The organism is Micromonospora sp. NPDC047762 (assembly GCF_043204655.1).
Lineage (GTDB): Bacteria > Actinomycetota > Actinomycetes > Mycobacteriales > Micromonosporaceae > Micromonospora.
Genome location: NZ_JBIDCQ010000012.1, coordinates 621 through 56,690 on the forward strand (window position 1 = coordinate 621; position 56,070 = coordinate 56,690).

The window sequence follows — 56,070 nt, forward strand, 5'->3', positions numbered from 1 at the left end:
CTGTGCGGCCCGCCTGTGCGGCCCGCCTGTGCGGCCCGCCTGTGCGGCCCGCCTGTGCGGCCCGCCTGTGCGGCCCGCCTGTGCGGCCCGCCTGTGCGGCCCGCCTGTGTGGCCCGCCCGGCCGAGCCGGTCGGCTCCGGTAGGCGGTGCGGCGGGAGTGGAACGGCCGCGGCCATCGGTGCGGCACCACGGCACCACGGCGGGGCGGGCGGCACCACGGCGGCGCGGGCGGCACGGCGGCGCGGGCGGCACCAGGGCGGGGCGGCGGGACGGCCGACGGGTGTGACCGCCAGGCCGCGGGCCGGGCGGGCGGCGATCGGATGGGTGGGTACGGCGGGTGCGGGAACAATGGCGGTGGCGGGCTGGTTGTGGAGGGTGTCGGTGTGACTCAGTGTCCCCGGGCCTCACCTAATATCGCCCTCGCGGAATACCGTTCGGCTGGAGCCGCGTCGTGCCACTCGCCGAGAGGCGACCTGCACACCGACACCAGCGCCGCCCCCGGCCCACCAGCCGAGGGCGGCGCTGTCTGTGCTCCTGTCAGATCGTCGCGGCACAATGGCCGGGTGACTGATGCGCAGTCGTGGTCCGAGCAGTCGGGCGTACTCGTACTCCCCCGTGGGGCGACGGTGCGCGGTCGCCGCATCGCTGCTGCGACCTCGCCCGCCGACTTCGCCGTGCTGCTGGCACCTGGCCCGGAGCCCGCCTGGCCGTACCGGCGAATCCGTTGGCCCGATTTCTGGGTGCCGCTCGACCGCGCCGAAGCCCTCGACGTCCTACGGGAGGCGCTGCGACGGGCCCACGACGGTGAACGTGTCGAGGTGGCCTGTCGGGGTGGGTTGGGTCGCACCGGGACGGCCCTGGCCGCGCTGGCGATCCTCGACGGTCTGCCGGTCGAGCGGGCGGTGCCGTGGGTGCGGGCCGGTTACCACCCGAAGGCGGTGGAAACCCCCTGGCAGCGGCGCTGGCTGCGCCGCGTCACCTGACGCCGCCGGAGCGCCGCCGCCGGAGCGCCGCCGCCGGAGCGCCGCCGCCGGAGCGCCGCCGCCGGAGCGCCGCCGTGACGCCGCGCCAGCCGACCGCATCCACCGGCGCCGCCGGACCACTACCGCCGGACCACTACCGCCGGACCACTACCGCCGGACCACTACCGCCGGACCACTACCGCCGGCCCGCAGCCGCTCGTGCCGGCACCCGTCGCCGCTGTGCGCCGGCCGGTGGCGGGTACCGGCGTCAGCCCTGGCCGATCACCGCCGGGTCGTTGACGTACTCGCGGAGGTGCTTGGCGGTGAGGGTGTCGCCGGTGGCGACCAGTTCGGCCGGTGTGCCGGTGAAGACGATGCGGCCGCCGTCATGGCCGGCGCCGGGGCCGAGGTCGATGAGCCAGTCGGCGTGTGCCATGACCGCCTGGTGGTGCTCGATGACTATCACCGTGTTGCCGGCGTCGACCATCCGGTCGAGCAGGGCCAGCAGTTGGTCGACGTCGGCCAGGTGCAAACCCGTGGTCGGCTCGTCGAGGACGTACGTGGTGGTCTTCTCGGCCAGGTGGATGGCGAGCTTGAGTCGTTGCCGCTCCCCGCCGGACAGGGTGGTCAGCGGCTGGCCGAGGCTGAGGTAGCCCAGCCCGACGTCGACCAACCGGCCGAGGACGAGGTGCGCCGCCCCGCTGGGGAAGAACGCGTACGCCTCGGTGACGGACATGGTCAGCACCTCGTGGATGTTCTTGCCGCGCAGCGTGTACGTGAGCACCGTGTCGGTGAAGCGCCGTCCCTCGCACCGTTCGCAGACGCTCGCGACGCCGGCCATCATCGCCAGGTCGGTGTAGATGAGGCCGATTCCCTTGCAGGTCGGGCAGGCACCCTCGGAGTTGGCGCTGAACAGCGCGGCCTTGACCCCGTTGGCCTTGGCGAAGGCGGTGCGGATCGGGTCGAGCAGCCCGCTGTAGGTGGCCGGGTTGCTGCGTCGTGAGCCGCGGATCGGGGACTGGTCGACGATGACGACCCCGGACCGGCCGCGCAGGGAGCCGTGGATCAGTGAACTCTTGCCGGAGCCGGCCACGCCGGTGACCACGGTGAGGACCCCGAGCGGGATGTCCACGTCCACGTCGTGCAGGTTGTGCAGGTCGGCCTGGCGGATGGCGAGCTGCCCGGTGGGTTGGCGTACGTCGGAACGCACTGTCACCCGGTGGTCCAGGTGCCGGCCGGTGAGCGTGTCGGAGCGGCGCAGGCCGGGGATGTCGCCGGTGAAGCAGATCCGGCCGCCGTCGGTGCCGGCGCCCGGGCCGAGGTCGACCACGTGGTCGGCGATGGCGATGGTCTCCGGTTTGTGTTCCACCACCAGCACGGTGTTGCCCTTGTCTCGCAGCCGCAGCAGCAGGTCGTTCATCCGGGCGATGTCGTGCGGGTGCAGGCCGACGGTGGGTTCGTCGAAGACGTAGGTGACGTCGGAGAGGCTGGAGCCGAGGTGCCGGACCATTTTCACCCGTTGCGCCTCGCCGCCGGAGAGGGTCGCCGACTCGCGGTCCAGGCTGAGGTAGCCCAGACCGATCTCGACCAGGGAGTCCAGCAGGTCGCGGAGGTTGGCGACGAGTGGCGCGGCCCCCGGGTCGTCGACGGTGCGGACGAACGCTGCCAGGTCGCTGATCTGCATGGCCGAGCAGTCGGCGATGTTGCGCCCGGCGATCCGTGACGACAGGGCGGCCGCGTTGAGTCGGGTGCCGCCGCAGTCGCCGCAGCTGGTGAAGGTGACCGCCCGGTCGACGAAGGCGCGGATGTGCGGTTGCATCGACTCGCGGTCCTTGGCCAGGAGGAGCCGCTTGACCTTGACCGCCAGCCCTTCGTACGTCCAGTTGTTGCTGCCCACCTTGATCTTGGTGGCCGGCTTGTGCAGGAAGTCCTCCCACTGTTGCGGGGTGAAGTCCTGGAGTTTGACGTCCGGGTCGAACAGGCCGGAGCCGACGATGGTCTGCCAGTACCAGGAGTCGACAGCGAAGTTGGGCACTGTGATCGCGCCGTCGTTGAGGGAGCGCTCGACGTCGACCAGCTCGTTGACGTCGAGGTCGGAGACCCGGCCCAGCCCTTCGCAGGTGGGGCACATGCCCTCGGGCAGGTTGAAGCTGAACGCCCCGGCGCCGCCGATGGACGGTTGGCCGAGCCGGCTGAAGAGGATCCGCAGCATCGCGTACGCGTCGGTGGCGGTGCCGACGGTGGAGCGGGAGTTGACCCCCATCCGCTCCTGGTCGACGACGATGGCCGCGCTGAGGTTGCGGAGCGAGTCGACGTCCGGCCGGTTGAGGTTCGGCATGAACGACTGGAGGAACGCGCTGTAGGTCTCGTTGATCATGCGCTGGGACTCGGCGGCGATGGTGCCGAAGACCAGCGACGACTTGCCCGACCCGGAGACGCCGGTGAAGACGGTCAACCGGCGTTTGGGGATGTCGACCGAGACGTCGGCGAGGTTGTTCTCCCGCGCCCCCCGTACCTCGATCATGTCGTGGCTGTCGGCGGCGGACCATGCTGGCTGCGACATACGAACCCTTCACGGAGTCGTGGCGGGACTTTGCCCCGCCGGGCACTGGCGGGTTCCATTGTCTCATTCATCCCCATGTAGATAGTTCTGACGAAGTTCGAGCGCAGGCAGCGGAGCTACGTCCGGGAAAGTCTCAAATCACGTCGTAAGCGGTACGGTGGCTCGCGTGGACGTCGTCTCGCAGGATCGGCTGCGCGCCGTGGACCTGGCGGCCACCGTCGGGATCTCGGTGCAGCAGGTGCGCAACTACGTCGAGTTGGGGGTGCTGCCGCCGGTGCGCCGCACCGCCAGCGGCTACCGGATCTTCACGACCGAGCACGCCCGGGCGCTGACCGTGGCGCGGCGGTTGGCCGAGGGGCACGGTTGGAGCCGTACCCGGGAGATCATGGCCGCGGTGCACGCTGGTGACCTGCCGGCGGCCCTGGCGGCGCTCGACGGCGGCCATGCCGAGCTGGACCGGGAACGCGCCGAGATTCGCCGGGTGCTCGGCGCCTTCGAGACCGTGCTGGCCAGCCCGCCGGCGACCCGACCCGCACCACGCCACGGCGCCCGCATCGGCGAGGTCGCCGCAGTGGTCGGGGTCCGGACCTCGCAGCTGCGGCTGTGGGAGGAGCGCGAGCTGCTGCGGCCGGGCCGCACTCCGGGGACCAACTACCGGGTGTACGACGAGGCGGAGCTACGCGCGGCGCAGGTCATCGCGTTGCTGCGGCGGGGCGCGTACCCGTTCGAGATCATCGCCGCGGTGCTGGGCGAGCTGCGGACCACCGGCAGCGCCCAGCGGGTCCGCGCCGAGCTGGGACGCCGCGAGCAGGAGCTGCACACCCGCAGCCTGCGTCGGCTGCGGGGCAGCGCCGCCCTGCACGACTACCTGCGCGCTCGCGGCGACGCGACTTGACCGGCATCCCGTCCCGCCGGGCGATCCTCCTGACTAGGGTCGGGCACATGAGAGCTGCGCTGCTGGCGGCCACGACGTCCGCCGTCCTGCTCGCTCCCGTGCCGGTCGGTGCGACGGGAGCGTCCGCCGCGCCGACGGTGCGCTGCCCCCGGGTCCCGGTGCCGGCGGCGTCCCGCCCACCCCGGCCGTCGCCCCCGCCCGCCGTGCCCGAGCAACGGATGATCGGCGGCGCGGCGCTGGACACGGCCGGCCTGGTCGTGCCGTCCGGCGCCGCCGCGCCGCCGCGGGTCACCGCCACGTCGTGGCTGGTCGCCGACCTGGACAGCGGCCAGGTGCTCGGCGGCTGCGGCCCCCACGAGTACGGCACACCGGCGAGCGTGCAGAAGCTCCTGCTGGCGGCCACGATGCTGCCCAGGCTCGACCCGAAGCAGGTTGTCACAGTCACCGACGCGGACATGAACATCGAACCCGGCTCGTCGGCCGTGGGCCTGGTCGCGGGCGGCCGGTACACCATCGAGACCATCTGGCTCGGGTTGCTGCTCAACTCCGGCAACGAGGCCGCCAACGCCCTCGCGCGACTCGGCAGCGGAACGGACAGCGCCGCTGGCGTACGCGCCATGAACGAGCAGGCCCACCACCTCGGCGCGCTCCAGACGCACGCGGTCACCCCGTCCGGGCTGGACGGCAAGGGGCAGTTCACCAGCGCGTACGACCTGGCGCTGATCGCCCGTGCCTGCTTCGCCGAGCCGAACTTCCGTCGGTACGCGCTGACCGAGCAGGCGTCGATTCCGGTCCAGCCGGCGCAACGCACCAAGGGCTTCGAGATCCAGAACGAGAACCAGCTCATCTACCGGTACCCGGGGGCGCTCGGCGGCAAGACCGGCTTCACCGACCTGGCCCGGCACACCTACGTGGGGGCGGCGGAACGCGGCGGGCGGCGGCTGGTGGTGACCCTGCTGGGCGCCGAATCGGCACCGGTGCGCGGCTGGGAGCAGGGCGCGGCCCTCCTGGACTGGGGCTTCACGCTGCCGCGGGACGCCGCCGTGGGTCGACTGGTCGAGCCCGGCGAGCTGACCGCCACCCCGTCGGCGGCGCCGTCCGCGCTGGCGGCACCCGGCGCGCCCCGACCAGCGGCGGCCAGCGGGCCCGCGGCTACCGGCTCGGGGTGGCTCTGGTCGGTGATGGCGGTCAGCGGCGCGACGGTGGTCGCGTTGATGGGCGGCGTGCTGTGGCGGCGTCGCCGTCGGATGCCCTGACGGATCGACATCGGGCGCTGCCATCCATAGACTCCGGTCTTTCTGGCTCCACCAGTCCAGGAGGATCCCTGTGTCGAGTGAACTCGAACCGCGCCCCGCAGTGGCGGCACCCCGCCGACCGGTGCGCGCCCTGACCCGCCTCGCGGGGGTGACAGTGCTCGCCGGGGTGCTGGTCGTCGGCTCGTCCGCCACGGCGCTCGCCGACCCGGGCCCGTCGGCCGACCCGGTGCGCGTCTCCGCCGCGCCGACCGTTGCTGCCGACGCCGCCACCCGACCGCCGCGCACCACCCACGGCCCGTGCGCGTACACCGAGACCCCGGATGAACCCGCGGCCCGGCCGGTGCCGCTGCCGCCCGACCCGCGACGCACCCCGGCCCGGGGCAGCGTCCGGGTGACCCTGGCGACCAACCACGGGCCCATCGGGTTGACACTGGACCGGGCCGCGGCGCCGTGCACGGTGCAGAGCTTCCTGCACCTGGTGAGCAAGCGGTTCTACGACCGCACCCCGTGCCACCGGCTCACCGCGTACCCGACGCTGAGCGTGTTGCAGTGCGGTGACCCGTCCGGTACCGGTGAGGGCGGTCCGGGCTACCGGTACCGCGACGAGTTGCCGACCGACCTGCCGCCCGCGCCCACCGACCCGACCGGCGAGCGTCGGGTGTACGCCCGTGGCGTGCTGGCCATGGCCAACGCCGGGCCGGACACCAACGGCAGCCAGTTCTTCCTGGTCTACGCCAACTCCGCGTTGCGCCCCAACTACACGATCTTCGGCGAGGTCGACGGGGCGGGCCTGGCCACGCTGGACCGGATCGCCGCCGGGGGAGTGGCACCGACCGCCGAGGACCCGGCACCGGTCGACGGCGCGCCCGCACTGCCGGTGACCATCCGCAAGGCCGTCCGCTGGCACCACCACCACTGACCGTGCGGCGCGGTGGGTGACCGTCGGTCGCTCACCGCGCCGACCGTGGGTGGCTCCCGGTCAAGCGCGGCCTCGCCGGAATTTTCGGGAACGGACCGGAACCGGTCCAACCGGTTTCCGACGCAGGTCAGGCCGTCACGCCGAGGCGGGCGACCCGGTCAGCGGTGCGGCGGTGCTGTCCCGAACGACCAACTCGGTGGCGAGTTCCACCCGGGGCGAGTCGATGCCCTCGCCCTGGGCCAGGCGCAGCACGGTCCGGGCAGCCAACCGTCCCATCTCGACCAACGGCTGGCGCACGGTGGTCAGCGGCGGTGAGGCCCAGCGGGCTTCCGGCAGGTCGTCGAACCCCACCACGCTCACGTCGTCCGGCACGCGCAGCCCGCGCCGCCGGATGGCCTCGTAGACGCCGAAGGCCATCTGGTCGCTGGAGGCGAAGATGCCGGTCGGGGGGTCGGCGAGGTCGAGCAGCGCGGTCCCGCCGGCGAAACCGGAGGCGTGGTAGAAGTCGCCTGGATAGATCAGCGCGTCGTCCACCGGCACCCCGGCGGCCTCCAGCCCGGCCCGGTAACCGTCGAGCCGGGCCCGGCTGCACAGCAGGTGCGTCGGCCCGGCCACGAAACCGATGCGCCGGTGCCCGATGGCGAGGAGATGTTCGGTCGCGGCGAGCCCGCCGGCCCAGTTGGTGGCGCCGATCGTGGGCACGTCCATGGCCGGTACGCCGGCCGGGTCCACGACCACCACCGGCACGTTGAGGCGACGCAGTTGCGCGTGCAGTGGCGGGCTCAGATGCGAGGTCACGAAGATGACGCCGTCGGTGGCCCGGGTGCGCAGGTTCTGCAACCACTGCCGGGCCGCTGTGGGTTGCCGGTGGATCGCGGAGACCACGGTGCCGACACCCGCGCCGTGCCCGACGTCCTCCACGCCGCGAATGATCTCCACGGCCCAGGGGCTGTCCAGGTCGTTGAAGACCAGATCGACGAGACCGGCGCGGCGAACGCTGCGGCTGGTGCGACGCCGGTAGCCGTGGTGGCGCAACAACTCCTCGACCCGCTCCCGGGTGTCCGGGGCCACATCGGAGCGTCCGTTGAGCACCCGTGACACGGTCGGCACCGAGACTCCGGCCTCCCGTGCGATCGCGGTGATGGTCACCCTGCGTCCGTCGTCCGCGCCCACCCGCGTCTCCTTCACCGAGCCGGAGGAACGACCACCAGGCGTCGCCCACCGTGTGTCCCGAAACGGCGTGCCCGTTCCACGCGTCATCTTGCCTCACCGACGGGGGTTGACGACATGCCAGGCCGACCGAAGCTTCGCTTGAGTTGCGGAAAAGTTCCGGAGATTTTCCGGTTACTTTCGGTTGGCGGACCAGATGGATCCTGGGATGGTGGCCCTGGTCGGGCTGATAGACAGGACTCGTGCGCTACCGCCTGGCCGTCGTGCTCGCGCTCGCCGCGTTGCTGGGCGGCTGCTCGCGGCCGGAGCCCCGCCCCGCGCCGGCCGCGCCGCAGCCGACGTCGGCGAGCCCCACACCCACGCCGACCCCGTCCACCTCCGTGCCGGCCCCGCTACCGGGGTTCGTGGTGCTGACCGACCTCGACCCGCGCATTCACGCCGACATCCGCTACGCCACACCGCACAACTTCGTCGGCCGACCGATCGCCGGCTACCGCGAGCCGCTGTGCCTGCTCACCCGGCAGGCAGCCGAGGCGCTGCGCCGCGTACAGGACGCCGCGCTGGCCAGCGGGCACAGCCTCAAGGTGTACGACTGCTACCGCCCGCAACCGGCGGTGGACGACTTCGTCGCCTGGTCGAAGCGCCCCGACGAGCAACAGACCAAGGCCGAGTTCTACCCGGACCTGGCCAAGAACCGGCTCTTCGCCGACGGTTACATCGGCGCGCCCACCGCGCACAGCCGCGGCAGCACCCTGGACCTGACCCTTGTCGACGAGCCCGCCGCCAGCCAACCTCCGTACCGGGTCGGGCAACCACTGGTCGCCTGCACCGCGCCGCGCGGGCAGCGCTTCGCCGACAACAGCATCGACATGGGTACGGGCTTCGACTGTTTCGACCCGCGGGCGCACACTGCCGACCCCCGCATCACCGGGACGGCACGGGACAACCGTCGCTTGTTGCAGCGGCTGATGACCGACGCCGGGTTCGTCAACTACGACCGTGAGTGGTGGCACTACAGCCTGAGCGACGAGCCGTACCCGGACACGTTCTTCGCCGCCCCGGTCGCCCGCTCCTCGGTCGGCTGACGTCAGGTCCAGTAGAGGACCCGGCAGGCCGGCACGCGGGCGGTGAGTTCGGTGGTGAACCAGTCGCGCAGCTCGGTCATCTGCTCGCGAGGGTAGACGTACTTCACCGCGCCGAACTTGCCGTGCTTGCGGGTGCGGGACTCCTCGTCCATCTCCAGCCGGGTACGCGGGTACCAGCCGAGCAGCACCTCCTTGCTGCCCGGCGTGAACCGGTGGGTGATCAGCTCGGCGGTCAGGTCCAGGTCGGGCACCCCGTCGACCGCCGCGCGGACCTGGTCGAGCAGTTCGCCGTAGCGTTCCCGCCAGTGCGGCAGCGCGATGATCGGCGCGATGGTCAGCCCGACCGGGTAACCGTCGAGGGCGAGCCGGCGCAGCGCGGCCAACCGGTCCGGCACCCGGGCGGTGCCGCCCTCGAACCGTTCGCTCACCGGTGCGCAGTTGACGCTGAAGCGGACCCGGGTCCGACCGGCGTGCGGCAGCCCCACGAAGGTGTCCACATCGGCGTACTTGGTGGTCCAGCGCAGTTGCACGGGGGCGTCCCAGTCGGCGAAGTGCTGCACCGCGCGCCGCCAACTGCCGGTCAGGTGCTCCAGGGCGAGCGGGTCGGTGTAGCAGGACGCCTCGAAGGTGGTGCCCTCGTCGGCGCGCCGCGCGTTGCGGCTGGTCACCGTGCCGCGCCCGGCGTACGCGGCCAGCCCGGCGAGGATGTCGTCGAGGTCGGCGTACACCCGGGTCACCGGCGGGCCGGACAGGGATCCGGCGAGGTAGCAGTACTGGCAGTGCGCCGGGCAGCCCTCGGCCAGGTCGACCCGCCAGTCGGCGCTGGGCGCGATGGGTTGCAGCACGCGCCGCGAGGGTGGGCTCACCACTATCGCCAGCGTCGACTTGGCCCGGGCGTAGGTTTCCCGGTCGGTCTGCCCGCGTACCCCGGTGAGCCGGTTGGCGCGCAGGTGTTCCACCTCGATTCCGAGTGCCCGCACCCGTTCGACGATCCGCTGGCCGTGCGGGTGGTCGAGCGCGGCGGGGGTGGCCACCACCCGGCTCGGGGTCCAGCGGCGCGCCGACCGGGTCGGTGGCGCGAGGCCGGCGAGGTCGCGGGTCGGCACGCGTTCGCCACTGGCGTCGTGCGGCGCGGCGGGCACGTCCACGGCGAGCGGCTGGTCGACGTCGACGCCGTCCGGGCTGGTCACCGGGCCGGGGTACCCGCTGCCGCAGGAATCCCACCCGTTCGGGCGATCGGCGATTGACGCGATCAGGTCAGAGGAATAACCTTTCGTCTATCTGTAAACCTTGTGAACAGATGTACCTCGACGCGGCGGCGCGCGTCCCCACCGAAGGGACGATCAGGTGATCGCAGAACTCTCCTCCCGTACCAGACGAATCCTGTCGTTGTTCGTCGCCCTGGTCGTCGCGCTGACCGCCGGTGTCGCTGTCAGCGCCTCGCGAAGCGCGCAGGCCGCGCCGACGTTCAAGGTCCTGGCCTTCTACAACGGCACCTGGGACGCCGCGCACATCGACTTCGTCAAGGACGCCCGGGCCTGGTTCCCGCAGGCCGCCGCCCAGCACGGTTTCTCCTGGGAGGCCACCAACAACTGGAGCCTGCTGAACACCTCCAACCTGGCCCAGTACAAGGTCGTCATGTTCCTGGACGACGCGCCGCCCACCGCGCAGCGGGCCGCGTTCCAGCAGTACATGCAGAACGGCGGTGCGTGGCTGGGCTTCCACGTCAGCGCGTGGACCGACAACCCGTCGAGCTGGAGCTGGTACTACAACACCTTCCTCGGCACCGGCTCGTTCCAGACGAACACCTGGGGACCCACCCGGGTCACGATGCGCGCCGACAACCGCACCCACGCCGCCACCCGGAACCTCCCGGCGACGTTCCCGTCATCGATCAGCGAGTGGTACTCCTGGAGCAACGACCTGCGGCAGAACCCCAACATCGACATCCTCGCCTCGGTCGACCCGTCCAGCTTCCCGGTCGGCACGGACCCCAACCAGTCCTGGTACGGCGGCTACTACCCGCTCGTCTGGAGCAACCGGCAGTACAAGATGCTCTATGCCAACTTCGGTCACAACGCGATGAACTACAGCACCAACACCGGGCTGTCGTCCACCTTCGACAGCGCGCAGCAGAACCAGCTGCTGATCGACGGGCTGCACTGGCTGGCCGGCGTCGGCACCGTCCCGCCGACCACGCCCCCGCCCGCCGACGGCATCTCGCCGACCGCCTGGCACACGGTTGTCAACCGGGGCAACGGCAAGTGCGTGGACGCGCGGGCCGCGGCCAGCGCGAACGGCACGGCCATCCAGCAGTACGCGTGCAACAGCAGCACCGCGCAGCAGTACCAGTTCGTGCCGACCAGCGGCGGGTACCTGCGGGTCAACAACCGCAACAACAGCGCCCAGGTGCTCGACGTGACCGACCGGTCGACAGCCGACTCCGCACCCATCCAGCTGTGGTCCTACAGCGGCGGCAACAACCAGCAGTGGCGGGCCGAGCCCGAGGGCGGCGGCTACTACCGCCTGGTCAACCGCTCCAGCGGCAAGTGTCTCGACGTGCCGGGCGCATCCACGGCGGACAGCGTCCAGCTCATCCAGTACGCCTGCAACGGCACCGCGGCGCAGTCCTTCCGACTGGTGCCGCAGTCATAGCCCCACCGCCACGTCCGCGCCGGGGTGAACCGCGACTCGCCCCGGCGCGGACCCGGCGGCGCGTGTGAACCGGGCGGCGAGGTTCTCCAGCGACTCGCCGCCGGTGTGCAGCAGGCAGGTCCGCTCGTCGATCGACTCCAACAGACCCGCAGTGGTGGGGATCCGTTGCGCCATCACCTCGGCCGACGCGTGCAGGCGTACCCGGGCGGGCTGTGGCCAGCGTCCACCCGGTGCCGCAGCCGGGACGGCAACGACTGCTCCAGCTTGGCCAACGCCCGCAAGGTCTCCTCCGACCGCAGACGGGGTGTGAGAGCGCCGGTTATTCGGTTGCCCGACCCGACGAAGGCCTGCTGAACTACCCGAAACCGCTACCAACCTCCAGGGAGCACCAATGCGCGCTGCGTCGATGTCCGACCAGAAGGGATCTGTCTCCCACCTGAAGGACCTGACGCTGCGTGAAAACCCTGAACCTCGGCATCCTGGCTCACGTCGATGCCGGTAAGACCAGCCTGACCGAGCGGCTGTTGCACGACGTCGGTGTGACCGACCAGCTCGGCCGGGTCGACGCGGGCAGCACCCGGACCGACACCCTGGCACTGGAACGGCAACGCGGCATCACCATCCGCTCGGCTGTCGTCTCCTTCGTGCTGGACGACGTGACCGTCAACCTGATCGACACGCCCGGTCACCCGGACTTCATCGCCGAGGTCGAGCGGGTGCTTGGTGTGCTCGACGGCGCGGTGCTGGTGATCTCCGCGGTGGAGGGCGTGCAGCCGCAGACCCGGGTGCTGATGCGAACTCTGCGCCGGCTGCGCATCCCGACGCTGATCTTCATCAACAAGGTCGACCGGGCCGGGGCAGACCCCGACCGGGTCTTCCAGGCGGTCGCCGAGAAGCTCACGCCGAGCGTCCTGGCGATGGGCGCGGTGGCGATGCCGGGGACCCGCAGCGCCCACTGGACGACGTACGGGCCCACCGACCTCGCCTTCAGCGACCGGCTGCTCAACCTGCTCACCAGCCAGGACGACGTGCTGCTCGCCGACTGGGTGGCGGACACGTCCTCGCTGCCGTACTCACGGCTACGCGCTGCGTTGGCGACGCGGACCGGCCGCGCGCTGGTGCAGCCCGTGTACGCCGGCTCGGCGATCACAGGTGCCGGGGTGCACGCGCTGATCGCCGGGATCACCGAGCTGTTGCCCACCGTCCAGGGTGACGCCGACGCCCCGGTCTCCGGCACCGTGTTCGCCATCGAACGGGGTCCAGCCGGAGAGAAGATCGCAGTGGTCCGGCTCTTCGCCGGCACGATCCGGATTCGCGACCGGGTCCGCGTCGGCGCTGTCGACGCTGAACTGGTCACTGCCGTACGAGTCGTCGCCCATGGGGCCGACGTGGTGGCATCGGCGGTCGAAGCCGGTCACATCGCCCGGTTGTGGGGCCTCAGGCGCGCTCGGATCGGCGACCCGGTGGGCGTACCACCCGAACGTGCCGGCACCGACCGCCACTTCGCGCCACCCAGCCTGGAGACCGTGGTGGTGCCGACGCGCCCCGCAGACCGGGTCGCGCTGCACGCCGCGCTGATCCAGCTCGCTGAGCAGGACCCGCTCATCAACCTGCGGCAGGACGACCGGCAGCACGAGATCGCCGTGTCGCTCTACGGCGAGGTGCAGAAGGAGGTCATCCAGGCCACCCTTGCCGACGACTTCGGCCTGGGGGTGACGTTCCGGGAAACCAGCACGGTGCACGTGGAGCGGGTGTGCGGCGTCGCTGGGGCGGTGGAGGTGATCGCGGTGGCGCCCAACCCGTTCCTGGCCACCGTCGGGCTGCGGATCGCGCCGGCGCCGACCGGTGCCGGCGTGACGTTTCGGCTCGGCGTCGAGTTGGGGTCGATGCCACCGGCCTTCTTCACCGCCGTGGAGGAGACCGTGCGCCGAACCCTGCGCCAGGGCCTTCACGGGTGGGAGGTCCCCGACTGCGAGGTGACGATGACTCACGCCGGTTACTGGGCGCGGCAGAGCCATTCCCACGGGACCTTCGACAAGAGCATGTCCAGCACGGCGGGGGACTTCCGCAGTCTCACCCCGTTGGTGCTGATGGCCGCACTCGCTCGTGCCGGCACCCGCGTCCACGAGCCGGTACACCGCTTCCGGCTGGAGGTGCCGGGTGACGTCCTCGGCACGCTGCTGCCCGCGCTCACCCGGCTGGACGCGGTGCCGACCGAGGCCACCGGGCAGGGCGCGTCCTACCTGGTGCAGGGTGAGATCCCGGCCGGTCTGGTGCACGCGTTGGAGCGTCGCCTGCCTGCGCTGACCCGGGGGGAGGGCGTGCTGGAGACCGAGTTCGGCTGCTACCGGCCGGTGCGTGGCCCCGCCCCCGTCCGGGCCCGCTGGGACAACAATCCGCTGGATCGCAAGGAGTATCTGCTGGCGGTCGCGCGCCGGGTCAGCGGCCGGTAGCGACGATATCCATTGCGGACGCGTCGCAGCCCTCCTACTGTCGTCGGTGCACCGTCAACCGAGCAACCCGGAGGGAGTACGCCATGTCGCGACGCGTCCGCACCGACGCCCGCTGGTGTCTGCTCCCCGCCGGCACCCCTTTGCAGCTCACCGCCAATGCCCGTGCCTACCGCCCAGCGCGGCGTCACGAGCCGGGGTGGCGCGACTGACGCCGACACTGACGCGTCCGCCGGCCGCCCATCCCCACTGGGATCGGGCGGCCCTTTCGTATCCGCGCACCGCCGCTGGCCGCCAAATATGATCATTAACGGTCACCGCACGACAGAAGGAGACCACTATGGGATTCACCCCCCTCGCCGGTACCCGGGCACCGGTCCGGGTCTGGACCGACCCGTACGCCATCGAGCCGCAGGCCGCCAGGCAGCTGCGCAACATCGGCGCGCTGCAGTGGGTGCAGGGTGTCGCCGTCATGCCCGACGTGCACTTCGGCAAGGGCGCCACGGTCGGATCGGTGATCGCGATGCGGCAGGCCGTCTCGCCGGCCGCGGTCGGCGTCGACATCGGCTGCGGGATGTCCGCGGTGCGTACCTCGCTGACCGCCGCCGACCTGCCGGACGACCTGGCCGGGCTGCGCTCCGCGATCGAGGCCACCATCCCGGTCGGCTTCGCTCAGCGCACGGACTCGGTCGACACCCGTCGGATCCGGGGCCTGGAGCAGGCCGGCTGGGACGACTTCTGGGGTCGGTTCTCCGGCCTGGACCGGCGGGTGGCGCAGCTGGAGACGCGGGCGCAGCGGCAGATCGGCACCCTCGGCGGGGGCAACCACTTCATCGAGGTCTGCCTGGAGCAGGGCGGCGCCGACGAGGGGCGGGTCTGGCTGATGCTGCACTCCGGGTCCCGCAACATCGGCAAGGAGCTGGCCGAGCGGCACATCGGGGTGGCCCGAAGGCTGCCGCACAACGTCGACCTTCCGGACCGGGACCTGGCCGTGTTCCTCGCCGGGACGCCGGAGATGGACGCGTACCGGCGGGATCTCTGGTGGGCGCAGGAGTACGCGCGGCGGAACCGGGCGGTCATGCTGGCCCTGCTCTGCGGTGTGGTGCGTGAGCACTTCCCGCAGGTCGGCTACGACGAGCCCATCAGCTGCCACCACAACTACGTCTCGGAGGAGAGCTACGACGGGGTGGACGTGCTGGTGACCCGCAAGGGCGCCATCCGGGCCGGCCGGGGTGACCTGGGCATCATCCCCGGGTCGATGGGCACCGGGTCGTACATCGTGCGGGGGCGGGGGAACCCGGACGCATACTGCTCGGCGTCGCACGGGGCGGGGCGTCGGATGTCTCGGGCGCAGGCCAAGCGGACGTTCAGCACGGAGGACCTGGCCGCGCAGACCGCCGGGGTGGAGTGCCGCAAGGACGCCGGGGTGGTCGACGAGATCCCCGGCGCGTACAAGGACATCACCGAGGTGATGGCCCAGCAGGAGGACCTGGTCGAGGTGGTCGCGCACCTCAAGCAGGTGGTCTGCGTGAAGGGCTGACGTGCCGTGCGGGCCGGGGAGACCGGCCCGCACGGCCGCTGGTCAGAAGCCGACGAAGACCCGGCGCAGGTCGTCGAGGGTCACCGGGCCGGTCACCTGCACCCCGTCGGGGGTGTGCTGAGCGCCCAGCCGTCCGGTGGCCAGCCGCAGCCACGCCTCGGCCGGGGCCACCAGTTCCCCGTCGGGGCGCTCCGGCGCGTCGACGATCTCGATCTTCTCGCCCAGCCGCAGCCCGAACGTCCGCTCGGGCGCGTGCAGCCGGACCAGCACCGTGGCCTCCCGGCCGGCCAGCTCCTGCGGCCGGCTGGTCCAGGCCAGCATGCCGCCGATCTGGTCGAGCAGCAGCGCCACCGCCCCCGGCGTCACCGCCGCGAACGCGTTGAACGCCACCTCGGCGTCCCACTGGTGCAGGGCGAACTCGCTGAGCCGGAAGCGGGCCGCGGTGGCCACGTCGACCGGTTCCGGCAGGAAGCCGAGGTCGATCCGCATCGAGGCCCGGGTCTCGGCGTCCAGCGCCTCGTACGCCTCGACCAGCCGTTCGTTGGTGGCGAGGAACCCGGCGGCGTGCTCGGCCGGGGACATCGCGTCCCAGCGCGCCCAGACGCCACGGTTGAAGTCCCCGTCCGGGCCGGGCGCGCCGGAACGGGCGGCGTCCAGCGTCGCCAGGTTGATCTCGGCGCCGCTGCCCAGGTGGCTCAGCACCTGGGAGACCTGCCACTCGCTGGCCCCCGACGGACGCAGCAGGTCGTCCTCCTTGAGGTCCCGTACGAGCGCGGCGAGCTCCTCGTGGCCCGCGCGCAGAGCGGTGATGATCTGGTCAGCAGGGGTCGACATGGATCTCCTCAAACGGATTTTTCGACGATGGTCCGGACGCTACCGGACGTGGCCGCCGGCCGGCCCGCCCCGTGTCGGGCGCGTTCCGGCCGGCGGCCACGTCGGTCAGGCTCAGCCCATGTGCACTGTGTTGCCGGTCGGGATGTCCTCCTTGCGGACCTTCACCAGGACCAGGGTGGCCAGTCCGGCGAGCACGATCAGCGCCGCGCCCCAGGCGAAGGCCACCCGGTAGCCGTGCACCAGCGCCTCGACCTGGTTGACCGGGTTCGGCGCCCGGCCGACCAGATAGGCGGCGACCGCGCTGGTGTAGAAGGTGTTCAGCAGCGCGGTGCCGAGCGAGCCACCGATCTGCTGGGTGGCGTTGAGCGTCGCGCTGGCCGCCCCGGCGTCGTGCTCCGGCACCCCGACCAGGGCGAGGCTGGACAGCGGGACGAAGGTGAAGCCCAGCCCCAGGCCCAGGACGACCTGCGCGGGCAGCAGGTGGGTGAGGAACGAGGTGTCCACGTCGATCTGGGTCAGCACCAGCATGCCCAGGGCGGCGAGCACCGAACCGGCGACCATCAGCGGCTTGGCACCCAACCGGGGCATCAGCTGGCTGGCGCCACCCGCGGCGATCAGCACACCGGCGGTGACCGGCAGGGATGCGAGACCGGCTTCGAGGGGCTTGTACTGCAACACCACCTGGAAGTAGAAGGTCAGGAAGAGGAACGCCCCGAACAGGCCGGCGCCGATCAGCGTCGAGGTGAGGAACGCCCCACCCCGGTTACGGTCCAGCACGATCCGCAGTGGCAGCAGCGGGTGGCTGGAGCGCAGCTCGACCACCACGAAGGCGGCGAGCAGCACCACGCCCGCGGCGATGAAAGCGAGCGTCGCGGTGGCGTCCCAGCCGTCCTCGGCGGCCTTGGTGAAGCCGTAGACCAGGGAGACCAGGCCGGCGGTCACCAGGATCGCACCGGGTACGTCGTAGCGGGTGTTGCCGTGGGCCCGGCTCTCCGGTACCAGTGGCAGCGCGAACGCGATGGCGATGGCGGCGACCGGGATGTTGACCAGCAGGCACCAGCGCCAGTCGGCGTACTCGGTGAGCACACCGCCGAGCAGCAGGCCGACCGCCGACCCGCCGCCGGCGATCGCGCCGTACACCGCGAAGGCCTTGGCCCGCTCGGTGGCCTCGGTGAACAGGACGGTGAGCAGCGCCAGCGCGGCCGGGGCGAGCAGCGCGCCGAAGGCGCCCTGCAACGCGCGGGCGGCGAAGAGCATCTCACCGGTGGTGGCCAGTCCGCCCAGGGCGGAGGCGAGCGCGAAACCGGTCATGCCGACCAGGAAGGTGCGCTTGCGCCCCCAGTAGTCCGCGATGCGACCGCCGAGCAGCAGCAGACCACCGAAGGTCAGCGTGTAGGCGGTGATCACCCACTGCCGGTTCGCGTCGGTGATCCCCAGGTCGGCCTGGGCCTGCGGCAGCGCGATGTTCACGATCGTGGCGTCCAGGACGACCATCAACTGTGAGACCGCGATGACCGCCAGCGCGATCCAGCGCCGCGGGTGCGGTGCGCCAGTCGACGGCCCGGCGCTGGGCGCGCCGGGCGCGGTCGAGGTGGTTCCGGGCATGGTGAAGCCTTCCGTGGTGCGAATATCGGTGAATCAGGCCGGCGAGGGACGGTCGTGCTGATAGCGGAGTACCGGGATCAGCACCTGGTCGACGACCTGGGTGAGGAACGCGTCATCGGCGGGTAGGCCGTGCGCGACGATGCGGGACATGGTGAGCGCGGGCGCCAGATCGTGGAACAGCTCCCGCTCGCCGGCCTCCGGCGGAATCTCCCCGCGGGACGCGGCCCGGACCAGGATGGCGGTGGTCGCCACCCGCCCGGCCGGCAGCACCTGGTGACGCACCAGGCGTTCCAGCTCCGGGTTGGTCCGCATGGCGAAGGTCAACGCTTGCATGAGGTCGCAGTCGGCAGTGCAGATCGCGGCCGTGGCCCGCAGCAACTCGATCAGGTCGCCGCGAAGGGAGCCGGTGTCGGGCGGGTTGTGAACACCCACCTGCCGGTCGCGCAGGGCGGCGACGACCAGCTCGGCCTTGCCGTCCCAGCGTCGGTAGATGGTGGCCTTGCTGACGTGGGCGCGGGCGGCGACGGCGTCGATGGTCATCCGGTCGAAGCCGACCTCGCGCACTGTGTCGATGACGACGGTGAAGAGGTCGCTGTCGGTGCAGCGCGGAGCCCGGGCTGCCGGCACCCCGGCGCCCGCGCCCACCTGCTGACCACCCAGCATCTCGACCCCCCCGCGAAACGATGTCGTACTGACCATAGTTCGCGGTTGGCTGGTCGTGCAGGGTTTCGTGAGTTGCCTCGCACTCGGCCGACGAAACGGTGACGTTTCACCTGGAGTCAGCCCGGGTGTCAGGATCGGCCCGGGTCGTGGTCAGGAACCCAGCGCCACTTCCACCTTCTTGCGGGTGCCCCAGCCGGTGCGCCAGCAGGTGGCGACGCCGTACCAGCGGATCGCCCGCAGCACGACCAGGGCGAACACCACAGCGACGGGCGTGAGGAGCCAGGTGCCCCACTGGTAGGCGGTCGACTGGTCCGATCGTCGCACCGTCATGTAGCGGAGCGCCTGCCCGTACCCCACGATCAACGGCACGGCCACCAGCCACGGAATCGCCCGCGGATCGGGGTCGATGATCGGCGACAGGACTGCCACCGCCACGAACAGCACCGTCGCGACCACCGTGGCCGCCCAGCGCAGCAGATGCAGCCACCACGCGATCGACCGCAACGACAGGTACCGGACCCGCCACCAGGTCCTGATGAAGCTGCCGCGCATCCAGCGCAGGAACATCCGGCAGAAGTGCCCGGCGTTCTCCGGCATGAGGGAGAACGCGAACGCCGACGGCTGCTGCACGGTACGTCCCCGGACCATCGCGAAGAGGGTGAGGAGGGAGTCGTCGGAGAAGGGCACCCGCTGGCCGAAGAACGTCTCCGTCAGATACGCCCCGAGGTTGTCGCGAACCACCTCCGCGCGGTAGGCGGCGATCGGGCCCGAGTTCACCCACACACACCCGAACACCGACAGCGACGACCGGTCGGTGAGCTGCCCGGTCACCAGCCACAGGTCGGTGAACCGGGTGAGGAAGCTGCTGCGCACATTCGCGGCCATCACCACCCCTGCGACGGACTGCACCGCCGGGTCGGCGAAGGGCTTCAACAACTCCCTGAGGGCGTTCGGGTCCGAGATGGTGTCCGAGTCCACCGTCCAGTAGATGTCGGCTGCCGGTGTCGACCGCACCGCGGCGGCCTGGGCGTGCCGCTTCCCGGCATTGGGTTGGATGTGCCAGGCGGCGATGATCCCGTGTACGGGGGCGACGTCGAGAAACCACCGCTTGATCGGCTGGTAGCCCTCGGTCAGCTTCGACCCGTCGTCCACCACGTAGATGGTGTCTGGTTTGCGCGTTTGGAAGATCATGGATTCGAGGCAGGCTCGCAGCGCGCCCGGATCCTCGTTGTACGCCGGCACGATACCCACCACGTGCAGAGCGTCGAGGTGCCCCTGCATCCGGTCGGTGACCACGGCGGGCTTCTCCAGATAGGAGGTGCCGAGCTGCCAGATCAGCAGCAGAAACATGGTGGCGTACGCGAAGGTGAAGCGGTGACCGCCTCCGTCGATGGCGCCGATCACGGCGAGGACGTGATGGGCGGTCCACGCCGCCGCGGCGGCCAGGACGACCGCCGCGGCGAACAGGACACGACCCCTCGTGACGCTCGCGGTCACTGTCCGACCGACTGCTGACGACGGAACGTCATTCGGATCATGATGAAGCCGACGAGGACGGCGGTCGCTCCGGTGAGGGCGATGGTGAGCGGCAGGGGGAGGGCGTAGCCGCCGATACCGGCCGCGCCGCCGATCGTGACAACGCCCATACCGGTACGGGGAAGGCTGCCACCGGACATGATGTATCTCCGCTCTGTGAGGGATGGTGAGGCTGTCGCGGCGATCGACGCGACTCCGATACGGCCGATCGCCACAGCGCTGAACAGCGAATATGACTCTGCGCAACGACGCGCTCACGTTGGCAAACATGTCTGTGCAGGTCAATCTCGAAGTTCACGGGCACGGTCGTCCGGTCCGGTCCGACGAACCGTCCCGCTGCCGGCGTGTCGGAGACTTTCTCACCGGCTCTATGGCGTGTGACCTGCGCTTTCGCCGATTGGCCGCGCCAGCCCGGAGAATGCCGACGTAGAGTCGCTCTGTCGGGTAGACGTCAGGCCCGCACGTCGATGTCGACAAATGGATGACGCACCGGGTTAACACCCTCTCGGGCAGGGCGGTCAGTCGCGAGGTGCGAGGACCACCGGCACTGCCATCGTGTGGATCCGCTCGCCGTTCTCGGCCGACACCTCGTACACCTCCACGGTGCCCTTCTGTTCGCGGACCGTGCGCCAGCCGACCACGACGCGGTAGCCGCCCCGGCAGCCGCTGCCGCAACTGGCGGTGCCGAAACCGGTGGCCACCTGCCGGCCGGCGGCGTCCAGCACCCGGACGCTCACCGTCGCCTCGAACACGGTGGCGGTGCCGGTGACGACGAGGGGAGCGGAGACGCGCTCACCGGGGATCGGGCCGGTGACCACGATCGGTGGCAGCAGGTCCGCGTAGTCCGCCCGGTCGACCGGGGCCGCGTCGTCGAGGCGGACCTGACGCACGCTGGGGAACTGGGTGAGCGTCAACACCACCTGCGCCTCGCGTAGCCGCCGGGTTGCCGGGTCGCCGACGGCCGGCACCCGCAGCGTCGCCATGCCGTCGGCGATGCGGGTGACCTCGACCCCGGCCGGAAGCAGGGTGATCATCCCGGTGGCGGCCTCGGCCGGGCTCGGCCCGGCGGCCAGTTCCGTCAGCGCCAGCCGGGACGTCGCGACAGTGCCCGGCCGGGTGCGCCGGGTCGGCACCAGCAGCCCGGCGCGGACGTACCACAGCTCCACTGTCACCGGGTCCAGCCGGCGCGTGCCGGTGGACGCCGTCGTCCACGGACCCGGCGGCCGGTTCGTGGCTGGTGGTGTCGGTGCCGCGGCCCGGGTCGGGGTGGGTTCCGGCCGGTCGGTGGGTGCGGCGCTCGGCGGCGGCGCGGTGGGCGCCAGGCCGAGGTCACCGGAGCGGGACGTGCCGCAGCCGCCGAGCAGGAGCGCCGCGACCAGCGCCGTTGCGCCCAGCCCGACCGCGCCGCGGCCGGTCACCCCACACCGCCCGGCGTGCCGGCGGTACGCCCAACCGGGCCCGGGTGGACGGCGTCGTCCGGGTCCGGCAGGTCACCGTGCGGGCCGGCGGGCCCGGCGACGGGCAACTCCAGCCGGAACCGGGTGCCCTCGCCCGGTTCGCTGCGCACGCTCAACGCGCCGCCGAGCACGTCGGCGTGCTCCCGGGCGATGGCCAGCCCGAGCCCGCTGCCCGGCGCGGAGCGGGACGGGTCGACCTGGTGGAACCGGTCGAACACGCGGGGCAGGTGCTCGGCCGGGATTCCCGGCCCCTCGTCGGTCACCTCGAAGACGACCAGGGGCCCGGCGCCCACCACACTGGCCGTGATCTCGCCACCGCCGTGCTCGACCGCGTTGGCGACGAGGTTGGCCAGCACGCGCTCCAGCCGTCGCCGGTCGGTGCGCGCCGCGACCGGAACACCGGTGACCCGCACCCGGGGGGACCAGCCGCGCGCCGTCACGATGTCGTGCAGCAGCGCCAACGCGTCGACCGGCCCGACGGCCAGCTGCTCCCGCCCTGCGTCCAGCCGGGAGATCTCCATCAGATCCTCGACCAACCGGCGCAGCCGGACCACGTCGCCGACCAGCAACCGGGCCGCCGGCCGGGCGTCGTCGGGCAGGTGGTCGAGGTGCTCGCGCAGCAGCGACGCCGCGGCCACCAACGCGGTCACCGGGGTACGCAGCTCGTGCGCGACGTCGGCGGTGAACCGCCGCTCGCGGGCCTGCGCGGCCGACAGCGCCGCGATCTTCGACTCCAGTGCCTCGGCCATCTCGTTGAAGGTCGCCGCCCAGACGCTGAACTCGTCGCGCCCGCGTACCGGCAGGCGGGTGGCGAGCAGACCCTCGGTGAGTGCTCGGGCGGCCCGGCTGGCCCGGCCCACCGGCTCCAACGTCCGGCGCGCCAACGCGTGACCCACTGCGGCGGCGAGCAACACCACCAGCACCCAACCGGCCACCAGAGCGGTGCGTAGCTGACCCAGGTCGGTGGCGACGTCGTCCTCCACGGTCAGGACGTACAGCTCGGCGGTCGAGCCGGGGATGCGCCCACCGATCACCAGCAGCCGAGGACGCTCCGCCGGCGCGGAGCGCTGATAGCCGAGCCGCCCGTCCGCGACGACGGCCCGCAGCCGGGTGCCCAGCACCGGGGCGTACGCGGGGTGCGAGGCGCGGGTCGGGCCGTCGACGAGCAGCACGTGCCGACCGCTGGCCTCGAAGCTGGTGAGCAGTTCGGTGCTGCGCTGCTCGGTCAGCGGCAGGAACTGCCCAGCGAGAACGAGCTGGTAGCGGGCGTCGGCGGCGGCCTCGTGCAGCGACGCGTCCAACCAGGACTGCCGCAGCAGCAGCCCGGTCCCGCCGGCGAGCAGCCCGGCCGAGACGCCGGCGACCAGGACGAACGCGATCGTCAGCCGGCGCCGCAGCCGCCCGGGCAACACCGCGCGTCCGGCCATCGCCGCCCCCGTCAACCCGTCGACAGTTTGTAGCCGGCACCACGTACCGTCCGGATCAGCAGTGGCTGCGCCGGGTCGTCCTCGACCTTCGCGCGTAGCCGCTGCACCGCCACGTCGACCAGTCGGGAGTCGCCGAGGAAGTCGTGGTTCCAGACCAGGTCCAGCAGCAGCTCCCGGGTGAAGACCTGACCGGGCCGGCGGGCCAATTCCAGGAGGAGGCGGAACTCGGTGGCGGTGAGCGCCACCTCCCGGCCGTGCCGGCGGACCACGAAGCCGCCCGGGTCGATCTCCAGACTGCCGACCTCGATGACGGTCGAGGGGGTCGGCAGACTGACCCTGCGCAGCACCGAGCGAACCCGGGCCACCAACTCGGGCAGGTCGAAGGGCTTGCGCAGATAGTCGTCCGCGCCGCACTCCAGACCGACCACCACGTCGATGGTGTCGGTGCGCGCGGTCAGCATCAGGATCGGCACCTGGCTGGTGCGCCGGATCTCCCGGCAGACCTCCAGACCGTCGAGGCCCGGCAGCATGATGTCGAGAACGATGAGCTCGACCGGGTGGGCGCGGAACGCGGCCAGAGCCTGCCGCCCGTCCACAGCGGTGTCGACCCGGAAACCGGCGCGGCGCAGACCGAGGGCGGTGACCTCCCGGATCGAGAAGTCGTCCTCGACCACCAACACGCGGCCCTCCATCACCCGAGGGTAGACCCGGCGCCACAGTGCGTAGTCCTGGCGGAACGGCCGACATCGGCGGCCGGCTGGCCCCCTCCGGGCGCCGCCGAACCGCTACCGTCAGGGGCCTTTGGCACCCCTGGACCAGCTGACACGAAAGGGCACGACGTGAAACGTCATGGCTGCGTGATCCGACTCCGCCCCGAGCAGCGGGAGACCTACCTGAGGTTGCACGCGGCCGTCTGGCCGAGCGTGGAGAAGACGCTGCGCGAGGCGAACTTCCGCAACTACACCATCTTTCTCCACGACGATCTGCTCTTCGGCTACTACGAGTACGTGGGCGAGGACTACGAGGCCGACCTGCGGCTGATCGAGGCGGACCCGCAGACGCAGGAGTGGTGGAAGCTGACCGACCCCTGTCAGGAGTCGATCGCCGAGCCCGGCTCGGGGGACTGGTGGGCCCCGATGCGCGAGGTCTGGCACCTGGCCGACGAGGCTTAGGTCGACGATGTCGATCATGGAGTTGTGGTGCCCGTTTCGGAGACAGACGGTCGGTTTGTCACCCACCACAACTCCATGATCGGCGAGGCTGCGGGGTCGTCTCGAAAATCGCCGACAAGAATTCTGGGCGTGCTGTCGATTGGGACCGGTTCAGTTCGTAGCCCTGGTGAGAGCCCGGCATCGCAACGGGCCGCACACCCACTGGAGGGCACGATGACCAGCACTGCGAACACGACCCGCGCCACCACGAACGTCGGTGCGCTGATCCGGACCGGTGTCGCCGCCACTGTCGCGGCGAGCGTCGCCACCATGGCCGTCGCCGCCGTCGGACACCTGGCCGGGATCAGCCTCGAGGTGGGCGGCGCCCCGATCCCCGTGACGGGGTTCGGTGTGCTGACCGCTGTCTTCTCGCTGATCGGTGTGCTGATCGCCGGTGTGCTGGCGCGTTTCGCCCGGCGCCCCCGGGTCACGTTCGTTCGCACCACCGTGGTGCTGACGGCCCTGTCCCTGGTGCCGGACGTGATCGCCGACGCCGGGATGGCCACCAAGGCGCTGCTGATGCTCACCCACCTGGTCGCGGCCGCGATCGTGATCCCCGCCCTCGCGCGCCGCCTGGCCGCCTGACCCGCACCCGTCCCACCATCGAGGTACCGGAGGATCGTCATGAAGCAGTACCTGCTGTCCGTGCACGTCGTCGAGGGCGCGCCGACGCCGACCGACGAGGAAACGCAGACCATGTTCAGGGAGACCGGCCGGATCAACGACGACATGCAGGCCGCTGGCGCCTGGGTGTTCGGCGGGGGACTCACCTCGCCGGAGAGCGCCACCGTCGTCCGGGTCGAGAACGGCACCACCGCCATGAGCGACGGACCGTTCGCCGAGACGAAGGAGCACATCGCCGGGTTCTGGATCATCAAGTGTGCGGACCTGGACGCGGCGCTGGCCTGGGCCGAAAGGTGCGCGGCGGCCTGCGGCCCGGTCGAGGTACGCCCCTTCGACGACCTGTCCCAGGCCTGACCGGCAGCCGGGTCGTCCGACATGGACCTGGCGAGCATCTACCGCGCGGAGTACGGCCGCTGCGTCGCCACCCTGACCCGCCTCCTCGGCGACATCAACCTCGCCGAGGAGGCCGTCCAGGACGCCTTCACCACGGCGCTGCAGAAGTGGCAGACACTGCCGCCGAACCCGGGCGCCTGGATCGTGACCACCGCACGCAACCGTGCCGTCGACCGTCTTCGCCGGGAGTCGACCCGAGAGGCCCGCCACGCTCAGGCCCTACTGCTGTATCACCAGGATGATCCCTCGGAGGTGGGACCGGTGCGGGACGACCAGCTGCGACTCATCTTCACCTGCTGTCACCCGGCGCTGGCCCCGGAGGCGCGGGCGGCGCTCACCCTGCGCCTGCTGGGCGGCCTCGACGTACCGGAGATCGCCCGGGCCTACCTGGTTCAGGAGGCGACCGTCGCCCAGCGGATCGTGCGCGCCAAGAAGAAGATCCGCGACTCCGCCATCCCGTACCGGGTACCGGCCGAACATGAGCTGCCGGACCGGCTGCCGCCCGTCCTCACCGTGCTCTACCTGATGTTCAACGAGGGCTACGCCTCCACCGCCGGCCCGTTGATCAGAACGGACCTGTGCGCCGAGGCGATCCGGCTGGCCCGCGAACTCGCGGCCTTGATGCCCGACGAGCCCGAGGTCCTGGGCCTTCTCGCCCTGCTGCTGCTGACCGAGGCGCGCCGCCCGGCCCGGCTCGGCCCGACCGGCGACCTGGTGTTGCTGCCCGACCAGGACCGGTCACTGTGGAACCGGCAGCTCATCACCGAGGGCCATGACCTGGTCCGCCGATGCCTGCGCCGCAACCGGCCCGGCCCGTACCAGATCCAGGCCGCGATCAGCGCCGTGCACACCGACGGCGCCGCAACCGACTGGCCGCAGGTCCTGGCACTGTACGACCAACTCCTCGCGCTCGCGCCGAACCCTGTCGTGGCGCTCAACCGGGCGGTCGCCGTTGCCGAGGTGCGCGGGCCGGCGGTGGCCCTCGCCGCGTTGGAGGGCATCGACCTCCCGGGCTACCACCGGCTGCCCGCCACCCGAGCCGAACTGCTCGCCCGGCTCGGACAGGACGACGAGGCCCGAGTCGCCTTCGACCAGGCCGCCGCTCTGGCCACCAACGCGACCGAGCGGGCCTACCTGGAGACCCGTCGCAACAAACTCACCAGTGAACGGAGAGCACGATGACCGCCACCTACACCGTCGACGTCTTTTCCAGCCTCGACGGCTTCGGCACCACCAGTGGGACCTGGGGCGGCTACTGGGGAAAGCAGGGCCCTGAGCTGCTCGCACACCGCCTGTCCCTCTACAGCGTGGATCAGCGCATGGTCTTCGGGGCCAACACGTACCGGGTGTTCGCGCAGATGCTGGCCGCGAGCACCGAGGAGTCCGAGGTCCGCGACGCCTGGGTGACCCGGATGAGGAACCTCCCGGCGACAGTGGTGTCGAACTCGCTGGAAGGCCCCCTCGACTGGCCGGACGGGGCCGTCGTGCGCGGTGACGCGGTCGACGTCGTCGCCCGGCTCAAGGAGGAGTCCGCCGTGCCCCTGCGATCGCACGGCAGCCTGTCGTTGAACCGGGCGCTGATGGCCGCCGGGCTGGTCGATCTCGTCCAGGTGACGCTCTTCCCGGTGATCACCGGGCAGACCGGTACCGAGCCGATCTTTCAGGGAGCGGCCGACTTCGACCTGGAGTTGATCGAGAGTCGGACCCTCGACGGTCGCACCCAGGAACTCGTCTACCGGCCCACCCTGCACGTCTGAGTCGGCGTGTCGGCTGGCCATCCGCCTTGTCCGGCGAATGGCCAGGCGGATCGGCCGGTTCCGGTCACCACTGGTGGGCGACGTCGAGCACCACCCGGCTGTGGGTGCCGGGACCGGCGAGCACGAGCACCCGGAACGGCAACCGCGCCCGTACGCCGACGGCGAAGGTGCTGTAGCCCTCGAAGCTGCCGCCGAAGACCACGTCGCGCAGCGTCTGGTAGCGCAGCAGATTCGCCACGTGCTCGCCGACCGCGTAGGGCACGGTGCCCAGGTGGTCGTCGTCGTACGCCGGGGCCCGCAGCGAGACCCGCAGCAGCGCCCCGCCGGCGGTGTACGGCGACAGTGCCAGCCCTTCGCCCTCGGTCCACGTCTCGCCGTAGCCGACCGCGTAACCGTCGACCGGGCCGTTGAACTCGAAGACGACCCGGTCGTAGCAGTCGTGCCGACCCGTGCGCACTTCGATCAGCGGGGCGTCGCTCAGCGCGCCGGCCGCCTTCTCCGCGCTGCCCCAGGTGATCCCGCAGTACGCCGCTGTGGTCGTGGTGCCCTCGGCGGCGCTGCTGCCCGCGCTGGCGACCAGCCCGGCGAGGACGACCGTCAACGCGGTCAGTGTGCTCCTGATCCTCATCGTGGTTTCTCCGTTCGGTACCGGGGTCACGTCGCGGCGACGCTGCCGGTGACCCTCTGCGGCCACCGTCGTCCTGCCCCGGCACAGGCGCTTCGCTGTGACGTAACCGCCGAGTAACGGCAGGTGGTCTGACCGTCAGCCAGGTCGGCGGACGCCTGGTGCTCGGCACCTGGTAGGCACTGATCCGTCGCCGGTATGACGCTTCCGCTATGCCGAACATCGACCGCCGTCACATTAATATCGGCGTACATCGATGACCGACGGCCGACGGCCGCCGGACGACCGCAGGGAGTACCCGATGTTCCGAGGACAACTGAGGCGCGCGGCGATGGCCATGCTGGTGGCGATCCTGGCGGCGGCCGGGATGCAGCTCGCCACCGGCACGCCGGCCGCCGCCGTCCGGACCGTCTACTACGACGCGAGCCGGACCGGCGAGTTCCGCACCAACTTCGACCAGGCGGCGCAGATCTGGAACAGCCGGGTCAGCAACGTCCGACTCCTGGCCGGCACCCCGGCCAGCATCACCATCTACGTCGACGACGGCTGGCCCCGCGCGCAGCCGACCGGCCTCGGCTCGGGCCGGATCTGGATGGGCCGCACGGCCGTCAACCAGGGCTACGACCGCACCCGCATCGCCACCCACGAAGTCGGCCACATCCTCGGCCTGCCGGATCGGCGCACCGGCCTCTGCTCCGACCTGATGTCCGGCAGCAGCGCACCGGTCTCCTGCCGCAACGCCAACCCCAGCACCGCCGAGGCGAGCCGGGTGAACTCGCTGTTCGCCGGCACCCTGGCCGCACCGGCCAGCACCACCTACACCTGGAACGACGCCTCGGACATCGGCCCGCTGGTCGTCGGCGGCCGGCCGGCCACGGAGAACTACCCCTTCATGGTGTACGTCTCCGGCTGCACCGGCACGCTGATCAAGGGCAACTGGGCGGTCACCGCCAAGCACTGTTCGACACCGTCCTCGGTGCGGGTGGGCAGCGTCAACCGTTCCAGCGGCGGGACCGTGGTGCGGGTGACGCGGGCGGTCAACCACCCGAGCGTCGACGTGAAGCTGCTGCAACTGGCCAGCTCGGTCACGTACGCGCCGGCTCCGATCCCGAGCACCTCCGGCGCGGTCGGCACCGCCACCCGGATCATCGGCTGGGGTCAGACCTGCGCCCCGCGGGGCTGCGGTTCGGCCCCGACCGTTGCCAACGAGCTCGACACGTCCATCGTGGCCGACAGTCGGTGCTCCGGCATCAACGGCCCGTACGAGATCTGCACCAACAACACCAACGGCAACTCCGGTGCCTGCTACGGCGACTCCGGTGGCCCGCAGGTGCGCCGGGTCAACGGAGTGTGGAACCTGATCGGCGCCACGAGCCGGGCCGGCAACAACAACTCCACCTGCGCCACCGGCCCGTCCATCTACGTCGACCTGCCGTCCATCCGGTCGTGGATCAACACCCAGGTCGGCAGCCTACCCGTCTGACCAGCTCGGACGCTGTGGGCGGAGGACGCGCGACAGGCGACCTCCGCCCTCGGCGCGTGTTCTAGGGGACCGGGCCACCCGCGGCGGCGAGTGCCTTCAGGAATTCCCGGAGGCGGCGCGCGCGGCGGAACCGCCCCTCGAAGAGACCGATCTGCCACGCGGCCGGGCTGTCGACGCTGCTGCGCCAGTGCTCGGCGAGCTTCTGCGTGTCGGCGTTCGCTGTCAGCGCCTCCGCTGCCGCGGGTGGCAGGTCGAGGACGAGGAGCGGGCCTCCGGGGCTGTCGTGCTCCACGCGAACGCCGCTGAGCGCACGGACCGGCAATCGCAGGTCCCACCAGGCTGGGTCATCCGGGTCGGCGTCGGCCAGTTCATCGGCCCACACTCCGCGCAGTCGGCCGCGGACCTCCCCGTCGGTGACCGACAGCATCGGGAGCCCGGCGCCGCAGGCGTACCAGGCGCCAGCGCCGATGTTCGCCATCAGCCACAGCAGAGGGGCGGCCACCACCACGGCGGGCACAGCGACGAACGGCAGCCACGGCACCTGGGCGGCCAGCGGCACGGTCACGAGGAGGGCCAGGACCCCGGCGACCATCAGGCCGAGAACCCCGCCGACAGTCATCGGGCGCATCTGGTAACCGGCCTTGATCGGCCGCAGCGTGCCAAGCATCCGCAGCAGCCGTCGACGCATGCGCAGCTCTGGCGCCCCGGTGCTCACGGCTGGCCGAGGCCGGCGCGCAGCTGCTCGAGTTTGTCCCGCTGCGCGTCGACGAGCCGCCGATACTGGGCGACCTGTTCCTGGGCCTGCCGTACCGCGTCGGCGCCGTACATGTCGGTGCTCTGAGTGACCTGCGAGACCGCGTCCGCCAGGCTGGCGCTGGCCGCGTCGGCGGCCCGGCCAGCGGCGGCAAGGATCGCCTCTCGCAGCTCGTAGGTCTGCATCCGTCGGGTGCCCGCCGCCAGGTCGATGTCGACGAGGCGACCGCTCGCGTCGCACGTCGCGCGCACCAGCTCCGCGTCGTCGGTGCCCTCGCCGGTGAGGTTCTGCATGGCGGCGGCGAACCGGGTCGCCTGCTCGGCCATTCCCTCGATCCGGCGTTGCACGTCTGGGTCGATCACGAACGCTCCTTACAGCGGAGGTCAGGCGAAGTTCTCGCCGACGCGGAACTCGGTCAGATCCGGTGTGCCCGCCGCACCGTCGTCCGGCAGCGCCAGCAGCTTCAGAAAATCCTTGGCAAGCCCGTTGATGAGTGCCAGGACCAGCCCGCCCAGCGCGGTCACACCGGCGATCATTGTGGTGGTGGAGCCGGCGACAGCGGCCCCGGCCGCCTGGATGATCGGCTCCAGCGCGGGGGCGAAACCGGGTATGAGTTGGGCACCGCGCATGGTGATCAACCAGGTCAGGAACGGCACCGTCATCGCGCCCAGGGCGAGCCACAGACCGGTGAGGGCGATGTCCAGAGAGTGCAGGGTCTCGCCGAGGGTGCGGATGTATGCGCCAAGCTCGTCGAGATGGGCCTTGAGCTTGGTCGACATGATGACGAAGCTGTCCTTGCCCTGGCCCTTCCAGGTCGCGGTCGCCGCCGAGCAGATCTTGTCGAAGTTCGCGTTGAGCGCCTTCTGCAGATTGTCGCCGTGACGAATCAGATCGGCACCGGCCTGGGCGATACCGATGGGGTTGGCCACGAACAGGGCCGCGCCGGTCACACCGACGATGAACGTCGGGCACAGCGCGGCGCAGGCCGACAGGCCAGCCATGATCGCGCCGATCTCCGCCAGCGTGATCGAGGCACCAGCGGCGACGAGCAGCGCCGGATCCTGGGTGAGCTGGGCAGCACTGGTCCTGCCGTAGGCATCGCCGAAACTGCTCGTCGGCACCGGCGTGCCACCGAACCCACCCACGTGCAGGCTCTCCGCGCGCTCGTACTGATCCGCGACGACGCCGAGTTTCTCGCCGATCTGCCGGCACACGTCCGCAGCACCCCGAACGTCCTTCACGAGGAATTCGACACGCTGGATGTAGGCCGCCTCCGCCGCCGACAGGGCGATGCCGAAGCCGGGCGCATCAATGGCGGAGTTGCGGGCGAACTCGTCCGCCTCGGTCGCGTAGTCCTCAGCGATCGTGGTGCCGAGGGTTCGCGCACGCTCGCGAACGTCAACCGGGTCCACCGCGAAATCGACCATGCCGCCCCCTCGCTCCCCGCCGCGTTCCTGGCATCGTAGGCGAGGAGGGCGCAGCCGGCTGTCCTCGAACCTGACACGCGTTCGTCGCCCCGGTGTGCGGTGTCACCCATGCGATCCCACTACGCGGTACGGTGCGTGGCATATCGGCACATCGGAGGTGGTCGTCATGCCTACCGTCGTCGTCCTCGCGCTGACCCTCGCCCTCGCGCCCGCGCCGTCCCCGTCGACCACCTCGAACCCGCTCGGTGACATCGTCGGCGGCGTCCGCCAGATCGTCGACGACCTGCTCGGCGGCGACACGCCGAGTGCCGCTCCGACGCCGAGCGCCACCCCCACCGCGGCGGCCACGCCGAGTCGGCCGCCGGTCGCCGGTCGGCCCAGCCCGGTGACACCCGTCGCGATCCCCGGGCCAGCCGGGTCGACGAGCGGCGTCCCCGCACCCGCCGCCCCGGGTCGCCCCACCGCCGGCGAGGGCACCGGCACCCGTGCGGCCGCCGTGCCCGGGCGCGACAGCGACACCCCCGCACCGACGCCGCCGCCGGCCCTGGCCAACCCCACCCGGAATGCCTGGCCACCCGCGTCGTACCTGCTGGTCGTGGCGGTCCTCGCGGTGCTGGCACTGCTGCTCGTGCGCCGCCGGGCACCGGCCCCCGCCGCCGCACCCGACCCCGGTCCGGTACCGGACTCCGGACCGGCGCCGGATCCCGGCCCGGTGCCGGACAACGTCAGTCGACTGCCGACCAGCCTCAACGCCATCTACGAGATGGGTCGACAGGACGAGCGCCTCGAGCAGGAGCGCCGCCGCCGCACCTGACGGCACGCCGTCCTCATGATGCCGAGTAGGCGCCCTCACGCCGCGGGACCGCGTCGTCGTAGGCCCCGACCGGCCCGCTGTAGCGGCCCTTTCCCTTCGGGTACGGCCAGGCGTTCGCGGTGCAGCCGTGCAGGCCCAGCGTCTGCTGCTGCATCACCGGCGCCGGCCGCCCCCGCCCGGGGCACCGTTCGTGGCCGTGCCCGAGTTTGTGGCCCACCTCGTGGTTGACCATGTACTGCCGGTAGGTCTCCAGTGTCGCGCCGTAACCCGGCACCCCCTTGACCCAGCGCGCCACGTTGAGTACCACCCGGCCACCGTTGCGGCAGGAGGTGTAGGCGTCCGGCACGTCCTGGCAGAGGGTGTCGCGGGTGCCGGGAGTCGCCAGGTAGATGGTGAAGTCGGTCGGTTCGCCGGCACCGACCCGGCGCAACCGCCACGCCCCACCCGCCGTCCACCCGCGTGGGTCGTTCAGCGTCGCGGTGATCGCCGTGGCGACGTCCGTGGCCGGCAGGCCCCGGATGTCGCGCTCCACGGCGACCCGGTAGCGCAGCAGACGGCCGGCCGTCGCGCGTCCGGGGGCCGTCTCGCCGGGCGCCACCGACCAGCGGTTACCGCCGGTGGCGGGGTAGCTGACTCCGATGACGGGCGCGGAACTGGGTCGGACCTCGGCGGCCACGGTCGGCAGACCGACGGATGTCGCCGGTCCACCGGGCGGCGGCCCGGCGATGACCGGGTCGGTGGCGGGTTGCCCGGCGGCGGGCAGGCCGCACCCGGTGAGCAGCGCCACCACCAGCAGTGACGCCATCGAAGCGGGACCCCACCGGCGGGTAACCTTCGTCGACATGTCTCTCCCCTCGCGCGTCGCTCGGCGGCGGCGCGGAGGAGAAGACGGGTGACAGTGGCGAAAAGTTGATGTGACCCAGCGCTCAACCTTTTGCCGACCTCGCCCGTCTCTAGCTCTGTGGCACGGGGAGGGTTCGCGGTGGCGCGGGGTGACGCCGATTTCGTCGAGTTCGCGCGGGCGGCTTCCGCGCGACTGGTGCACGCCGCGTTCCTGATGACCGGTGACCACCACCAGGCCGAGGACGCCGCGCAGACCGCGCTGGTGCGCACCTACGCGTCATGGTCGCGCATCCACGACGACGACGCCTACGGGTACGCCCGCCGCACGTTGGTCAACCATCTGGTCGACGGGTGGCGACGGCCGATGCGGGAGTACCCGACCGACGAGGTGCCGGAGCAACGGCGTGGCGACGTGGCAGACGACGTGGCCACCCGGCGCTGGTTGATCACCATCCTCGGCGCGCTCAGCCCGCGGGAGCGCGCCATCGTCGTCCTGCGCTACTACTTCGACCTGCCCGAGGCGCAGGTGGCCCGGGAACTCTCCGTATCCGTCGGCACGGTCAAGAGCACCAGCTCGCGAGCCTTGGAGAAGTTGCGCACCGCCGCGCCCCGCACGGCCGACGAGAGGGCGCGCCGATGAGCGAGCTGGAAAGGCTCCGCGACGCCATGCGGGCGACCGAGCGCCCCGACGCCGTGCTCGATCTGGCCACCGTGATGCGCGAGGGACGTCGGCTGCGTACCCGTCGACGCGTCGCCGGAGCCGGGGCGGCGACGCTCGCTACCGGCCTGGCCGCCGTGGTCGTCGTGGTGGCTGTCGGCGCGTCCGGGCCGGGCGATCCGGCGCCGACCGAGCTCCCGCAGCCGGTCGCCGTCGCTCCACCGTCGGTCGGTGTCTCGCCGTGGGCGGAGAAGTCGCCGGGCTCCACGCCACCGCCGACGGTGGGCCGCGACGTGCCGCAGCCGAAGCCGATGGGCCAGATCGTGGACTCCCAGGTGCGGCACGGCGCCGACCGGCGGGTCTACTACTTCGTGTCGGTGTCCGTGCCCGGCGAACCCAAGGTGTCGATCGGTCTGGCCGCCGGTCGCCAGGCTCTGGACGGATCGCTGACCACGGACATCCTGGTCAACGACGTCCGCGGCAGTGACCGCAGCGCCGGGTTCCACCAGATCGGCTACGACGAGGGCGCTGCCGCGCCGGTGCCCACCTTCGGCTACTTCGTCGGCCCCGCCAACCGGATCATCGGCACGGTCGACGATCGGCAGGTCGACGCCCGAGTGGTGCCATGGAGTGCCGACAAGCAGGTGATGATCTTCTGGTTCGACCCGGCGCAGCTCAGTCCGGGGGAGCGGCTGGACGGCATCGTCGCCCACGACGCCAGCGGCCGCCGACTCTGACGCGCTGCTGCCGCTCAGGCCAGCCGACGCTCGATGGTCACCGTCGTCCCCTCGGCGGTGGAGACCAGCCGCACGTCACCGTAGGCGTTCATCAGCAGCGCGCCGCGTCCCCGGTCCATCGCCGGCCGGCGGTCCCGCCAGGTACCGAAGTCCCGAACCGAGATCCGGATCAGCCCGCCACCCACCTGGACGCGCACCCGTACCTCTGGACGGCTGGGTCGCTGTGCGTGCTCGACGGCGTTGTTCATGGCCTCGGAGGCGGCGAGCAGGAGATCTTCCAGCACGTCCGGGTCGACGTCCAGCTCGACCAGCGCGCCCCGGACGTCCCGACGCATCGCGGCGGCCGAGGTCGGGGCGGACGGGAACGTCCACCCGACGTCCAGGAGGTCGCCCAGCCCGTCCGGCTCGGCCGCCGCCGGCTCGATGACGACCGCGTCGCGGACGGGGTCGACCGTCGGGCTCGGCGTGGCGGGACCGACCGGGGCGGTTCCGGCCGGGGGAGCTGCGGCAGCGACCGTCGGCGGGTCGCCGCCGACGGCCACGGCAGGGGTACGGTCGCGGGCCCGGCGGATGCTGGCCCGGATCCGGGCGATCAACTCGGCCGCGGCGAACGGTTTGACCACGTAGTCGTCGGCACCCAGGCTCAGGCCCTCCACGCTGGCCTCCCCACCCGCACGGGCGGAGAGCACGAGCACCGGCAGCGCCCGGGTCGTCGGGTCGGCGCGTAGTCGGCGCACCAGGTCGAAGCCGTCCAGCACCGGCATCATCACGTCGGTCAGGACCAGGTCGGGCAGATGACGGTGAATCTCGTCGAGGGCCTGCCGGCCGTCGGTGACGGCCCGCACCCGCCAGCCCTGCCCGGTGAGCAGCCGGGTGAGGTACGCCCGCATGTCGGCGTTGTCGTCGGCGAGCAGGATCCGGGCCCCGGCCAGCTCGTCGGTGGCCGCCCCGGACGTGGGATCGGGCTCGGTCGGCGCGTCGTCCGGTTCGGTGAGCCAGCCGATCGCCTCCTCGACTGCGGCGCGGGCCGCGTCACCCCGCCCGTCCACCGCCGGCCCGGTGATCGCGGTGCGGTACGCCGCCGACCAGGGCAGCGTCACGGTGAACCTGCTGCCGACGCCCACCTGGCTGGTCACGCGCACGTCGCCGCCCTCCAGCCGGGCCAACTCGTGCACCAGGGCCAGGCCGATGCCGGTGCCCTCGTGGCTGCGCGAGCGGGCGCCCCGCACCCGGTGGAAGCGTTCGAAGAGTTTCGGCAGGTCCCGTTCCGCGATGCCGATGCCGGTGTCCGCGACGGTGAGGCGTACCTCCTCGTCGTCGGTGTCCAGGGTGACCCGGATACGGCCGATGAACGTGTACTTCAGCGCGTTGGAGAGCAGGTTCGTGACGATGCGTTCCCAGTTGACCGGGTCGACCGCGACCGGCCGGGGCAGCGGCGGGCAGCTCACCTCGAGGGTCAGCCCGGCCCGCTCGACGGCGGCCCGGAACACCCCGGCGAGTTCGGCGGTCAGCGCGGCCAGATCCACCATCCGGGCGTCGCTGCGCGCCCGGCCGGCCTCCAGGCTGGAGAAGGTGAGCAGGCTGTTGACCAGCGTCAACAGTCGGGTGGCGTTACGCCAGCCGGTCTCCACCCGCTCCCGCTGCACCGCCGCCAACGGCGCGGTGGCGTCGGTGAGGGCGTCGGTCAGCGGGCCGAGGATGAGGGTCAACGGGGTACGGAACTCGTGGCTGACGTTGGCGAAGAAGTCGGTCTTGACCCGGTCCAGTTCCGCCATCGCCTCGACCCGGCGCCGCTCCTCCTCGTACTCGCGGGCGTTTCGCAACGCCACGGAGATCTGCTGGGCGAGCAGTTGGTGGAAGGAGTGGTACGCCTCGTCGAGCCCCCGGCTGGGGCTGACCCCGGCGAGCAGGACGCCGAGCGGCTGATCCTCGTCGGCGGAGGGCAGCGGCAGCGCCAGCGCGGTGCGGACCGGGTCGTTCCACGGGCCGGCGGGCAGCGGCAGCCGGTCGGCGACGTCGGTCACCGGGGTCGCCCTGCCCTCGGCGGCGTCCGGCAGCCCCCAGGTGTACGAGGGCGGACCCGGGTCGGTCAGCTCGGCGGCGTCCGGCAGCCCCCAGGTGTACGAGGGCGGACCCGGGTCGGTCAGCTCGACGGCGTCCGGCAGGGCCCGAACGTGCCGGTGATCGCCGCCGGTGCAGGCGACCCGGCGCAGCGCCGTGCCGTCGCGCAGGTAGATGGCGGCGAACGGCACGTCCAGGGGATGACCGTCGATCACGTCGATCAGCCGGGCGGCGGTGGCGTCCACGTCGACGGTGCGCCCGTCGCCGAGCACTGACAGGTCACGCAGGAGACGGAGCCGGCGTTCGCCGATCACCTGCTGGGTGACCTCGCTGCACACGGTCAGGACGCCGACGGTGCGGCCGTCGTCGTCGCGGGCCGGGGCGTGCGAGACGCTGAAGTACGCCTCCTCGCGGTAGCCGGCCCGCTCCAGCAGTAGTTGCAGCGCGGGGACCCAGCTGGCCACCCCGGTCGCCATGGCCTCCTCGATCAGCGGGGCGAGCACGGGCCAGCCCTCGGCCAGCGTCACCCGTACGTCGTCGCCGAGCGCGGCGGGGTGCTTGTCGCCGATCAGCGCCGAGTACGCGTCGTTGTAGAGCTGGGAGTAGCTCTCGCCCCAGAGCAGCAGCATGGGGTACCGGGAGGAGAGCACCATCCGGACGGCGGCGCGCAGGCTCTGCGGCCAGCCGCCGACCGGGCCCAGCGGGGTGTCGGCCCAGTCCAGTCGGGCCATCAGCCGCCCGGTGTCGCCGCCGCCGAGGAACAGGTCAGTGCTGGGTCGCGTCACGCTCGATCCGACCCCATCGCAAGCCCCCGTTCCGGGCCCAACGACCCCTGCCGCGTTACCTACCCATCCTGACACCTCTACTCACCTGTGCCGACGCCGGTACCCACCGTCGAACCGGCGGCGGTTCGGGACGAACGACCGATGCTCAAGAAATAGAGATATGTCAGTGTCTCGGGTATCTCTCCAACCCCGAGGAGCCCCCATGAGAGGCAGAACGCTGAGCGCGGGAATCGCGCTTGCCGTGTTCGCCGGAATGACGGTGACGCTGGCTGCCCAGCCGGTAGCCGCGTCGCCCATGACCACGATGACGGAGGCCCGGCCGATCGCCGCGACCGCCGCCGCGTTGGCCGCGCCGGACATCTCCGTCACCAACGTCCAGGCGCACCTGACCCAGTTCAACACCATCGCCACCAGCAACGGTGGCAACCGACGGGCTGGCTCGGCCGGCTACACCGCCTCGCTCAACTACGTCAAGACCAGGCTCCAGTCGGCCGGCTACACCGTCAGCGAGCAGTACTGCTCCAGCTGCACGTACCCCTCGAACAACCTGATCGCCGAGTGGCCCGGCGGCCCGACCGACCAGGTGGTCATGTTCGGAGCGCACCTGGACGGCGTATCGGCCGGTCCGGGCATCAACGACAACGCCACCGGCTCGTCGACCCTGCTGGAGAACGCACTGGTCCTGGCCGCGCAGAACCCGACCATGACGAAGAAGGTGCGGTTCGCCTGGTGGACCGACGAGGAGCAGGGGCTCAACGGCTCCCGGTTCTACGTCAACTCGCTCAGCACCACCCAGCGCGGTTACATCAAGGGTTACTACAACTTCGACATGGTCGGCTCGACAAACGGCGGCTACTTCATCAACCGGGTCACCTCGACCACTGCGGCTCCGCTGAAGGCGTACTGGGACTCGTTGGGCCTGCAACCGGAGGAGAACGTCGAGGGTCAGGGCCGCTCCGACGACTACTACTTCCAGCAGGCCGGCATCCCCACCTCGGGCTACGCCGCCGGGGCCAGCGCCCGCAAGACCAGTTCCCAGGCGGCCAAGTGGGGTGGCACCGCCAACTCCGCGTACGACCCCTGCTACCACCGGTCCTGCGACACCACCGCCAACGTCAGCGCCACGGTGCTGAACCGCGCGGCCGACGGGGTCGCGTACGCGCTGTGGCAGCTCGCCGTGAGCGGCGGCACCCCGTCCTGCACCGGCGGCCAGGTGGTCGGAAACGGTGGCTTCGAGAGCGGCAGCACGCCGTGGACCGCGTCCTCCGGCGTGATCACCAACGCCAGCGCCCAGCCGGCCCGGACCGGGTCGTACAAGGCGTGGCTCAACGGCAACGGCCGCAGCGGCACCGAGAGCCTGACGCAGTCGGTGACACTGCCGGCAGGGTGCGCCAGCTACACGCTGTCCTTCTGGCTGCACATCGACACGGCCGAGACCACCAGCTCAACGGTGTACGACCGGCTCACCGTGCAGGTGGGGTCGACCACGCTGGCGACGTACTCGAATCTGAACAGGGCGTCCGGCTACGTCCAGCGCAGCTTCTCGGTGGCCGGGTTCGCCGGGCAGACGGTGACGCTGCGCTTCACCGGCACCGAGGACTCGTCGTTGCAGACCAGCTTCGTGATCGACGACGTGACGCTGGTGGCGAGCTGACCGCGTACCCCGAAAAGGGCCGCCGCCGGCAGTGTCCGGCGGCGGCCCGTCACGTCGTGGGTCAGGGGAGCTGTGGGTAGAGCGCGGCGACGCCGCCGGGGAACCCGGCCTGCACCCGCCGGCTGACGTCGTCGGCCACGATCTCGTAGGCGTCGGCCTCGATGCCGTCGACCGCGAGCCGGGCGATCGAGGCGGGGTCAGACTTGGGGCCGGTGATGGTCGCGGCCATGTCGGTGTCCAGGTAGCCGACGTGCAGGCCGGCGACGCGGACGTCCCGCTCGGCGAGCTGGAGGCGCAGCGCGTTCGTCATCGCCCACTCGGCGGACTTGGCGGCACCATACGACCCGTGCAGGGGGAAGTTCACCCAGGACAGGACGGACAGCACGTTGAGGATGGTTCCGCCGCCGTTGCCGGCGATGACCGGCGCGAACGCCCGGATCGTCGACAGGGTGCCGATGTAGTGGGTCTCCAACTCCAGCCGGACGAGGTCCAGGTCGCCGTCGAGCAGGTCGGTCCGGGTGTCGATGCCCGCGTTGTTGATCAGCAGGTTCACGCCGCCGGCCAGCTCGGCGGCGGCGGCCACCGAGGCGGGGTCGGTGATGTCGAGGCGGACCGGCGTCACGCCGGGCAGGTCGACGCTGTCGGGGTTGCGGGCGCCGGCGTAGACGGTGGCGCCCCGGGCGAGGAGGTCGGCGGCCAGGTGTCGGCCGAGGCCACGGTTGGCGCCGGTGACGAGGGCGGTGCTTCCAGCGATCTTCATGGCCGCCACGCTATCCGACCTGACTTCTGTCGAGCAAAGTCAGCTATGTCACGGCGGTGGTCGACGGGATCGGGAATACGACCCGGACGCGCCCACACCCCGACCGGTGACGACTCGTATCCTTTCCGCGAACCTCCGTACGAGCCGAGATGGGAGACGGTGTGAGCAACCAGGCCGAAACGTTGGAGTTCCAGGCCGAGGCGCGTCAGCTCCTCCAGTTGGTGGTCCACTCGATCTATTCGAACAAGGACGTCTTCCTGCGGGAACTCATCTCGAACGCGTCCGACGCCCTGGACAAGCTCCGGCTGGCCACCCTCGTCGACAAGGACCTCGTCGCCGACACCGACGACCTGCACGTCGCCCTGGAAGTCGACCGCGACGCCCGCACCCTCACCGTGCGCGACAACGGCATCGGGATGACCCGCGACGAGGTCGTCACGCTGATCGGCACGATCGCCAAGTCGGGCACCGCCGAGCTGCTGCGCCACCTGCGCGAGTCCGCCGACGCCCACGCCAAGCAGGACCTCATCGGGCAGTTCGGCGTCGGTTTCTACGCCGCGTTCATGGTCGCCGACCGGGTCACCCTGCTGACCCGCAAGGCCGGCGAGACCGGCGGCACCCGCTGGGAGTCCACCGGCGAGGGCACCTACTCGATCGAGGCGGTCGACGAGGCGCCGCAGGGCACCACGGTGACGCTGCACCTCAAGCCGGCCGACACCGAGGACAACCTGCACGACTACACCGCCGAGTGGACCGTCCGCGAGATCGTCAAGCGCTACTCCGACTTCATCGCCTGGCCGATCCGGATGACAGTCGAGCGCCCCGGCGCCGAGGGTGAGCCCGCCACCAGCGAGGTGCAGACCCTCAACTCGATGAAGGCCCTCTGGGCGCGGCCCCGCGACGAGGTCGACGCCGCCGAGTACAACGAGTTCTACAAGCACGTCAGCCACGACTGGGCCGACCCGCTCGAGGTCGTGCACATGAAGGGCGAGGGCACCTTCGAGTACGAGGCGCTGCTCTTCCTGCCCAGCCACGCCCCACTGGACCTGTTCTCCCCGCAGGGCCGCCGGGGCGTCCAGCTCTACGTCAAGCGCGTCTTCATCATGGACGACTGCGAGGCGCTGGTCCCGACCTACCTTCGCTTCGTCAAGGGCGTGGTCGACGCGCACGACCTGTCGTTGAACATCTCCCGGGAGATCCTCCAGCAGGACCGGCAGATCCAGATCGTCCGCCGCCGGCTGGTCAAGAAGGTCCTCGCCACGGTCAAGGACCTCAAGGCCAACCACACCGAGCGCTACCGCACCTTCTGGACCGAGTTCGGCGCCGTGGTCAAGGAAGGGCTGATCGACGACACCGACAACCGGGACACCCTGCTGGACATCCTGTCGGTGAACTCCACCAACGACCCGGACGAGCCAACCGACCTGGCCGGCTACGTGTCGCGGATGAAGGACGGCCAGACCGACATCTGGTACGCCACCGGCGAGTCCCGGGCCGCCATCGAGAACTCTCCGCACCTGGAGGCGTTCCGGGCCAAGGGGCACGAGGTGCTGCTCCTCACCGACCAGGTCGACGAGGTGTGGGTCGAACGGGTCGGCACGTACGACGGGCGCCCACTGCGCTCGATCGCCAAGGGCGAGATCGACCTGGACACCGACGAGGAGAAGCAGCAGGCCGAGGCCGAGCGCGAGCAGCAGCGACAGGAGTTCGCCGGGCTGCTCGACTGGCTGGGGACCACCCTCACCGACAGCGTCCGGGAGGTCCGCCTGTCGTCGCGGCTGACCACCTCACCGGCCTGCGTCGTCGGCGACGCCCACGACCTCACCCCGACCCTGGAGAAGATGTACCGGGCGATGGGGCACGAGATCCCCAGCACCAAGCGGATCCTGGAGATCAACCCCGGTCACCCGCTGGTGTCCGGGCTGCGTAAGGCCCACGAGCAGGGCAGCGACACCGCCGCCCTGACCGAGACCGCCGAGCTGCTCTACGGCCTGGCGGTGCTCGCCGAGGGCGGTGAGCTGACCGACCCGGCCCGCTTCACCCGGACGCTCGCCGACCGGCTGGCCCGCACCCTGTAACTGGAATACCCCCGGCCGGCGGCCCGCCCGAGCAGCGGGCCCGCCGGCCGGCCCCGTCACTGACCGGGAATCACCAGGCCCGACTCGTAGGCGATCATCACCGCCTGAGCGCGATCGCGCAGGTGCAGTTTGGTGAGCAGGTTGCCGACATGCGTCTTCACCGTGTGCTCGCTGAGGTGGTGGTGGGCGGCGATCTCGGCGTTGGACAGACCAGCCGCGATCAGGCGCAGCACGTCCGTCTCCCGGGCGGTCAGAGCGGTCACCGCGGCGGCCCGGGCCGGGTCCGGATGGCCGCGCCGGTGCAGTTCGCCGATCACCCGGGCGGTCACGGCGGGAGCGAGCAGCGCGTCCCCGGCCGCGACCACACGGACCGCGTTCACCAGGTCGGCTCGGGGAGCGTCCTTGAGCAGGAAGCCGCTGGCCCCGGCCCGCAGGGCCGCGTACAGGTAGTCATCGCTGTCGAACATGGTCAGGGCGAGGACCCGGCTCGGGGTGAGCGCGCAGACCTGGCGGGTCGCGGCGACACCGTCGAGGACGGGCATTCGCATGTCCATCAGGACGACGTCGGGACGGTGTTCGCGGGCGGCCCGCACGGCCGCCGCGCCGTCGGCGGCCTCGGCGACCACCTCGATGTCCGGCTCGACGCCGAGGATGGTGGCGAACCCCGCCCGGAACAGATCCTGGTCATCGGCGAGCACGACCCGCACCATCAGACCACCGCCGGTGCCGGCAGCGGCAGTGTGGCGGTCACCGTGAAGCCGTGACCGTCGGAGGCCGGGCCGGCGCGCAGAGTGCCGCCGCAGGCGTGGGCGCGCTCGCGCATGCCGACGATCCCGTACCCGGGCCGGCTGCTCTCGGACGCCTGGTGGCCGCAGCCGTCATCGGTGACCGACACCATCAGCGAGTTCGCCGCGTGGTCCAGTCGCACGCGCACCGATCGGGCCCCGGCATGCCGCACCACGTTGGTGAGGGACTCCTGCACGATCCGGTAGGCGGCCACCCCAACGTCCGGGGGCGGTGGCGCGACGGCACCTCCGGACGGCGAGACGGTGAGCACCGCGTCGAGGCCGGCGGCACGGACCCGCTCGACGAGGACGGGAAGATGGTCCAGACCCGGCTGGTCGAGTGGTTCGTCAGCGGGTTCGTACAGGCTGCCGACCGCGCGGCGGAGCTGAACGACCGCGTCCCTGCCGGTGGCGGCGATCGTGGCGAACGTGGCATCGGCGCGATCCGGTTGGTGGCGGACCAGCAGCGGACCCGCCTCCGCCTGGACGATCATGACACCGACCGCGTGGGTCAGGATGTCGTGCAGGTCGCGGGCGATGCGGGTGCGCTCGCGCAGCACCGCCGCCGTACGTTCACCGGCGACGCGACGATCACGTTCGGCGAGGGCCGCGGCCTGGGCCCGGCGGGCCCGGGTGCTGGTGCCCAACGCGTACGCGAAGAGGTAGGCGACCGACAGGTAACGCAGCACCTCCACGTCCGGGCGGGGGTAGAGCAGCGAGACCAGCAGGCCGGCGGCGGTGAGCGCGACGCCGAGCAGGCGGATCGGCAGGGAGGCACGCGCCGCGAACGTGTAGAGGCAGACCAGCGGTCCGACCGGCAGCAGTGGGGGAGCGCCGAGCGAGGCGGAGACGGTCGTGGCGACGCCCACGACGAGGGCGACCCAAAGCAACGCCCGGTCCCGCCACAGCACCGGCACCGACGACGCGACCGCGAGCGGAAGCACCCACCAGGCACGTGGCCCGCCGAGCAGGGCGGGCAGCACCGTCGCGGCGACGGCGGCCACGGTGACGGCGAGATTGACGTACCGCTTCACGTCCGCAGTATCGTCCGACCCGGCGCGCCGACGCCTCCCTCCACGGGACCAGATCGATCCCGGCTCACCGGGCGATCCGTCCCGGCCGCCCGCGCCACACGCTCGACACATGATGACGATCCTCGCCACGCTCCTCAGTGGCCTGCTCTGGTTCGGTGGCACCGGGTTGCACCCTGTCCCCGCGCTGACCTGGCTCGCCCCGCTCCCGCTGATCCTCGCCTCGACGCGGGTACGCCCGCGGACCGCGCTGTGCGCGACCGCCCTCGCCTGGTCGATCGGTCAGTGCGGCGTGCTCGGCTACTACCTCGGCACCCTGCGACTACCGGTCCCCGTGGTCGCCGGTGTGGTCCTGCTCGGCATCGGTCTGGCGACCGGAACGGTCCTGCTCGCCCGCGCACTGCTGCTGCGCGGACGAACCGTCCTCGCCGTCCTCGCGGTGCCCTCGCTCTGGGTGCTGGGGGAGTACGCCGCGTCCCGCTTGCTGCCGCACGGCGCCTGGTGGAGCCTTGCCTACACCCAGGCCGACGTCCGCCCGGTCATCCAGCTGACCGCGCTCACCGGAGTCTGGGGCGTCACCTACCTGCTGCTCGCCGTCCCTGTCGCCCTCGCCGCCCTGCGCGCGAGCACACGCCCCGCCCTGACCTGCCTGCTCGTCCTCCTGCTCGGCGCCGGCGGATGGTCGGCCTGGTCGCTGAGCCGTTCCCCCGACCCGGCCGAGCGGGTGACCGTCGGCCTGGTGGCCCTGCGGCAACCCGAGGACGGGCTCCCGATCGACGAGCCGCCCGGCCGTGACCTGCTCACCCGTTACGCCGCACGGGTCGAAGGTCTGGTTGCCCGTGGGGCACGGATCGTCGTGCTGCCGGAGAAGGTGTTCGCCGTGTCGGACCCGACCATGCCCGTGCTCGTGGCCGCGCTCCGCCAGGCCGACGCTCAGGTCGTCGTCGGCGCGGTGCGGCAACGGGCCGGCAGGGCGAGCAACGTCGCGCTGGTGCTCGAACCGGGTGGGACCGTCGCGACGTACGAGAAGCAGCATCTCATCCCGGGCCTGGAAGACTGGCTGACGCCGGGTGACGGCGAGGTGGTCGTCGAGGGGCGGTTCGGCGTCGCGATCTGCAAGGACCTCGACTATCCCGGCCTGGTCCGGCGGTATCGGGCGCAGGGCGCCTCGGTGCTGCTCGTTCCCGCCCTGGACTTCACCTCCGATGGCTGGCTGCACGGTCGGATGGCACTGGTCCGGGGCGTGGAGAACGGCCTCGTCGTGGTGCGGGCCGCGGCGTTCGGCCGTCCGATGGTCACCGACCCCGGCGGCAGGATGCTGGGTGAGACCACCGCCGGTGACGCTGAGCTGTTGGTCAGCGCCGCGCCGACGGCAGGGTGGCGCACTGTCTATTCGCGTACGGGAGACTGGTTTCCGTTCCTGTCAGTGATCCTGCTGGTCGTCGCTGTCGTCGGGAGCCGCCGGCCGGTCACAGCCGGTCGGCGTCCGTGAGCCGACGACGGATGCGCTCCGCGTCCGGGTGCCCGAGATCGTCGAGCAGGCGCAACGCCGCCCGCCAGCTCCGGGCCGCCCCGGCCGGATCGCCGGCCTCGGCCTGCGCCTCGGCCAGGTGCCCGAGCGTGTCCGCCTCGTAGTACCGGTCCCGGAACTCCCGGTACAGCTCCACCGCGTGCCGGTACGAGCCGACCGCCTCCGCCGGTCGCCCCGCGCGGTGCTGCGCGTACCCGAGAGTGTCCCAGGTCGGGGCCTCACCCTGGCGGTCGTCGAACTCCCGCAACAGCGCCAGGCCCTGCCGACACGCCTCGATCGCGGCATCGTGCTCACCCAGTTGGGCGCGGTACCAACCGATCGCGTTCAACGCCATCGCCTGCCCGTACCGGTGTCCGGCGGTGCGGTACAACATCAGCGCCGCCTCCGCGTGCTGGACCACCTCTGCGCGCCGGCCCTGCCGGTCGGCCATCTCGGCAAGGTCCAGGCAGGTGTGCCCCTGGTTGGCCGGGTCGTCGAGGGCCCGGAAGAGCTCCAGTGCCCGCTGAAGCTGACCAGGTGCCTCGTCGAGCTGGCCCAGCCGGGCCTGGGCCCGGGCCAGACTGCGGTGCGCGTGCGCCTGCCCGGCCGAGTCGCCACCGCGCCGCGCGGCGACCAGCGCCGTACGCTGCACCGCCAGTTGGTCGTGCCAGCCGCCCTGCCGGTCCAGAAAGATGGTCAAACTCCAGGCCAGTTGCCAGGCGTGCCGTTCGAACCCGCTGGTCGCGCACCGCTCGACCAGTGCGATCAGCACCTCCCGCTCCCGGGTGAACCACGCCGCCGCCTCGTCGTGATCGCTGATCTTCTCCGGTCGAACCCCGGTGACAGCTGGCGGCAGCGCGATCGGGTCCCAGTGTGGGTGCAGCAGCACGGCAGCAGCGTGCGCGCTGTGCAGGTAGTGGTCGAAGAGCCGACCCCGCGCCTCAGCCCGGTCGCCGGTCCGGTCCTGCTCGCCGGAAAGCTCGGCCGCGAAGGCCCGCAGCAGGTCGTGCATCCCGTACCGGTCCGGACCACGCTCCAGCACCAGGTGCGCGTCGGCGAGTTCGGCGAACGCCGCCCGGACCTGCCGGCGCTCGACGCCGGCGAGGCTGGCCCCGGCCGCCGTACTGATTGTCAGGTCCGTGCTGCCGCCGACCAGCCGGAAGAGCCGGGCCGTCGACTCGGTCAGCAGGCGGTACGACCAGGACAGGGCCGTGCGCACGCTGCTGGCGGGGTCGCCGGCGTCCAACCCGTCCAGGCCCCCGTCGGTGCGCAACTGCGCGCCCAGCTCGGCCAGGGAGAGCTGTGGCCGGACCACCGCCCGGGCCGCCACCACGACCAGCGCCAACGGCAGCCGGTCACAGAGCCCGACCAACTCGCCGATGGCAGCTCGTTCCCTCTCGGCCCGCACCCCGATCCGCGCCCGCAGCAGAGCGGCCGCGTCCCCGGCGGTGAGCAGATCCAGCACCAACGGCTCGGCGCCCTCGGTGGCCACCAGGCCGGTCAGCCGGTCCCGGCTCGTCACCAGCACCAGGCAGTGGGCGGACCCGGGTAGCAGCGGCCGGACCTGCGCGGCGTCCCGGGCGTTGTCCAGCAGCACCAGCATCCGTCGACCGGCCAGCAGACTCCGATAGAGCGCTGTCTGCTCCTGCGGGTCGAACGGCAGTTCCCGGGGCGACACACCGAGTGCCGCGAGAAAGCCGCGCACCACCTGCTCCGCAGTGCGCACCACGCCACTGTGGCTGTAGCCCTCAAGGTTGGCGTAGAGCTGCCCGTCGGGGAAACTCTCGACCACCCGGTGGGCCCAGTGCACGGCCAGCGCCGTCTTGCCCACCCCGGCCAATCCGGAGAGCACCGCCACCGGCACGGCGCCGGGATGCGCCTCGGCATTCGCCCGCAGGGCGCTCAGTCGAACCAGCTCCGCCTCCCGTCCCGCGAAGCCCCGGACGTCCGACGGCAACTGCGCCGGGACCGGGTGGGCTGGGGTCGGCCGCGCGGCGGGACCGGCCGCGCCCGGTGTCGGAGCGGGTTCGGCGCGGGGCACCGGCACGGCGACCTCACCGCGCAGGATGGCCTGGTGCAACTGGCGAAGTTCCGCGCTCGGGTCCGCACCGAGGGCCTCGGCCAACCGTTCCCGTAGGCGGGCGTAGTACGCCAGGGCTTGGGCGCCTCGTCCGGCGGCGGCCAGCGCGCGCAACAACGCGGCGGCGACCGGTTCGTCGAGCGGGTGGTCGTCGGCGAGCCGGATCAACGGGTCGATCACGGCGTCCGGCTCACCCCGGCGAAGCGGGCCGCGGGCCCACTGCACGACGGTGTCGATGTGCCGGCGGTGCCAGTCCTGCCGGACCCGGGCCGCCCACTCGCCGGGCAGGCCGGCCAGTGGCTCCCCGCGCCACAGAGCCATCGCCCGGCGCAGCAGCTCCGCCCGCTCCGGGTCGTCGTCGGCCAGTTCGTCGGCCCGCCGCCGCAGCGCGTCGAAGTGCTGGCCGTCGACAGTCTCCGGCGGCAGGTCCAGCAGGTACCCACCGGAGCGGCGGACCAGCGCGTCCGGCGCCCCGGCGGCGGTCAGCACCCGGCGGATCCGAGCGAGGTAGACGTGCAGGTTGTGCCGAACCCGCGGCGGCGGGGAGTCACCCCACACCCGATCCACCAGGGATTCCGCGCGAACCGGCCGACCCACGTCGACCGCCAGCGCGGCGAGGACGGCGCGTTGCCGGGCCGCTCCCGCGTCGATCAGCTGGCCGTCCGTCCACACCTCGACTGGCCCGAGGATCCGAATCTCCATGAACCGCCGCTCGCCCCCGTGTCGCCGGTCGGCCAAGCCGACTGACACGGCCGGATTGAGGTTCCGGCAGGAATCCGTCGACCTACCGCGCAGATCATCGTCGGCACAGCGACATCTCTCAATCCGATGTCGGCAACTCGACTCACGGCCGCCTCGGTCGTGACGAGACCCGGAGGTCACTCACGTGCGAAATATTCGGCGAAGGCTCACGTCCGCCCTGGTTGCCACGGTTGCCCTGACCGCCGCGCTCGGCGTCGCCCCGAGCCCGGCCCAGGCCGCCAACTACCCGTGCCCCACGAACCTGCTCTGCCTCTACGCCGGTACGAACTTCTCCGGTGACGTGTTCTACCTCGACGGGCCGTACAACGGCTGTAACGACGTCACGCTGCCCTCGTACTTCCGCAACAAGGCCCAGTCGATCAAGAACAACCGGGCTTCCGGCACCGTCTCCACCTTCTGGGACAACGCCAACGCCACCGGGCTCCTCGGCTACCAGCACGCCTACGGCTATCGGGCGAACCTGGCGTACGACTCGGCCGCGATCGGTGGCACCTGGAACCTGCGCATCGAGGCCGTACGGGTCTGCTGAGGGCGGAAGTCTCCGGTGGGGGAGAGAAGTCGGAGACGCCACGACGGCGCCGGTCGGAATCCAACGGGGGATTCCGACCGGCGCCGTCGTGCGGTCAGCCCGGGTAGTAGCAGACGTTCGGGATGACCGGACCACCGTTGACCACGAAGGTCGCGAAGCCCATCCACGCCCGGGTCTGCGGGCCGTACTCGCCGTCCTCGGCGATGTCCGCCCACGACCAGGTGTCGTTGATCACGCGCTGTGCGTACAAGACGGCGTTGCGGGTGTTGGTGCCGTACTGACCGTCGAGCCGCAGCGACTGCGAGTAGCAGTTGTTCAGCGCCTCCTGCAACACCTTGACCGCGCTGTTGGAGTTGCCGTACTTCAGGTAGCAGGTCTTGTTGCCGTCCTGCCAGCCGACGGTCGGCACGTGCATCTCACCCGGGTAACCACCGACCTTGTAGTAGGTCAGGCTGGTGCAGGTGGTGGCGGCCTGCGCGGCGGTCGGCGCGGCCAGGGCCAGGCCGGCGCTGGCGAGCACTGTCGCGAGAATGGCGGCGGCGCTGCGGCGGCCGAGGTTGCTTCGATGGATCGGCATGCTCTCCTCCTGAGGATGGGCTACCGGGGTCGACCCCGTGTGCCTCGAAGCATCGCGACCATCGATCTACGAATTCCTGCTCGAACGTCAATTGCGAACGCTCGGCCGGATCACCGGCCGAGCGTTCCCGCGTGTGCGGTTCGGTACGCAGGTCGGGGTCATGCCGCCGAAGCGGACGCCTTCGACCCCCGGTGCGACGCCACCGGGCCGGCGTTCCAGCCCCAGCGGGGGGCCGGTACCGCCGCCTCGCGACGCCCATCCGTGTCGACGTCGTCGCTGTCGGTTCCGTCAATGGTCCCCTCGACCGAGGCGGAGGCGCCGCGCGCCAGTCGCAGCGAGTGCTCGGCGCCGGTGCGGGCCGCGCACGGCCAGGACTGCCCGGCGCACTGGAGGTTGCGGCACTGGCCCTCGTCGTCCGGCTCGTGTGCGCTCAACACATCGATCGCCAGCTGCCACAGCAGCGGGTCGGTCACGTCGTGCGGACGCTCGGCGGTGCGACTCGGTCGGTTGCTGGTGTCGTCGGACATGGTGGCCCCCCTCGTCAGGCTGTACCCCACAAGGGTCACCCGTCAGCCGCCGGCTAAACCGCCGACCTGCTGTGATGTGTCTCTGATCGCAGCTCGGCCGTGGACGCCGCACGCTTATCGGTCAGTCCGGCAGAAGCGGCATCTCCACGCTCGGCTCCCGACCGAGCAACACCGCACGCGTGAGCGCCGCTGATCCGAATCGGTCGCGGACCGCGTCGACCGCAACGTCCAGATCGGACCCGGAGTCCGGCTGGAACGGCAGCTCGGGCTGGACCGGGTTGTCGTCGAGGTTGCCCACGGAGACACCGATCAACGTGATGCCACGGCGATCGATCTCGGGCAGCGCCGCGCGCAGTAGCGCACGCGCGGCGGCGAGTAGCGGCGTCGTGTCCGCCGTCGCCTTACGCACCGTGTGCGAGCGGGTCGCCCGGGTGTAGTCGCCGAAGCGCAGCCGCAACACCACGGTGCGGCCGGAACGCCCGGCCGCCCGCATCCGCCGGCTGACCCGGTCGACCAGGCCGGCGAGGATGGCGTCCAGCTCCGTGGAGGCGTGCGGGGCACGACTGAGCGCGTGCTGCGCGCCCATCGAACCGCGCCGCCGCCCCACCTGCACCGCCCGGGGGTCGCGATTGTGCGCCAACGCATGCAGGTGCCGGCCGGCGCCCGCACCGAGCAGCGAGACCAGCGCCGCCTCCCCGAGGCGGGCCACCTCCCCGACCGTACGGATCCGGCGTTCGCGCAGCTTGGCGGCCGTGACCGGGCCGACGCCCCAGAGCCGTTCCACCGGCAGCGGGTGCAGGAACGCCAGCTCGGCGTCCGGTGCGACCACCAGCAGGCCGTCCGGTTTCGCCACGCCGCTGGCCACCTTGGCCAGGAACTTCGTGCGGGCCACCCCCACGGTGATCGGCAGGTGGACCCGGTCGCGGACCTCCCGGCGTAGTCGTTCGGCGATCTCGGCCGGTGGCCCGACCAGCCGCCGCAGACCCCCCACGTCGAGAAACGCCTCGTCGATGGAGAGCCCTTCGACCAGCGGGGTGGTCTCCCGGAAGATCTCGAAGACCGCGCGGCTCGCCGCCGTGTACGCCGACATCCGCGGTGGCACGACGATCGCGTCCGGACAGAGCCGACGCGCCTGCTGGCCGCCCATCGCGCTGCGGACGCCCCGCGCCTTCGCCTCGTAGCTGGCCGCGAGCACCACGCCACCACCGACGATCACCGGTCGCCCGCGCAGGCGCGGATGGTCGCGCTGCTCGACCGACGCGTAGAACGCGTCCAGGTCGGCGTGCAGGATGCTGGCGCCGGGCGACACGTACACATGTTCGCATGACGCCGGCCTGGTGCGGCAGTGAGCTGGGCAGACGCCCCGTCAGTCGAGGCAGAACTCGTTGCCCTCCGGGTCGGCCATGATGAGATGGCCGGCGCCCAACGGGGGAGTGGGCTCGTGCCGATCGAGTCGCTTGGCGCCATGCGAGACGAGCCGTTCGGCCTCGGCCTCCAGCGCCGCCATCCGCTCCTCACCCTCCAGCCCGGGGGCCGCGCGGACGTCGAGGTGGACGCGGTTCTTCACCTGCTTGTGCTCCGGCACCCGCTGAAAGAACAGCCGTGGTCGCGAGCCCTCGGGGTCGACCACCGCTGACGCGTCGTTGCGGTTCTCCGGCGGCACACCCATCGCCTCCAGCGCCTGATCCCAGGACTCGAAGTCTCCGGGTGGGGCTTGTACCTGGTAGCCGAGCGTCTCGGCCCAGAAGGTGGCCAACCTCGCCGGGTCGGCGCAGTCGAAGGTGATCTGGACGTCGCGGATCACGGCGGATCCCTGCTTCGTGTTCTGGTCGGTCATGATCCCAGCCTCCCGCGGATAGCGGACAGTGTTGTTCCGCTATCAGTGCAACGATCGACGCGTGACCGTCGAGGCGACGACCGAGCGGGTGCTGCGCCTGCTGGCGCTGCTGCAACGACGACTGTCCTGGACGGCTGCCGAACTGGCCGCGGAGCTGGGGGTCACCGGCCGTTGCGTACGCCGCGACGTGCAGCGTCTGCGGGCGCTCGGCTACCCGGTGCACGCGGTGTCGGGCGTCGGCGGCGGCTACCGACTCGGCGCCGGCACCCGGCTGCCGCCGCTGCTCCTCGACGACGAGGAGGCAATCGCCACGGCGGTGTCCCTGCGGCTCGCCGCCGGGGGCACTGTCGCCGGGGCGAGCGAGGCCGCCCTGCGGGCACTCGCGAAGCTCGATCAGGTGATGCCATCGCGGCTCCGCGCCGAGGTCCGGGCGGTGCACGGTGCCACCGACACCCTCATCGGCCCGGTCGCCGAGATCGACGCGGAACTGCTGGTGACACTCGCCCGCGCCTGTCGGGACGGGGTACGCGTCCGATTCCACTATCCCGGCCGGGGCGCTGGTGAGCAGGAGCGGACGGTCGAGCCGATCCGGATGGTCACGACCGGCCGCCGCTGGTATCTGATGGCCTGGGACGTCGACCGCGCCGACTGGCGGACGTTCCGGCTGGATCGGATCCGGGCTGCGGTCGCGACGACCTGGCGTTTCCCGGCGCGCGAACACCCGGATCCGGTCGCCTTCGTGCAGCGCGCCGTGACCGGGGCACCGTACCGATACCTCGCCCGGGTGCGGGTGCACGCCGAACCGGAGCGGTTGCGGGAGTTGGTCCCACCACAGGTGGGGCGGGTCGAGGATGACAGCGACGGATGGTCGGTGCTGGTCGTCGGCGGCGACAGCCTGGACTGGCTCGCCGCGCACCTCGCCCGCCTGGATCACGAGATGGAGGTGCTGGAGCCTCCCGAGCTGCGCGAGGCCGCAGGCCGGCTCGCCCGTCGCCTCGCCGTGCTGGCGGGTGCGACGTCGGAGCCCGGCGCGCGGTGCCGCAGCGTGTAATGGCGCAGCGACACCGGGCCGCCGTCGGGGGCGGTCCATGGAGCCGTGCTGGTGCCGACACACCGCCATCCCGCGCGCTCGTACAGAGCGGCGGCCGCAGCGCCGTCGGCGGCCAACTCCAGCACCAGGTCCGTCCCGCGTTTGCCCGCCCACTGGCGGGCCCGGTCCAGCAGCGCGCTGCCCAGCGCCAACCCCCGGGCTCTCGGCATCACGAAGAGACGAGCCACCTCAGCCGTCGGCCGGCCGGGCGGCCCGTGCACCTTATCGGGGATGCGATGCACAGCGACGTGTCCGACAACGGCCGCGTCGGCGTCGACGGCGACCCACGCCCGCGCCGGGTGCGGCTCGCGCAGCCAGCGGTGCGGGTCGACGGGCCAGTTCAGCGGGTACGCGTCGACCCGGTGAACCTCGGCGAGCGCCGCGACGCAGCCGTCCAGGTCGGTGGCGCGTCGCCGACGGATGGCGGGCCGGTTCACAGGTCGTCGAACGGGCCGGCGTAGCGGAACTCGCCCCGGATGGACTCGCGCCACGCGTGCATCGGCCGAGCCATGAAGTACTGCGGCCCCCACGGCTGCGGTGGAGTGACGCCCAGCTCGACGGCCGGCCGGAACCCGAAGCGCGGGTAGTAGTCGGGATGCCCGAGCAGGACCACCAGCGGTTCGTCCCGCGCGTCCGCCGCGCCAAGGACCGCGTGCATCAGCGCGCTGCCAACACTGCGCCGCTGCCAGTCGGGCAACACGCCCAGAGGCCCCAGGCCCAACGCCACCGGCGCGCCGCCCACCCGGCCGCGGGTCGCCACCACGTGCCCGACCACCTGGCCGCCCGAATCGGTCGCCACCAGGGAGTACGCAGGCAGCCAGCCCTCATCGGCGCGCAGCGCGTCAACGAGGGTCGCCTCGACCGGTACGCCGTCACCGCCATCGGCCTTGGCGAAGGCCGCGGAGTGCACCGCGCGAATCGCGTCGACGTCGGCGGGTGTCTCGCGTCTGATCAGCACCGCGCCACCATAGACGCGGTGAGTTGGCGGCTCCACGCGTTTATCGCCGGCACGGGACACGGCCCGGCGCTGGCCGACTGCGCCGCCGCCGCCGACTTCTCGATCTGCCGGCGGTCGTCGTGTCTGGCGGTCGTGGTGGGTGGCGGTCGTGGTGGGTGGCGGTCGTGGTGGGTGGCGGGTTGCACTTCGCGGACATGGCGGGGAAACGGTTGATGTCTGTGAGTCATCGTGATGTCGCCCAGTCATCAAGCTCATCGCGATCCGCGATCCGCGATCCGCGATCCGCGATCCGCGATCCGCGATCCGCGATCCCGGGCCCGGTACTTCCCTGCTCCGCGCCTGCGGCTCTCGCCGGCCGTCGGGCGTGCTCTCAACCGACGGCAGTGGCGGAGGGCGGGGCGCTGCCGCCCTGGCGTGCCTCCGGGACCATCAGCCGGATGATCTCCGCTTGGTCGGCGGGCGAGGGCAGTCCCCATTCCGGTCGGTAGCCGTACACCTCGTGCAGTGGGGTTGAGGCGGTGCGGCCGTCCAGGATCTCCACGGCGTCGGTGCCGATCAGGCCGGGGTGTTCGACGCCGCAGGCCTCGGCGACCCTGGTCAGGTCCCGGCGTAGCGTCCGCAGGTAGTTGGCCGCCCGGACCGACTTCAATGCCGGGTCCAGCCCACGGGCGAGCCACGCGTTCTGGGTGGCGACGCCGGTGGGGCAGGTGTCGGTGTGGCACTTCTGCGCCTGGATGCAGCCGACCGCCAGCATCGCCTCCCTGCCGACGTTGACCATGTCGCAGCCGAGCGCGAACGCGACGATGGCGTTGTCCGGCAGGCCGAGCTTGCCGCCGCCGACGAAGACCACCTGCTCGTGCAGACCGTACTCGGCGAAGATCTTGTAGACCCGGGAGAAGCCCTGCTGGAACGGGAGCGACACCGAGTCGGTGAAGATCAGTGGTGCGGCCCCGGTGCCTCCCTCGCCGCCGTCGATCGTCACGAAGTCCACACCCCGGCCGGTGTCCCGCATGAGGGTGGCCAGCTCCTCCCAGAAGCTCAGGTCGCCGACCGCCGACTTGATGCCGACCGGCAGGCCCGTCTCGGCGGCCAGCAACTCCACCCAGTCGAGCAGGCTGTCGCAGTCGGAGAACTCGGCGTGCCGGGACGGGCTGACGCAGTCCTGACCGGCCGGGATGCCCCGGGTGGCGGCGATCTCGGCGGACACCTTCGCCCCGGGCAGCAGCCCACCGAGGCTCGGCTTGGCGCCCTGGCTCAGCTTGATCTCCAGCGCCCGCACCGGTGCGCCGGCGACCAGGTTCTTCAGCCGGTCGAGGCTGAACCGGCCGTGCTCGTCCCGGCAACCGAAGTACGCGGTGCCGAGTTGGAAGACCAGTTCACCACCGTTGCGGTGGTACGGCGACAGGCCGCCCTCGCCGGTGTTCTGCAGGCAACCGGCGAGGGCCGCTCCCTTGTTGAGCGCGGTGATGGCGTTGCCGGAGAGCGAGCCGAAGCTCATTCCGGAGATGTTGACGACCGACTCCGGTCGGAACGCCCGGGCCCGTCCCCGTGCCGCGCCCAGCACCTTCGCGCAGGGCACCCGTACGTCGTGCCCGGCGGTCGGTGCCGACGGCGGCACGGCACGACCAAACGTGCGGTGCTTGATGATCGGGTACCCGGCGGTGTACTCGATGTCGTTGTCGGTGCCGAAACCGAAGTAGTTGTTCTCCTGCTTGGCCGACGCGTACACCCAGCGGCGCTGGTCGCGGGTGAAGGGCCGTTCCTCGTTGTTGCCGGCCACGATGTACTGCCGAAGCTCCGGCCCGATCGTCTCCAACAGGTAGCGGGCCCGGCCGAGGACCGGGAAGTTGCGCAGCAGCGCGTGGTCGCGCTGGATCAGATCCCGCGCGGCGAGTGCCGCGACGGCGGCGGCGACGGCGGGTACGGCTCGACGGGCCCAGGTCATGCCGCAACTCTTTCCGCCGGGGCGGCGGATCAAACCGGTGAGCTGCTGGTGGCGGTGCGGGTGAGCCCCGCACCGCCACCCTGGGCTCAGTGGTGCCGGAACGACTCGCGGACCGACCCGCCGACGACAGTGCACCACGTGCTCGTACTGAGCTTGCCGTTGCGGGGCAGCCCGTGCAGCGCCTGCAGGTCCTGCACCGCCGTGCGGGTGGCGTGGTCGTACGCCCCGGTGACGGTGACCGCGTACCCCTTGGTGGCGAGGATTTCCTGCACGGCGGTGACCGGCGCTCCCGCGGCGTGCTGGTCCAACTCCGGCGCGAGCGTCTCCCAGGTCGGCGTGGTGAGGGTGGCGTCCACGTCGACCGCGATGCCGTTGCGGGCCTGCCAGTCCTGCACCGCCGCCACGGTCGCGGCGTCGAACGTGCCGCTGACGATCACCGGGTAGCCGCGGTAGGCGAGCAGGTGCTGCACCACCCGCACCGAAGGGGAGTTGACGAAGCGCCACAGGTCCGGCCAGCGGCGCGCCGGCACGTCACCGAGCTTGGTGCCCAGCGCGGCGTGCACCCGCCGCCGCAACTCGGGGAACTGTCGGTAGAAGGCGGCGCCCGGGCACTCGGTGGTGCGGAAGTCCCAGTGGCCGAAGATGTCGTACGCGTGCAGCCCGTACTGCCGGCAGATCGCGACGCAGAGCTTGACCAGCGAGTCGGTCAACGCGTCCGGTGGCGTCTCGGTGACGTAGGTGCCCTCGTTCTCGATGCC

52 protein-coding genes and 1 pseudogene (1 of these 53 cut by a window edge) are annotated in these 56,070 nt (G+C 71.7%); 23 read left to right on the forward strand and 30 right to left on the reverse strand.

What is annotated here, in order from left to right; all coding sequences use genetic code 11:
- Positions 1-563 precede the first annotated feature (563 nt).
- Positions 564-983: a protein-tyrosine phosphatase family protein gene (locus ACGF3C_RS29390; protein ID WP_393226928.1), complete on the forward strand. Its 420-nt coding sequence runs from the start codon at positions 564-566 to the stop codon at positions 981-983.
- A 247-nt stretch (positions 984-1,230) separates the two neighbouring features.
- Here ACGF3C_RS29390 and ACGF3C_RS29395 read toward each other — a convergent pair whose 3' ends face one another.
- Positions 1,231-3,525 (reverse strand): ATP-binding cassette domain-containing protein, encoded by a 2,295-nt coding sequence (locus tag ACGF3C_RS29395; RefSeq protein ID WP_393226930.1) that lies wholly within the window; start codon positions 3,523-3,525, stop codon positions 1,231-1,233.
- A 166-nt stretch (positions 3,526-3,691) separates the two neighbouring features.
- Here ACGF3C_RS29395 and ACGF3C_RS29400 point away from each other — a divergent pair, with 166 nt between their 5' ends.
- From ACGF3C_RS29400 to ACGF3C_RS29410, 3 genes are all read left to right on the forward strand, one after another.
- Entirely contained in the window at positions 3,692-4,420 is a 729-nt protein-coding gene (locus ACGF3C_RS29400) for a MerR family transcriptional regulator (protein ID WP_393226932.1), read from the forward strand.
- 47 nt (positions 4,421-4,467) lie between these two features.
- Positions 4,468-5,676, forward strand: a complete 1,209-nt coding sequence (locus ACGF3C_RS29405) for a D-alanyl-D-alanine carboxypeptidase family protein (RefSeq protein WP_393226934.1) — start codon at positions 4,468-4,470, stop codon at positions 5,674-5,676.
- Between the two features lie 70 nt (positions 5,677-5,746).
- Positions 5,747-6,595: a peptidylprolyl isomerase gene (locus tag ACGF3C_RS29410; protein WP_393226936.1), complete on the forward strand. Its 849-nt coding sequence runs from the start codon at positions 5,747-5,749 to the stop codon at positions 6,593-6,595.
- 135 nt (positions 6,596-6,730) lie between these two features.
- Here the strand turns inward: ACGF3C_RS29410 and ACGF3C_RS29415 are convergent, their stop codons facing one another.
- Positions 6,731-7,768: a LacI family DNA-binding transcriptional regulator gene (locus tag ACGF3C_RS29415; protein WP_350864793.1), complete on the reverse strand. Its 1,038-nt coding sequence runs from the start codon at positions 7,766-7,768 to the stop codon at positions 6,731-6,733.
- A 239-nt stretch (positions 7,769-8,007) separates the two neighbouring features.
- Between ACGF3C_RS29415 and ACGF3C_RS29420 the strand changes: the two genes are divergently transcribed.
- On the forward strand, positions 8,008-8,850 hold the full coding sequence (locus ACGF3C_RS29420) for a M15 family metallopeptidase (protein WP_393226938.1): 843 nt from the start codon (positions 8,008-8,010) through the stop codon (positions 8,848-8,850).
- Between the two features lie 2 nt (positions 8,851-8,852).
- Here ACGF3C_RS29420 and ACGF3C_RS29425 read toward each other — a convergent pair whose 3' ends face one another.
- Positions 8,853-10,040, reverse strand: a complete 1,188-nt coding sequence (locus ACGF3C_RS29425; protein ID WP_357234293.1) for a spore photoproduct lyase family protein — start codon at positions 10,038-10,040, stop codon at positions 8,853-8,855.
- Between the two features lie 157 nt (positions 10,041-10,197).
- Between ACGF3C_RS29425 and ACGF3C_RS29430 the strand changes: the two genes are divergently transcribed.
- On the forward strand, positions 10,198-11,505 hold the full coding sequence (locus ACGF3C_RS29430; RefSeq protein WP_393226940.1) for an RICIN domain-containing protein: 1,308 nt from the start codon (positions 10,198-10,200) through the stop codon (positions 11,503-11,505).
- On the opposite strand, the gene ACGF3C_RS29435 is transcribed toward ACGF3C_RS29430, so the two are convergent.
- Positions 11,500-11,679, reverse strand: coding sequence for a hypothetical protein (locus ACGF3C_RS29435; RefSeq protein WP_357234001.1), 180 nt, complete (start codon positions 11,677-11,679; stop codon positions 11,500-11,502). The genes ACGF3C_RS29430 and ACGF3C_RS29435 overlap by 6 nt on opposite strands.
- A gap of 281 nt (positions 11,680-11,960) precedes the next feature.
- Here ACGF3C_RS29435 and ACGF3C_RS29440 point away from each other — a divergent pair, with 281 nt between their 5' ends.
- From ACGF3C_RS29440 to ACGF3C_RS29450, 3 genes are all read left to right on the forward strand, one after another.
- A complete protein-coding gene (locus tag ACGF3C_RS29440) occupies positions 11,961-13,958 on the forward strand; it encodes a GTP-binding protein (RefSeq protein WP_393226942.1) in 1,998 nt (665 codons plus the stop codon).
- Positions 13,959-14,041: 83 nt separating this feature from the next.
- Positions 14,042-14,167, forward strand: a complete 126-nt coding sequence (locus ACGF3C_RS29445) for a hypothetical protein (RefSeq protein WP_357233995.1) — start codon at positions 14,042-14,044, stop codon at positions 14,165-14,167.
- Positions 14,168-14,295: 128 nt separating this feature from the next.
- Positions 14,296-15,495, forward strand: coding sequence for an RtcB family protein (locus ACGF3C_RS29450; protein WP_393226944.1), 1,200 nt, complete (start codon positions 14,296-14,298; stop codon positions 15,493-15,495).
- Between the two features lie 42 nt (positions 15,496-15,537).
- Here the strand turns inward: ACGF3C_RS29450 and ACGF3C_RS29455 are convergent, their stop codons facing one another.
- The 8 genes from ACGF3C_RS29455 to ACGF3C_RS29490 form a co-directional block, all read right to left on the reverse strand.
- Entirely contained in the window at positions 15,538-16,329 is a 792-nt protein-coding gene (locus ACGF3C_RS29455) for a maleylpyruvate isomerase family mycothiol-dependent enzyme (RefSeq protein WP_393226946.1), read from the reverse strand.
- Positions 16,330-16,440: 111 nt separating this feature from the next.
- Positions 16,441-17,934, reverse strand: coding sequence for an MFS transporter (locus ACGF3C_RS29460; protein ID WP_393226948.1), 1,494 nt, complete (start codon positions 17,932-17,934; stop codon positions 16,441-16,443).
- A gap of 33 nt (positions 17,935-17,967) precedes the next feature.
- Positions 17,968-18,597 (reverse strand): TetR/AcrR family transcriptional regulator, encoded by a 630-nt coding sequence (locus ACGF3C_RS29465; protein ID WP_357225453.1) that lies wholly within the window; start codon positions 18,595-18,597, stop codon positions 17,968-17,970.
- A gap of 150 nt (positions 18,598-18,747) precedes the next feature.
- Entirely contained in the window at positions 18,748-20,094 is a 1,347-nt protein-coding gene (locus ACGF3C_RS29470; RefSeq protein WP_357204020.1) for a glycosyltransferase, read from the reverse strand.
- Positions 20,091-20,273: a hypothetical protein gene (locus tag ACGF3C_RS29475; RefSeq protein ID WP_355009118.1), complete on the reverse strand. Its 183-nt coding sequence runs from the start codon at positions 20,271-20,273 to the stop codon at positions 20,091-20,093. Before ACGF3C_RS29475 ends, ACGF3C_RS29470 begins: the two co-directional genes overlap by 4 nt.
- A gap of 378 nt (positions 20,274-20,651) precedes the next feature.
- Positions 20,652-21,551, reverse strand: coding sequence for a Gmad2 immunoglobulin-like domain-containing protein (locus ACGF3C_RS29480; protein WP_393226951.1), 900 nt, complete (start codon positions 21,549-21,551; stop codon positions 20,652-20,654).
- A complete protein-coding gene (locus tag ACGF3C_RS29485) occupies positions 21,548-23,017 on the reverse strand; it encodes a HAMP domain-containing sensor histidine kinase (protein WP_357225442.1) in 1,470 nt (489 codons plus the stop codon). The genes ACGF3C_RS29480 and ACGF3C_RS29485 overlap by 4 nt, the downstream gene beginning before the upstream one ends.
- Positions 23,018-23,028: 11 nt before the next feature.
- On the reverse strand, positions 23,029-23,709 hold the full coding sequence (locus ACGF3C_RS29490) for a response regulator (protein WP_393226953.1): 681 nt from the start codon (positions 23,707-23,709) through the stop codon (positions 23,029-23,031).
- A gap of 147 nt (positions 23,710-23,856) precedes the next feature.
- Here ACGF3C_RS29490 and ACGF3C_RS29495 point away from each other — a divergent pair, with 147 nt between their 5' ends.
- The 5 genes from ACGF3C_RS29495 (at position 23,857) to ACGF3C_RS29515 (ending at position 27,002) form a co-directional block, all read left to right on the forward strand.
- Entirely contained in the window at positions 23,857-24,189 is a 333-nt protein-coding gene (locus ACGF3C_RS29495) for an L-rhamnose mutarotase (protein WP_366613039.1), read from the forward strand.
- A 213-nt stretch (positions 24,190-24,402) separates the two neighbouring features.
- Positions 24,403-24,813, forward strand: a complete 411-nt coding sequence (locus tag ACGF3C_RS29500; protein ID WP_357225433.1) for a DUF6069 family protein — start codon at positions 24,403-24,405, stop codon at positions 24,811-24,813.
- A gap of 39 nt (positions 24,814-24,852) precedes the next feature.
- Positions 24,853-25,206 carry a YciI family protein gene (locus ACGF3C_RS29505; RefSeq protein ID WP_393226956.1) on the forward strand — a complete coding sequence of 118 codons (354 nt, stop codon included), beginning with the start codon at positions 24,853-24,855 and terminating at the stop codon, positions 25,204-25,206.
- A 21-nt stretch (positions 25,207-25,227) separates the two neighbouring features.
- Positions 25,228-26,427, forward strand: coding sequence for an RNA polymerase sigma factor (locus ACGF3C_RS29510; protein WP_393226958.1), 1,200 nt, complete (start codon positions 25,228-25,230; stop codon positions 26,425-26,427).
- A complete protein-coding gene (locus ACGF3C_RS29515; protein ID WP_393226960.1) occupies positions 26,424-27,002 on the forward strand; it encodes a dihydrofolate reductase family protein in 579 nt (192 codons plus the stop codon). Before ACGF3C_RS29510 ends, ACGF3C_RS29515 begins: the two co-directional genes overlap by 4 nt.
- 64 nt (positions 27,003-27,066) lie before the next feature.
- Here the strand turns inward: ACGF3C_RS29515 and ACGF3C_RS29520 are convergent, their stop codons facing one another.
- Complete coding sequence (locus ACGF3C_RS29520) at positions 27,067-27,630, reverse strand: hypothetical protein (protein ID WP_393226961.1); 564 nt, start codon at positions 27,628-27,630, stop codon at positions 27,067-27,069.
- Between the two features lie 364 nt (positions 27,631-27,994).
- Here ACGF3C_RS29520 and ACGF3C_RS29525 point away from each other — a divergent pair, with 364 nt between their 5' ends.
- Positions 27,995-29,110 carry a snapalysin family zinc-dependent metalloprotease gene (locus ACGF3C_RS29525; RefSeq protein WP_393227168.1) on the forward strand — a complete coding sequence of 372 codons (1,116 nt, stop codon included), beginning with the start codon at positions 27,995-27,997 and terminating at the stop codon, positions 29,108-29,110.
- A gap of 61 nt (positions 29,111-29,171) precedes the next feature.
- Here ACGF3C_RS29525 and ACGF3C_RS29530 read toward each other — a convergent pair whose 3' ends face one another.
- Genes ACGF3C_RS29530 through ACGF3C_RS29540 form a run of 3 tightly spaced genes read right to left on the reverse strand, consistent with a single transcriptional unit; the run spans position 29,172 to position 31,291 of the window.
- Positions 29,172-29,798 carry a hypothetical protein gene (locus ACGF3C_RS29530; protein WP_393226963.1) on the reverse strand — a complete coding sequence of 209 codons (627 nt, stop codon included), beginning with the start codon at positions 29,796-29,798 and terminating at the stop codon, positions 29,172-29,174.
- Between the two features lie 23 nt (positions 29,799-29,821).
- A complete protein-coding gene (locus ACGF3C_RS29535; RefSeq protein ID WP_357233106.1) occupies positions 29,822-30,226 on the reverse strand; it encodes a YbaB/EbfC family nucleoid-associated protein in 405 nt (134 codons plus the stop codon).
- A gap of 21 nt (positions 30,227-30,247) precedes the next feature.
- Positions 30,248-31,291, reverse strand: coding sequence for a hypothetical protein (locus ACGF3C_RS29540; protein ID WP_393226965.1), 1,044 nt, complete (start codon positions 31,289-31,291; stop codon positions 30,248-30,250).
- 166 nt (positions 31,292-31,457) lie between these two features.
- Here ACGF3C_RS29540 and ACGF3C_RS29545 point away from each other — a divergent pair, with 166 nt between their 5' ends.
- Positions 31,458-32,105, forward strand: coding sequence for a hypothetical protein (locus ACGF3C_RS29545; RefSeq protein ID WP_393226967.1), 648 nt, complete (start codon positions 31,458-31,460; stop codon positions 32,103-32,105).
- 13 nt (positions 32,106-32,118) lie between these two features.
- On the opposite strand, the gene ACGF3C_RS29550 is transcribed toward ACGF3C_RS29545, so the two are convergent.
- A complete protein-coding gene (locus ACGF3C_RS29550) occupies positions 32,119-32,949 on the reverse strand; it encodes a DUF3152 domain-containing protein (RefSeq protein WP_393226968.1) in 831 nt (276 codons plus the stop codon).
- Between the two features lie 138 nt (positions 32,950-33,087).
- On the opposite strand from ACGF3C_RS29550, the gene ACGF3C_RS29555 reads away from it, so the two are divergent.
- A complete protein-coding gene (locus ACGF3C_RS29555) occupies positions 33,088-33,588 on the forward strand; it encodes a SigE family RNA polymerase sigma factor (protein ID WP_357228380.1) in 501 nt (166 codons plus the stop codon).
- Positions 33,585-34,343, forward strand: a complete 759-nt coding sequence (locus tag ACGF3C_RS29560; protein ID WP_393226970.1) for a hypothetical protein — start codon at positions 33,585-33,587, stop codon at positions 34,341-34,343. Before ACGF3C_RS29555 ends, ACGF3C_RS29560 begins: the two co-directional genes overlap by 4 nt.
- Before the next feature lie 14 nt (positions 34,344-34,357).
- Here the strand turns inward: ACGF3C_RS29560 and ACGF3C_RS29565 are convergent, their stop codons facing one another.
- Complete coding sequence (locus ACGF3C_RS29565) at positions 34,358-37,189, reverse strand: ATP-binding protein (protein WP_393226972.1); 2,832 nt, start codon at positions 37,187-37,189, stop codon at positions 34,358-34,360.
- A 202-nt stretch (positions 37,190-37,391) separates the two neighbouring features.
- Between ACGF3C_RS29565 and ACGF3C_RS29570 the strand changes: the two genes are divergently transcribed.
- Positions 37,392-38,843 carry a M28 family peptidase gene (locus tag ACGF3C_RS29570; RefSeq protein ID WP_357228389.1) on the forward strand — a complete coding sequence of 484 codons (1,452 nt, stop codon included), beginning with the start codon at positions 37,392-37,394 and terminating at the stop codon, positions 38,841-38,843.
- 61 nt (positions 38,844-38,904) lie between these two features.
- Here the strand turns inward: ACGF3C_RS29570 and ACGF3C_RS29575 are convergent, their stop codons facing one another.
- The gene (locus ACGF3C_RS29575) at positions 38,905-39,603 is read right to left on the reverse strand and encodes an SDR family oxidoreductase (protein WP_357228392.1); all 699 of its coding nucleotides are present in this window, start codon (positions 39,601-39,603) and stop codon (positions 38,905-38,907) included.
- Positions 39,604-39,752: 149 nt separating this feature from the next.
- On the opposite strand from ACGF3C_RS29575, the gene htpG reads away from it, so the two are divergent.
- Positions 39,753-41,681 carry a molecular chaperone HtpG gene (gene htpG / locus ACGF3C_RS29580; RefSeq protein WP_393226974.1) on the forward strand — a complete coding sequence of 643 codons (1,929 nt, stop codon included), beginning with the start codon at positions 39,753-39,755 and terminating at the stop codon, positions 41,679-41,681.
- A 56-nt stretch (positions 41,682-41,737) separates the two neighbouring features.
- On the opposite strand, the gene ACGF3C_RS29585 is transcribed toward htpG, so the two are convergent.
- Positions 41,738-42,391, reverse strand: a complete 654-nt coding sequence (locus tag ACGF3C_RS29585) for a response regulator (protein WP_393226975.1) — start codon at positions 42,389-42,391, stop codon at positions 41,738-41,740.
- A complete protein-coding gene (locus tag ACGF3C_RS29590) occupies positions 42,391-43,500 on the reverse strand; it encodes a sensor histidine kinase (RefSeq protein WP_357233660.1) in 1,110 nt (369 codons plus the stop codon). The genes ACGF3C_RS29585 and ACGF3C_RS29590 overlap by 1 nt, the downstream gene beginning before the upstream one ends.
- A gap of 109 nt (positions 43,501-43,609) precedes the next feature.
- On the opposite strand from ACGF3C_RS29590, the gene ACGF3C_RS29595 reads away from it, so the two are divergent.
- Positions 43,610-44,989, forward strand: coding sequence for a nitrilase-related carbon-nitrogen hydrolase (locus ACGF3C_RS29595; protein ID WP_393226977.1), 1,380 nt, complete (start codon positions 43,610-43,612; stop codon positions 44,987-44,989).
- On the opposite strand, the gene ACGF3C_RS29600 is transcribed toward ACGF3C_RS29595, so the two are convergent.
- The gene (locus tag ACGF3C_RS29600) at positions 44,967-47,789 is read right to left on the reverse strand and encodes a BTAD domain-containing putative transcriptional regulator (RefSeq protein ID WP_393226979.1); all 2,823 of its coding nucleotides are present in this window, start codon (positions 47,787-47,789) and stop codon (positions 44,967-44,969) included. The two genes, ACGF3C_RS29595 and ACGF3C_RS29600, sit on opposite strands and share 23 nt — an antisense overlap.
- 184 nt (positions 47,790-47,973) lie before the next feature.
- Here ACGF3C_RS29600 and ACGF3C_RS29605 point away from each other — a divergent pair, with 184 nt between their 5' ends.
- Entirely contained in the window at positions 47,974-48,378 is a 405-nt protein-coding gene (locus ACGF3C_RS29605; RefSeq protein ID WP_393226981.1) for a peptidase inhibitor family I36 protein, read from the forward strand.
- A 94-nt stretch (positions 48,379-48,472) separates the two neighbouring features.
- Here the strand turns inward: ACGF3C_RS29605 and ACGF3C_RS29610 are convergent, their stop codons facing one another.
- The 4 genes from ACGF3C_RS29610 to ACGF3C_RS29625 all read right to left on the reverse strand — a co-directional run bounded on the left by ACGF3C_RS29610 (position 48,473) and on the right by ACGF3C_RS29625 (position 51,319).
- Positions 48,473-48,955 (reverse strand): peptidoglycan-binding protein, encoded by a 483-nt coding sequence (locus ACGF3C_RS29610; RefSeq protein WP_393226983.1) that lies wholly within the window; start codon positions 48,953-48,955, stop codon positions 48,473-48,475.
- Between the two features lie 158 nt (positions 48,956-49,113).
- A complete protein-coding gene (locus tag ACGF3C_RS29615) occupies positions 49,114-49,482 on the reverse strand; it encodes a hypothetical protein (RefSeq protein WP_357234307.1) in 369 nt (122 codons plus the stop codon).
- Positions 49,483-49,603: 121 nt separating this feature from the next.
- On the reverse strand, positions 49,604-50,791 hold the full coding sequence (dinB, locus tag ACGF3C_RS29620) for a DNA polymerase IV (RefSeq protein WP_393226985.1): 1,188 nt from the start codon (positions 50,789-50,791) through the stop codon (positions 49,604-49,606).
- A 57-nt stretch (positions 50,792-50,848) separates the two neighbouring features.
- Entirely contained in the window at positions 50,849-51,319 is a 471-nt protein-coding gene (locus ACGF3C_RS29625) for a VOC family protein (RefSeq protein WP_357234301.1), read from the reverse strand.
- A 61-nt stretch (positions 51,320-51,380) separates the two neighbouring features.
- Here ACGF3C_RS29625 and ACGF3C_RS29630 point away from each other — a divergent pair, with 61 nt between their 5' ends.
- Positions 51,381-52,370, forward strand: a complete 990-nt coding sequence (locus ACGF3C_RS29630; RefSeq protein WP_393226987.1) for a helix-turn-helix transcriptional regulator — start codon at positions 51,381-51,383, stop codon at positions 52,368-52,370.
- 74 nt (positions 52,371-52,444) lie between these two features.
- Here the strand turns inward: ACGF3C_RS29630 and ACGF3C_RS29635 are convergent.
- The 4 genes and pseudogenes from ACGF3C_RS29635 to ACGF3C_RS29650 form a co-directional block, all read right to left on the reverse strand.
- Positions 52,445-52,939: pseudogene (locus ACGF3C_RS29635) on the reverse strand (GNAT family N-acetyltransferase); the annotation flags it as partial.
- Positions 52,843-53,367, reverse strand: a complete 525-nt coding sequence (locus ACGF3C_RS29640) for an N-acetyltransferase (protein WP_357231438.1) — start codon at positions 53,365-53,367, stop codon at positions 52,843-52,845. The gene ACGF3C_RS29640 and the pseudogene ACGF3C_RS29635, both read right to left, overlap by 97 nt.
- A gap of 370 nt (positions 53,368-53,737) precedes the next feature.
- Complete coding sequence (locus ACGF3C_RS29645; protein ID WP_393226989.1) at positions 53,738-55,312, reverse strand: FMN-binding glutamate synthase family protein; 1,575 nt, start codon at positions 55,310-55,312, stop codon at positions 53,738-53,740.
- 86 nt (positions 55,313-55,398) lie between these two features.
- A protein-coding gene (locus ACGF3C_RS29650) for a peptidoglycan-binding protein (RefSeq protein WP_393226991.1) crosses the window boundary here: on the reverse strand, positions 55,399-56,070 show its 3' portion. 438 nt of this gene lie beyond the right edge of the window; the window shows 672 of its 1,110 coding nt (coding positions 439-1,110); its start codon lies off the right edge, out of view; the stop codon is at positions 55,399-55,401.

What these genes read in the sequence shown, in the direction of transcription:
- ACGF3C_RS29540 (WP_393226965.1), bottom strand. Translation starts at nt 31,291, where the DNA reads ATGGTCGATTTCGCGGTGGACCCGGTTGACGTTCGCGAGCGTGCGCGA.
- ACGF3C_RS29485 (WP_357225442.1), bottom strand. Translation starts at nt 23,017, where the DNA reads ATGGCCGGACGCGCGGTGTTGCCCGGGCGGCTGCGGCGCCGGCTGACG.
- ACGF3C_RS29395 (WP_393226930.1), bottom strand. Translation starts at nt 3,525, where the DNA reads ATGTCGCAGCCAGCATGGTCCGCCGCCGACAGCCACGACATGATCGAG.
- ACGF3C_RS29575 (WP_357228392.1), bottom strand. Translation starts at nt 39,603, where the DNA reads ATGAAGATCGCTGGAAGCACCGCCCTCGTCACCGGCGCCAACCGTGGC.
- ACGF3C_RS29525 (WP_393227168.1), top strand. Translation starts at nt 27,995, where the DNA reads ATGCAGCTCGCCACCGGCACGCCGGCCGCCGCCGTCCGGACCGTCTAC.
- ACGF3C_RS29455 (WP_393226946.1), bottom strand. Translation starts at nt 16,329, where the DNA reads ATGTCGACCCCTGCTGACCAGATCATCACCGCTCTGCGCGCGGGCCAC.
- ACGF3C_RS29515 (WP_393226960.1), top strand. Translation starts at nt 26,424, where the DNA reads ATGACCGCCACCTACACCGTCGACGTCTTTTCCAGCCTCGACGGCTTC.
- ACGF3C_RS29445 (WP_357233995.1), top strand. Translation starts at nt 14,042, where the DNA reads ATGTCGCGACGCGTCCGCACCGACGCCCGCTGGTGTCTGCTCCCCGCC.
- ACGF3C_RS29585 (WP_393226975.1), bottom strand. Translation starts at nt 42,391, where the DNA reads ATGGTGCGGGTCGTGCTCGCCGATGACCAGGATCTGTTCCGGGCGGGG.
- ACGF3C_RS29505 (WP_393226956.1), top strand. Translation starts at nt 24,853, where the DNA reads ATGAAGCAGTACCTGCTGTCCGTGCACGTCGTCGAGGGCGCGCCGACG.
- htpG (WP_393226974.1), top strand. Translation starts at nt 39,753, where the DNA reads ATGGGAGACGGTGTGAGCAACCAGGCCGAAACGTTGGAGTTCCAGGCC.
- ACGF3C_RS29450 (WP_393226944.1), top strand. Translation starts at nt 14,296, where the DNA reads ATGGGATTCACCCCCCTCGCCGGTACCCGGGCACCGGTCCGGGTCTGG.
- ACGF3C_RS29595 (WP_393226977.1), top strand. Translation starts at nt 43,610, where the DNA reads ATGATGACGATCCTCGCCACGCTCCTCAGTGGCCTGCTCTGGTTCGGT.
- ACGF3C_RS29560 (WP_393226970.1), top strand. Translation starts at nt 33,585, where the DNA reads ATGAGCGAGCTGGAAAGGCTCCGCGACGCCATGCGGGCGACCGAGCGC.
- ACGF3C_RS29520 (WP_393226961.1), bottom strand. Translation starts at nt 27,630, where the DNA reads ATGAGGATCAGGAGCACACTGACCGCGTTGACGGTCGTCCTCGCCGGG.
- ACGF3C_RS29460 (WP_393226948.1), bottom strand. Translation starts at nt 17,934, where the DNA reads ATGCCCGGAACCACCTCGACCGCGCCCGGCGCGCCCAGCGCCGGGCCG.
- ACGF3C_RS29545 (WP_393226967.1), top strand. Translation starts at nt 31,458, where the DNA reads ATGCCTACCGTCGTCGTCCTCGCGCTGACCCTCGCCCTCGCGCCCGCG.
- ACGF3C_RS29550 (WP_393226968.1), bottom strand. Translation starts at nt 32,949, where the DNA reads ATGTCGACGAAGGTTACCCGCCGGTGGGGTCCCGCTTCGATGGCGTCA.
- ACGF3C_RS29625 (WP_357234301.1), bottom strand. Translation starts at nt 51,319, where the DNA reads ATGACCGACCAGAACACGAAGCAGGGATCCGCCGTGATCCGCGACGTC.
- ACGF3C_RS29615 (WP_357234307.1), bottom strand. Translation starts at nt 49,482, where the DNA reads ATGTCCGACGACACCAGCAACCGACCGAGTCGCACCGCCGAGCGTCCG.
- ACGF3C_RS29645 (WP_393226989.1), bottom strand. Translation starts at nt 55,312, where the DNA reads ATGACCTGGGCCCGTCGAGCCGTACCCGCCGTCGCCGCCGCCGTCGCG.
- ACGF3C_RS29510 (WP_393226958.1), top strand. Translation starts at nt 25,228, where the DNA reads ATGGACCTGGCGAGCATCTACCGCGCGGAGTACGGCCGCTGCGTCGCC.
- ACGF3C_RS29475 (WP_355009118.1), bottom strand. Translation starts at nt 20,273, where the DNA reads ATGTCCGGTGGCAGCCTTCCCCGTACCGGTATGGGCGTTGTCACGATC.
- ACGF3C_RS29405 (WP_393226934.1), top strand. Translation starts at nt 4,468, where the DNA reads ATGAGAGCTGCGCTGCTGGCGGCCACGACGTCCGCCGTCCTGCTCGCT.
- ACGF3C_RS29465 (WP_357225453.1), bottom strand. Translation starts at nt 18,597, where the DNA reads ATGCTGGGTGGTCAGCAGGTGGGCGCGGGCGCCGGGGTGCCGGCAGCC.
- ACGF3C_RS29570 (WP_357228389.1), top strand. Translation starts at nt 37,392, where the DNA reads ATGAGAGGCAGAACGCTGAGCGCGGGAATCGCGCTTGCCGTGTTCGCC.
- ACGF3C_RS29600 (WP_393226979.1), bottom strand. Translation starts at nt 47,789, where the DNA reads ATGGAGATTCGGATCCTCGGGCCAGTCGAGGTGTGGACGGACGGCCAG.
- ACGF3C_RS29490 (WP_393226953.1), bottom strand. Translation starts at nt 23,709, where the DNA reads ATGGAGGGCCGCGTGTTGGTGGTCGAGGACGACTTCTCGATCCGGGAG.
- ACGF3C_RS29435 (WP_357234001.1), bottom strand. Translation starts at nt 11,679, where the DNA reads ATGGCGCAACGGATCCCCACCACTGCGGGTCTGTTGGAGTCGATCGAC.
- ACGF3C_RS29530 (WP_393226963.1), bottom strand. Translation starts at nt 29,798, where the DNA reads ATGCGTCGACGGCTGCTGCGGATGCTTGGCACGCTGCGGCCGATCAAG.
- ACGF3C_RS29610 (WP_393226983.1), bottom strand. Translation starts at nt 48,955, where the DNA reads ATGCCGATCCATCGAAGCAACCTCGGCCGCCGCAGCGCCGCCGCCATT.
- ACGF3C_RS29500 (WP_357225433.1), top strand. Translation starts at nt 24,403, where the DNA reads ATGACCAGCACTGCGAACACGACCCGCGCCACCACGAACGTCGGTGCG.